Origin of the sequence: Kitasatospora dryopteridis (genome assembly GCF_050749075.1) — a bacterium.
GTDB lineage: Bacteria > Actinomycetota > Actinomycetes > Streptomycetales > Streptomycetaceae > Kitasatospora.
The window spans coordinates 7060698-7118368 of the sequence record NZ_CP192749.1 but is presented as its reverse complement, the minus strand read 5'-3'; the positions used below and the strand labels follow the sequence as shown (position 1 = coordinate 7118368).

Below are 57671 nucleotides of genomic sequence, written 5' to 3'. Positions count from 1 at the left end.
GAGAGGCACGCCGTCCGCCTCGTCGGCCTTGGTGAGAACTGCGCCTCGCCGGCCCTTTCCCACGTCTTCCAGGCGGGCCGAGGCGGACAGCTCCGCAAAGATGTTCTCCTCGGCCGGCAGAGTGCACGAGATGATCTCGTCCGAGATCCTAGACCCGGGGGGCAACATAGTCTCCCGTGTTCATGCTGAAGAGGATTTCGTCGCCGTAATCGATGAAGGACGAGGTCCTGTTCTCCTCGGCATACAGCCTGCGCAGCTCGTCCATTCCCTCCGGCGTGGGTGGCCCCAGCCTCACCAAACCCTCGGCCGCTTTGAGGAACGTGTGGCCGTCCTTGTGAACGGCTTCGGCGCTCGAACAGCGCACCACGTACCCGAGGCGGGTCGGGAGCGACTCGGCGTCCAATGTCGAGGGCCGGATCTCATGGGTGTACAGGCGGTTGGTGGACAGCGGCATGAGGAACACGGAGCCGGGGTGGAGGGTCAGGGTGAACTGCGGGGGCAGCGCGACCCCGTCGCGTCCTCCGGTCGGCTCCTTGAGGCGGAAGTGGAGTCTGGTCAGCCCGCTGGCACCCTTCACGCCGTAGTCGAAGGCGTCGTCGGCCAGGGGCTGCAGCCCGTCGAGCCGGTCGTAGAAGGTGCAGAAGGCCATGATGCCGTTGACGGGCATGTCCTTGGTCTTGTCGGCATGGGCCGAGATCCTGGCCTTGGACTGCTTGCGCCCGGCCGTGGCAGGGGTGTTGTGGTAGATCTGGGCGAGGACGTGATTGAGCGGCGCCTGGTTCCGGAAGACGGTGGCGGCCTCGCGGTTCAGAGCCTCGACGATGCGCGTGTCGGTCGGGTGGAAGCCTTCGGTCGGCCCCGAGAGGTTCGTGGAGCACCGGAGCAGCCGGAAATGCAGTTCGTCACCGTTTCGCGTGACGGGTGTCAGATAGATTCCGCTGCGATGGGCCGTGCCCGGCTTGGTGGACTCCGTCAGGGACTGGAACGCGTGCTCCGCACGGATCCGTCCGAAGTGGTCGTCGCCGAGGTCGAAGAAGCGGCGGTAGTACACGCCGGCGCCGTGCACCCGGACGGGAACCCGGCCGAGGCCGACGAGGGTCCACGGTTCGTCGACGTCCCCGCGGTAACCGTGCGACAGCTCCCGGATGACGAACACCCGTTCCGCCGACCGCAGTTGGCGGCCGCTGATGCCGGACACATCGCCGCACAGGTAGACGGTCTTCTGCGCCAGGTCGGGCGAACCGGACGCAAGGTCCTCCGGCGTGACGGTGGACCCGAAGAAGTCCCTGATGAACTCGTTGTCCTGCAACGCCGAAGGCGCAACCAACAGGTTGTTCGCATCCTCGATGCAGGCTTCTGTCGGCTCTGTCGTGTGCATCAGACGGTACCCGGCATTCGCAGATCTTGGTCGATTACTCGAAACCGTGGACATGGCAACGGCCGGCTGCGCGGCCCTGCTCGCCGCCGTCGGCCACTCCGGCCGGGGTGGAGCGGGGCGTCCGCCGCCGGTGCGGGGATCCTCGTCCATTCCGCCGCCGGTGCGGGGATCCTCGTCCATGGTGCGGCCCTTCGTCGTCCGACGGTCGGTCAAAGCCATTGTGCGGGAACCCCGCACGCGATGTGCGGGGCACCCGCTCCGTTCGCGGTCGGCGGCACGGCCGGCGGGCTCGTCGGCCGGGGCCCCTTCCGGCGGGCACCGGCCTGCGCGAGCAGGGCGGTGAAGACCTTCCCCGCTGCGCGTCAGTCGACGACGCACACATGTACCGGCCTAGTGGTTGACCTGGCCCAGTCGCTCCAGGGCCGTGCGGGCGCGGGCGAGGGCGGCCTTGTGGTCGTGGTCCTCGAGCACCCGCAGGGCCTGTTCCAGCAGGTTCCGGGCGCGGGCGTCCAGGCCCTGGGCGATGCACACCTCCGCCAGGCTGACCCGGACCTGTGCGGCCGCGTGCAGGTGTCCGGCCGCCTCGGCCGTGACCAGGGCGCCCTCCAGGCAGCCGGCGGCCTCCGCGTAGTCGCCCCTGGCCATGTGGGTGTCGCCCAGACCGTGCTGGACGAAGCACTCCCCCAGCGAGTCGGCCTGCCGGCGCACGATGGCGAGCGCCTCCCGGTACCGCCCGAGTGCGTCGTCGAACCGCCCCTGGCCGAAGCAGAGCTGGCCCAGCCGGTGGAGGCTCATCGAGGCCACCCGCGAGCTGCCGATCGACTGGCAGATGCGCAGCGCCTCGGTCAGTTCCTGCTCGGCCCGGCCGGGTTCGCCGCCCGCCGCGTGGATCGGCGCCATGTTGGACAGCACGTGGGCGCGGCCCAGCGGGTCCCCGGCCTGCCGGAACAGCTCGGCCGCCCGCTCGTACCGGCGGAGTGCGCCGTCCAGGTCACCGACGGTGTGCAGGCACAGCGCGATGTTGCGGTTGGCCAGGGCCGTCCCGCCGGTCTCGCCGAGTTCCTCGAAGAGTGCCAGCGACCGTTCCAGGTACGGCAGCGCCTTCCCGGCCTGCCGCTGCGAGAGGTACAGCGACCCGAGCGAGCAGCGCACCGCCGCCTCGCCGCGGACGTTGCCCTTCTGCTGGACGAGGTGCAGGGCCGTCTCGTGGCTCTCCTGCCAGTCGGCGTAGTGCTGCCGCACCTCGAAGAGGGTCACCAGCTGGGTGGCGGCCTCCCAGCACTCCTCGTCGAGGCCGAACTCGGCTGCGAGGCCGACCGCCGCGAGCAGTCCCGGCCGTTCGGCGTCCAGCCAGCCCAGCGGGTCCGACAGTACGTGCCGGACGACCGCCTCCGGTGCCTGCCAGCGGGCCGAACCGCCGCGGACGACGGTGTAGTTGCCGCCCCACAGCTGCGCCTGGGCGAGGTCCACCAGGCCGAGCCAGCCCGCCAGGACGGCGCGGACCGTCCCGGCGCGCTGCTCGGCGGGGAGCCGGTCGACCGACTCCCGGAGGTAGAGGCGGACGAGGCTGTGGAAGCGGTAGCGGGGGTTGTCGGTCGGTTCGACGTCCGTGGGGACGAGCAGTTGGCTGGTGGCGGCCTCGTCGATGACGTCGTTGGCGTCCTCGGTGTCGCCGCCGAGGATGGCGCCGGCCATCCAGCCGGGTAACGCCTCCGTGCCGAACAGGCTGAGGTCGCACAGGAGGTCGCGCAGGTCCGGCTTCAGTGTGTCGAAGGTCGAGGAGATGGTGCTGCGGACGGCCCGGTTGCCGTGGGCGAGTTCGTCGAGCCGCCGGCGCTCGTCGTGGATGCGGTGGGCCATGGACGAGATCGTCCGGTGCGGCGAGGCTGCCAGTCGGGCTCCCACGATGCCCAGGGCGAGGGGCAGCCGGTCGATCTCGCGGACCAGTTGGGCGCTGGCCAGCGGCTCCTGCGCGACCCGCCGGTCGCCGACGATCCGGCCGAGGAGTTCGACCGCCTCGGTCTGGCTCAGCACGTCCAGGTGGACGGTCTCCAGCTCGGGCAGGCCGGTCTGCGGCCGCCTGCTGGTGACGATCACCCCGCAGTCCCGGCCGCCCGGCAGCAGCGGGCTGATCTGGTGCTCCTCGGCGGCGTCGTCGAGGATGACCAGGATCTTCTTCTCGGCCACCCGGCTGCGGAACATCGCGGCCCGCTCGTCGAGTTCGTCCGGGATGTCGCCGGGCGGGACGCCCAGTGCCCGCAGGAAGTGGTCGAGGACCCGGACCGGCGCCGCGGTGACGGTGTTGCTGCCGTGCAGGTCGTAGTAGAGCTGTCCGTCGCCGAAGTGGCCCTCGAGGGCGTGGGCGACGTGGACGGCGAGGGCGGTCTTGCCCGTCCCGCCGGGGCCGTACAGGTTCACGGCCCGGAAGGGGTGGTCGTCGGGCCCGGGCTGCTCCGCGAGTACCGCCGTCAGTCGGCGGACGGTCTCCTCCCGGCCGATGAAGTGACGTGACTGTCTGGGCAGTTGCCGCGGGGCCGCCGGGCTCTCCGGCTTCCCGTAGCCGGGGTTCAGCTCCGGGGCGTCCCGCAGGATCTCCTGTTCGAGGCGGCGCAGTTCGTCGGAGGGTTCGATGCCCAGTTCCCGCACCAGCAGGCGGCGGCCCTCGCGGTAGATCTGGAGGGCGTCGGAGCGCCGCCCGGCGCGGTGCAGGGCGAGCATCAACTGGCCGCGGAGCTTCTCCCGCAGCGGGTTCTCGGCGATCCGGTCGGCCAGTTCCTGGATCAGTCCCCGGTCGCGGCCGCGCAGCAGCTCCAGGTCGAAGTACTCCTCCAGGACGGTGAGCCGCTCCTCGTCGAGGGCGACCGCCCGCCGCTGGAGGACGTCGCTGTCCACACCGCCGAGCGCGGGCCCCCGCCACAGCGCCAGCGCCTCGCGGTAGGTGCGCACCGACGCCTCGAGGTCGCCGGCGTCGCTGGCGGACCGGGCGCTGCGGACCAGCTCGGTGAAGCGGTCGACGTCCCGGCGGCCCGGTTCCAGCATCAGGGCGTAGCCCACGGGGTGCGTGACGAGGGCCTCGCTCATCCCGATGACGCCCAGGGTCTTGCGCAGGGTCGATATGCAGATCTGGATCTGGGTGCGGACGGTGGTCGGCGGGTCCTCGGCCCACACCACCTCGCTGAGGTGCTCGACGCTGACGATCTCCCGCGGCCGGCAGGCCAGGGCGGCCAGCAGGAGCCTGCTCCGTCGGGCCTGGAGGGGTACGGATGTTGCGCCGCGCGTGACCTCGAACGGCCCGAGGAGTGCGAAGTGGACGTCGTCGTCCGCATCGTGCGGCTGCAGCCCCATCTGGTTCCTTTTCTGGTGGATTCCCGTCCGGTGAGCCGGCCGTCCGCCCGGCTTTGTGAGCGGGCGGCGACCGTGTGTGGCGATTCGAGCCGCGGGTAATGCTCGCATGCTTCATCCGGAGGCGAAACCGGTCTGTCGACTCGGTGTCAACATCCTTTCGGAACAACCGATGACGCGGGGCGGGTCACCCCGGGGTGCTCGCGGGGCGCAGGGTCACGGCCACCGGCATGGTGCCCAGGCCGGCGATGAAGTTCGACCGCAGGCGGCGGGTCGGACCGGTGAGTTCGATGTGCTGCAGCCGGCCGAGGAGTTCGGTGAAGAGCTCGTTCAGGGCGATCCTCGCCAGGATCGCGCCGAGGCAGTAGTGGGCGCCGGCGCCGAAGGTGATGTGGCGGTTGCCGGTGCGGCGCAGGTCGAAGCGGGACGCGTCCTCGAAGACGGTCTCGTCCCGGTTGGCCGAGCCGACCCAGGCCGCGACCGCCTCGCCCTTGCGGAGCAGGCCGCCCTCCAGCTCCACGTCCTCGACGGCGTGCCGCAGGAAGCTGCTGGCGGGCGAGGTCCAGCGCAGGCCCTCCTCGACCAGCGAGGGGACGAGTTCCGGGTGCCGGCGGGCCTCGGCCAGCTGGTCGGGGCGTTCCAGCAGGGCCAGGACGGTGCCGGTGAAGGCGTGCGGTGTGGTGGCGTTGGCGCCGAGCAGCAGGCTGTAGCAGTTGTAGACGGTCTTCGCCCGGGTGCCCAGCCCGGCCAGGAGGTCGAGGAGGTCGCCGCTCCCGTCCGGCCTGGCCGCGGTCTGCTCGGTGAAGTAGGAGAAGAGTTCGTGGTGGGCGATGGCCAGGGTGGCGTGCCGGCTGCCGATCTTGAAGCCCGGGTCCTCGGGGGACGCGGCCATCGACGTCCACCGGACGAGGTCCGGCCAGTCCTGTTCCGGGATGCCCATGAGCGCCCCGGTGAACATCATCGGGAAGCTCAGCGCGGCGGTCACCAGGTCGAAGGCCCCGCCGTCGGCGGCCGGGGCAAGGACGGCGCGTGCGGCCGCCCGGATGCGGGGCCGTGCGGCCTCCAGGGCGGTCCGCTGCAGGGCCTGCTGCAGCGGGCGCCGCAGGGCGGCGTGGTCCGGCGGGTCGGTGGAGACCATCATCTCGCCGGCCGCCTCGTCGCCGTGGCCGAGCTGGTCCAGCAGGCTGCCGCGTTCCGAGGTGAACGCGCGGGAGTCGCTGAGCACCCGGCGCACGTCCTGGTAGCGGGTGACCGAGGCGAAGCCGCGTCCGTCGGGCAGGGTCTGCCGGTGCAGTGGTGCGGCCCGCCGCATGTGGGCCCAGATCCGGTGCGGGTCGCCGTCGGCGTGCAGCCCGGGGTCGAACAGGTTCACCGGGCCGAGGTCGACCTCGGAGGCGGGCTCCTGCCGGGAGCCGCGGCCGGCCTGCGGGGTCATGACGGTCATCGGCCCTCCCCCGGCCGGTCCGGCGCCGCGACGGAGGCCAGCGCGGAGCCGAAGGCGCCGACGTACCGGTCGACCAGCGCGCCCGGCACCAGCACCGGGTCGTAGGCGACCACCACGCCGCTGCCGAGGTCCGGTGCGTCGATCATCGCGTCGACGCCGAGCGGGAAGCTGGCCTTGTCGTAGGACCACCACTCGTCCACCTTGAACTGCAGGTCGTCCACCTGCCGGTACGGGTGGAAGTGGGTGAAGTTGAAGGACACGTCGAAGGCGGGCCGGCCGAGGCCCTGCTCGATCGCCGACAGCGGGAACCGCCGGTGGGCCAGCAGCCGCTGCTCGGCCTCCCAGGTCCGCCCGGCGTGCTCGACCCAGTCGCCCTCGACCGAACGCAGGCGCAGCGGCACGGTGTTGAGGAAGAGCCCGATCAGTGCGGCGGAACCGGGCACCTCCGGCCTGCCGTTGGCCACCAGTCCGGTCACCAGGTCGCGGTCGCGGCCGGTGGCCAGGGCGAGCGAGCGCAGGTGCAGGGAGAGCAGCAGGCTCTTCAGGGGGACGCCGGCGTGTTCGGCGGCGGCCTCCAGGCGGGCGACGTCCTCCGGGTCGAGCGGGAGGTGGCGGGTCTCCACCGGGTCGGGGACGGTGCCTTCCGGGCGGTCCGGGAGGAGCAGCGGCGGCACGTCGGCCTCGGCCTGCCAGAACGGTGCCGACTGTGCGGCGGCCGCCTCCAGTGCCACGAACCGCCGGTGGCCGTCCGGCGGTACGGCCGGCAGTTGTGCGGTGCGGCCGGCCAGTTCGGCGTCGTAGCAGGTGAGCAGTTCGACCACCAGCTGGGCCATGCTCCAGCCGTCGATGACGGCGTGGTGGATGGCCAGGGTGAGCCGGAATGCCTCGGGTTCGCGGGCGATGTGGATGCGGAAGGCGGGGGGCGTGCTGCAGTCGATGCCGGTGGCGAGGTGGCGCTCGCGGAAGGCCCGGACGAGTGCGTCGCCGTCGCCGGACTCGATCTCCACCGGGACGGTGACCTCCGGGTGGACGAGCTGCACGGCGGTGGAGAAGGTGGCGAGGTCGAAGGAGCTGCGCAGCAGCGGGTGGCGCCCGGTCAGCGTGGTGAGCGCCGCCCGGAAGCTCTGCTCGTGGAACGGTGCGTTGACGCGCAGTCCGACCAGGTCGTTGTAGAGGCTGGGGTCGCCGGCCAGCTCGCAGAGGTAGATCAGCCCGACCTGGAGGGTGGAGGCCGGGTAGGCGTCCTGCAGGCCGGCGGGCAGCAGGGCGCGGTCGGCGGGGCCGAGTCCGTCGAAGGGCCGGTGGGTGTCCTCGGGCGCGGCGGCCGGGGTGAGGAGCGGCACCAGTTCTTCGACGGTGGCGCTGGTGAGGAGGCCGCGCAGGGGGAGGTCCAGACCGCGTTCCTTGAGGTCGCCGACGACGGCGAGGGCGATCAGCGAGTCGCCGCCGGCCGCGTAGAAGTCGTCGTCCAGGGTGATGCCGTCGTCGTCCAGGTGGTGGCGCAGCACCGCGAGGAGGGTCTGCTCGGGCGTCCTCAGCCGCTCTTCGATCAGCGCGGCGAAGGTGCCGGGGTTCTCGAAGACCGCGAAGTGGCCTCCGGTGAGGACCTCGACGTGGGTGCCGGCCGTGGTGCGGCTGCGCCAGGTGGTCAGTGCCTCGCGGTCCGCGTCGGGGTCGTCGGTGCCGCCGACGGCGAGGATCGGGACGCCCACCGTGTCGTAGGAGGGGCGGTAGCCGCGGACGAGCCTGAGGTCGTTGCGGATGGTTTCGAGGATGAAGGCGAGCATCTCCTCGTTCTGCAGGACCTCCGGTGCGGTGCCGCCCAGCTCGGTGAGTACCTGGGCCAGTTCCTGGTCGGTGCGCTCGCGGGCGGCCATCCGGTTGTGCCGGAAGTCGCCGGCGTAGGAGGAGACGACGAGCAGTTCGGGCTTCGGTCCGCCGTTGCGTTCCAGCCAGGCGGTCAGCTCGGCGGCGATCAGCGATCCCATGCTGTGGCCGGCCAGGACGAACGGCCGGTCGAACCGGGGCAGCAGGCGCGGGCCGAGCCACTCGACGAGCTGCCGGGCGTCGTCGACCAGGGGCAGGGCCACCAGGTTCTCGCGGCCCGGCAGCTGCACGGGCTGGAGGTTGACGGCCGGGCGCAGGTCGCGGGCCAGGGCGCGGAAGGCACCCGCACCGGCACCGGCGTGCGGCAGGCAGAAGACCGGGAGACCGGGGAGGTCGTTCTCCCAGAACGGCAGCAGATCCTCTGTCCTCATGCGGGTTCCTCTCTGGCTGGCGGCGAACGGGGACTTCTCGTGGAACGCACCTGGGTGACCACTGGGGCGCGGGCAACTGCCCTCATCGTCGGGGGCGTTCCCGACGACCGTGTACCGGCCGGGCGTCGGCTTTCCGGGGCGGTCTCCGCCGTGCGGGGGAGGAAGCGGTGCGCCGGGGGCGCCGGCATCCGCCGTGCGGCGGATGCCGGGGCGGATTCCACTCCCGGGACGGATGGTTCCGCCGGGCCGGCTCGGCGAGCTTGGTACGGCAGAACGAATGGCGGACCACCCGGTCCGCCCGCCGAGAAAGCGGGCACTGATGAACTCCAAGAAATTTCCCCGGGACGTGGGCGTCTACCGGGTCGACGGCGGTGAAGTGGACCGGATCGAGCGCCTGGTGGACCGGGTGCGGAAGCAGTTCGCCACCGCCTCCGACGCGGACTTCCTGTTCCATGCGGCGTCCCTGGCGACCGGGCTGCCGGACGGCCTGGTGGATTTCCTGCGGTCGTTCGAGCTGCACGAGACCACCGCGGGTGTGGTGGTGAGCGGCCTCCCGGTGGACGACACCGCGATCGGCCCGACGCCCCCGCACTGGTCGCAGCAGCCGGATCCGGCCTCCACCCTGCGGGAGGAGATCTTCTTCGTGCTGCTCGCGGCGCTGCTCGGCGAGCCGTTCGGCTGGTCGACGCTGCAGTCCGGCCGGATCATCCACGACGTGCTGCCCGTCCGGGGAGAGGAGACGGCGCAGAGCGGGCACGGCAGTTCGGACCTGCTGGAGTGGCACACCGAGGACGGTTTCCACCCGTTCCGCTGCGACTACCTCGGCCTGATGGCGCTGCGCAATCCGACGGGGGTGGCCACCACCTTCGCCGGTGTCGGGCACCTCTCGCTGCCGGCCGAGGTGACCGAGGTGCTGCAGCAGCCGCGGTTCCTGATCCGGCCGGACACCGAGCACCTGCGCACCGGCATGGCGGGCAACAGCGTGCACGACATCGCCGCGCACACCAGCCCGGTGCCCGTCCTGTTCGGCAGCCGTACCGAGCCCTACCTGCGGATCGATCCGTACTTCATGGACGCCGTCCCCGGGGACCCGGACGCCACGCATGCGCTCAAGTGCGTGGTGGCCGCGCTGGAGGCGGACCTGGAGGACCTGGTGCTGGACGCCGGCGAGGTCGCCTTCGTCGACAACTACCGGGCGGTGCACGGCCGGCGGCCGTTCGAGGCGCGGTACGACGGGACGGACCGCTGGCTGAAGAAGGTCGTCGTCGCCCGTGACCTGCGCAAGTCGCGGGAGTTGCGGAGCAGTGCGCGGTCCCGGGTGGTGGCATGATCCCGCAGGCCGCGGCGCGGCCCTTCCTGCTGCGCGACCCGGAGCACTTCCGGATCGAGTTCGAGATCAATCCCTGGATGGCCACCGGCTCGCAGCCGAGCCCCGACCTCGCCCGCGCCGAGTGGGAGGCGCTCGGGGCGGCACTGCGCAAGGCCGGCGGGGTGGTCCACACCGCGCCGTCCGACCCGGACTGGCCGGACATGGTGTTCCCGACCGACACCGCCGTGGTCAGCGGCGGCCGCTTCCTGCGGTCGCGGTTCAGCAGACCCGAGCGCGGCGGCGAGGCGCAGCTGGCCGCCGAGTGGCTGACCGGGAACGGCTGGCAGGAGATCCCGACCGCCGGCTGGGACCCGGCCGCCAGTCTGGAGGGCGGCGACGTGCTGGCGTTCGGCGAGCGGCTGCTCGCCGGGCACGGGATGCGCAGCACGGTCCAGGCGCACGCCGGCCTCGCCGCGGCCTTCGGCCGCGAGGTGGTGCCCGTCCGCCTGGTGGACCCCCGGTTCTACCACCTGGACATGTCGGTCTGTCCGCTCGACGGCCGGCGGGCGCTGGTGTTCCCGGGGGCCTGGGACGAGGAGAGCCGCCGGCGGCTGCTGGAGCTCGTCCCGGAACCGCTGGTGGTGACCGAGCAGGAGGCCATGACCTTCTGCGTGAACTCGGTGGTCATCGGCAGCTCGGTCGTGATGTCCGCGTGCCCCGCGCGGATCGGCCGGCAGCTCGAGGCCTGGGGCTTCGAGCCGATCGTCACCCCGATCGACCAGTTCACCAAGGGCGGCGGCGGCATCCGCTGCATGACCCTCGATCTTGACTTGCTCGCCCAAGGCGTTCCCGCCGTCCGACAGTAGGAGCAGACGTGTCCGAGTCGAATTCCGCGCTCTACCAGGTCGTGGTCAACCACGAGCTCCAGTACTCCATCTGGCCGGCCGGCCGCGACCTGCCCGCGGGCTGGACGGGTGAGGGTGTCAGCGGCACCCGTGAGGTCTGCCTCGCGCACATCGAGGAGATCTGGACCGACATGCGTCCGCTGAGCCTCCGTCTGCGCATGGCGCAGGAAGTCGGCTCATGACCGTCCGTGCCGCCACGCCAGGTGTGCCGCACACCGCGGAGCTGCTGCTGCCCGAGCTGTTCTGGCGTCAGGTCGCCCTGACACCGGACGCCGTGGCGGTCGGCGACGGGGCCGAGGCCCTGAGCTACCGCGAGACCAGCGAGAGGGTGCGGGCCCTGGCAGCGCGGCTCAGTGAACTCGGGGTGGGCCCGGAGGCGATGGTCGGCATCCAGCTGCCGCGGTCCGTCCGGCTGGTGGTGGCCATGCTGGCCGTGGCCACCGCCGGCGGCGCCTTCCTGCTGCTCGACCCGGAGCATCCGGTGGAGCGCCGGACCGGCATGCTCACCACCGCCCGCGCCCTGGTGCTGGTCTGCGAGGAGCCGCTCGCCGGCCCGTGGTCGCAGGTGCGGCCCGACGAGGCACCGGCGCCCGGTGCGCCCGTCGCGGCGCCCGCGGAGCTGCACGCCGACAACGCGGCGTACGTGGCCTTCACCTCGGGGTCGACGGGTGTGCCCAAGGGTGTGGTCAACACCCATGCGGGCCTGGCGAACCGGCTGGCGGACGCGGTCCGCCGGCACGGGGTCGGCCCCGGCGACCGGCTGCTGTCGGCGACCGGTCTCGGCTTCGACCCGGTGGTCTTCCAGGTCTTCCTCCCGCTGGTCTGCGGCGCGACCCTGGTGCTCGCCCCGGACGGTGTCGAGCGCGACCCGGTGGCGCTGCTCGGCCTGCTGCGCGAGGAGCGGATCACCGCGCTGGAACTCGTCCCCTCGGTGCTGCAGTTGCTGCTCGAGCAGCCGGAGGCCGGCAGGGCCACCGACCTGCGCTGGCTCACCTCGGCGGGCGAGATGCTGACCGGCGACCTGTGCGCCAGGGCGCTGTCCGTGCTGGGTGTCCGGGTGCGGAACGTGTACGGGCCGGCCGAGTGCGCGATCGGCGTCACCGACCACCCGTACGACCCGGCGCAGGGCCCGGGCGGGGTGCCGCTGGGCGGGCCGATCGACAACGTGCGGATCGTCCTGCTCGACGAGGACGGCGACCGCGCCGAGAGCGGCGAGATCCATCTCGGCGGGGTGTGCGTGGGCCGCGGGTACCTCGGTGCGCCGGGGCTGACCGCGGACCGCTTCCGGCCCGATCCGGACGGCCCGCCCGGCGCCCGGCTCTACCGGACCGGCGACCGTGCCCGGACCAACCTGCGCGGCGAGCTGGAGTTCGCCGGGCGGATCGACAACCAGATCAAGCTCAGCGGTGTGCGGATCGAGCCCGAGGGCATCGAGGCGCTGCTGACCGCGCACCCCCTGGTGGAGGCGGCGGCCGTCACCGTGGCGCCCGACCGGGTGGGCGGGCAGCAGCTGGTCGCCTTCGTGAAGGGCTCGGCCGGCCACGAGGAGCTGCGCGGCCACCTGCGCTCGCACCTGCCCGACTCGCACCTGCCGTCGGTCTTCCAGCAGGTCGACGAGCTGCCGCTGACCGCGAACGGCAAGGTCGACCGGGCGGCCCTCACGGTCGACGCCGACCCCCGGCGGGCGCCGTACCGGGCGCCGCGCACGCCCGAGGAGGTCCAGGTCACCGAGATCTGGCAGGAGGTCCTCGGCGTCGGGCGGATCGGCCTGGACGACAACTTCTTCCAGCTCGGCGGCTACTCGCTGCTGCTGCTGCGGGTGGCGATGCGGCTGCGCAAGCTCTCCGGCCGGCCGCTGCAGGTGCGCGAGCTCTTCGGCGCGCCGACCCCGGCGGAGCAGAGCCTGCTGATCGGCGGTGTCCCCGCGCCGGTGTCGGCGGTCGAGCCGGTGCCGCGGGACCGGCCGCTGCCGCTCTCCTACGCCCAGCAGGACCTGTGGGTCCTGGACCGGATGAACCCGGGCAGCGGCGAGTACACCATGCCGATCATGATCCGGCTGCCGGAGAACGGCATCCCGACCGTGGTCGTCGAGGGCGCGCTGCGCGACCTCGCCGCCCGGCACGAGATCCTGCGCACCCGCTACACCTCCGTGAACGGCAGCCTCTGCCAGGTCGTCGACAAGGACCGCCCGGTCAGGCCGGCCGTGGTCGAGGTGACGGAGGCCGAGCTGCCCGCGGCGGTGGCCCGCGAGACCGCCGCCGGGTTCGACCTCGCCGAGGGACCGGTGTGGCGGGCCATGCTGGCCCGGGTCTCGGACGGCACCGACGCCCTGCTGCTGACCTTCCACCACATCGCCTCCGACGGCTGGTCGATGGTCGTGCTGCGGCGCGAGCTCGACGAGCTGATCGCGGCCCGCAGGGACCGCCGCGAACCCCTGCTGCCGGACATGTCCGTGCAGTACGCGGACTTCGCGGTGTGGCAGCGCGAGCGGGTCGACGGCGGCGCCCTCGACGAGCAGCTCGACTACTGGCGCCGGCAGCTGGCCGGCCTGCCGACGCTCGACCTGCCGACCGACCGGCCCCGGCCCCCGATCCGGGACACCCGCGGCGCCGCGTTCGAGTTCGAGATCCCCGCCGCCGTCATGCGGCCGGTGCTGGAGGCGGGCTGGCAGCGGGGGGCGACGCCGTACGCCACCCTGCTGGCCGCGTACGCCGCCCTGCTGGCCCGGTACTGCGGGCAGGGCGACATCCCGATCGGCACCCCGCTGGCCGGCCGGCTGCGCGAGGAGGTCGCCGGGGTGCTCGGCTGCTTCCTCAACACCGTGGTCATGCGCTGCGACGCCACGGGCGACCCGGCGTTCACCGAACTGCTGGAGCGGGTGCGCCGGACGGTCTCGGAGGCCCAGGAGGCGCAGGAGGTGCCGTTCGCGCACCTGGTGCGCGAACTGGCCCCGGAACGGGACCAGTCCCGCAACGTGCTGGCCCAGGTGCTCTTCGACCTGCACGACGACGGGGTCACCTCGGTCGACGGGGGCAGGACCGACACCGGGATGCTGCTCGACGCCTGGACGGGCTCGAAGGCCGACCTGAACCTGGTCGTGCAGATCCAGCCCGACCGCTCCTGCCTGGCCGTACTGGAGTACTCGACCGCGCTGTTCGACGCGGAGACCGTGCGCCGGCTGGCCGGGCACTTCCGGCAGCTCCTGGCGGGCGTCGCCGCCGACCCGCAGGCCCGGCTGCACGACCTGCCGCTGCTGCCCCCGGACGAGTACCGGGCGGTCCTGGCGGCGGGGCGCGGTGCCGACGCCGCCCGCCCGGAGCTCGCCGTGCACGAGCTGTTCGCGGTGCAGGCCGCGAAGACCCCGGACGCGCCGGCGCTGCTCTCCGACGCGGGCGGTCTGAGCTACGCCGAACTCGCCGACCGGAGCGACCGGCTCGCCTCGCGGCTGCGCGGCCTCGGTGTCGGGCCGGAGTCGGTCGTCGGCGTCTGCCTCGACCGGGGCACCGACCTGGTGGTGTCCTTCCTCGCGGTGTGGAAGGCCGGCGCGGCGTACGTACCGCTGGACCCGGACTTCCCCGCCGACCGGCTCCGGTACATGCTGGCCGACTCCGGCGCGCGCTGCGTGATCACCGACCGCGCCCGGGCCGGCGTGCTGCAGCCGGCGGTGCCGCTGGTGCTCGACGCACCCGGGGAGCAGGCCGGACTCGCCACCCGGCCACCCTTCGAGGCCGCCCCCGCCGACCTGGACTCGCTGGCGTACGTGATCTACACCTCCGGCTCGACCGGCCGCCCCAAGGGCGTCATGGTCGACCACCGGGGCCTGCTCAACTACCTGATGTGGACGGTCGAGGACTACGCGGGCTCGCGCCCCGGCGGCACCCCGCTGTTCTCGTCCACCGCGTACGACATGGTGGTGCCGGACCTCTACACCGCCCTGGTCACCGGCGAGCCCGTCCGGCTGCTGCCGCCGCGGTTCGACCCGTCCGACCTGGGCCGGCTGCTGGCCGCGGGTGCGCCGTACTCCTTCGTCAAACTGACGCCCGGCCACCTCGACCTGCTGAGCGCCCAGCTCACCGCCGAGCAGGCCGCCGGCCTGGCGGGCGTGCTCGCCGTCGGCGCCGACTCCTTCCCGGCGCCGGTGCTGGAGCGGTGGCTCGCCAAGGCCGGGCCGGACGGACCGCGCCTGCTCAACGAGTACGGCCCGACCGAGATCTCGGTGGCGAACTCCACCTACCCGATCACCGGCGGCAGCCACCCCGAGGTGCTGCCCATCGGCACCCCCGTCCCCAACACCACCATGTGGGTGCTCGACGGCCACGGGAACCCGTGCCCGGTCGGCGTGCCCGGCGAACTCCACATCGGCGGCACCGGAGTGGCCCGCGGCTACCGCAACCGCCCGGGGCTCACCGCGGCGAGCTTCGTGCCCGACCCGTTCTCCGCCGAACCCGGCCGGCGCCTGTACCGGACCGGGGACCGGGCCCGGCTGCTCCCCGACGGCAACGTCGAGTTCCTGGGGCGCCTGGACGACCAGATCAAGCTGCGCGGCCACCGGATCGAACCGGGCGAGATCACCGGCGTGCTCACCGCGCGCCCCGAGGTCGCGGACGCGCTGGTGCGCGTCGACACCAAGGGCGCCACCAGCCGCCTGGTCGCCTGGGTGGTCCCCGCCGCCGGCCGTGAACCGGTGCCCGCCGAGCTGCTGGAGCACTGCGCCCGCCGGCTGCCGGCACCGATGGTGCCCGCCGCGCTGGTGCTGCTCGACCGCATCCCCCTGAACGCCAACGGGAAGGTCGACCACGCGGCGCTGCCGGCCCCGCCGGAGGAGGCGGCGGAGCACGGCACCGGGCCCCTGGGCGAGCTCGAGGAGGGCCTGGCCGAGCTCTGGAGCGAACTGCTCGGCTACGACGTGCTGCCGGACCTCCACCGGACGTTCTTCCAGCTCGGCGGCGACTCCGTGCTCGCCTCCCGGCTCGTCGCCGCGATCGAGGCCGACTTCGGGGTCAGGCTCGCGCTGCGGAGCGTGTTCGAGCACCCCACCGTCGCCGGCCTCGCCCGGCTCGTCGAGGAGCGGATCAGGGCGGACATCGCCGAGATGTCCGACGCCGAGCTGACCCGGCTGACCACATCGGACGAAGAGGACCGAGATGAGCACTGAGATCGACGACCGCCGGCAGCTGCTGCTGCGGCAACGGCTGGCGGGCGCCCGGCGGTCCCGCGCGGCCGTCCCCCGCCTCGACCTCTCGGCCGAGCTGCCGCTCTCCTTCGGTCAGCGCCGGCTCTGGTTCCTGGACCGGTACGACGGGACGGCGACCGACAACCTGGTGCCGATCGTCCTTGGGCTCACCGGCGCGCTCGACGCGGCGGCGCTGGGCCGGGCCTGGGACAGGCTCGTCCGGCGGCAGCAGGTCCTGCGGACGCACTACCGGTCGACCGGCGGCGAGCCCGTCCAGTGGATCGCGCCCGACGGCCCGCGGCTCGAACTGACCGACCTGGGTGCCGCCGACGACCCGGAGCAGGCGGCGGCGGAGCTGGCCGAACGGCTCGCCGCCCGGCCGCTGCCGCTCGCGGAGGGCGCCGCCGCCCGCATCCACCTGCTGCGCCTGGCCGCCGACCGGCACGTGCTGGTCGCGGTGTTCCACCACATCGCCTTCGACGGCTGGTCGGAGTCGGTGTTCTGGTCGGAGCTGAGCGCGTTCTACCGCGAGGAGACCGGGGCGGGCCCCGCCCTGCTGCCCGAACTGCCGGTGCAGTACGCCGAGTACGCCGCCTGGCAGCGGCAGCGCTTCGACGACGGCCGGATGGCCGCCGCCACCGCGTACTGGACGGACCGGCTGGCCGGGGTCACCCCGCTGGAACTGCCCGCGGACCGGCCCCGGCCGGACGTGCGCGGCCCCGCCTCGGGGCCTGCCGGTTCACCGTCCCCGAGGTCACGGCCGACGCCGTCCGCGCACTCGCCCTGGAGCACGGCACCACCCCGTTCGCCGTGCTGCTGACCGCCTTCCAGGCTGGCCGGGGTCACCCCGCTGGAACTGCCCGCGGACCGGCCCCGGCCGGACGTGCGCGGCCCCGCCGGCGGGGCCTGCCGGTTCACCGTCCCCGAGGTCACGGCCGACGCCGTCCGCGCACTCGCCCTGGAGCACGGCACCACCCCGTTCGCCGTGCTGCTGACCGCCTTCCAGGCCCTGCTCGGCCGGTACACCGGGCGCACCGACATCGCGGTCGGCGTGCCGGTGGGCAACCGGCTGCGGCCCGAACTGCAGGACCTGATCGGCTTCTTCGTCAACACCGTGGTGATGCGGGCGCGGTGGAGCGGGCAGCAGGGCTTCGCCGGGCTGCTGCAGGACAACCGGCTCGCCGTCCTCGACGCCTTCGACCACCAGGAGCTGCCGTTCGAGTGGCTGGTGAACGAGCTCGACCCGGAGCGCGACCTGTCCCGCACCCCCCTGGTGCAGGCCATGTTCGGCTACCAGAACACCGGCACGAGCGGCCCCGAACTGCCCGGGGTGCGCACCGAGGCCGTCGAAACCCCGTGGACCACCGCCAAGTTCGACCTCAACCTGCAGATCGTCGACGCTCCCGCCGGCCCGCTGGAGGCCGTCCTGGAGTACTCGGCCGAGCTGTTCGACGCCGCCACCGCCGACCGGATCGCCGCGCACTTCCTGCGGCTGCTGGCGAGTGCGGTGCAGGCACCGGACACCCCGGTCGCGGCCCTGGAGTACCTCACCGCCGACGAGCTGCACCGGTTCGTCACCGCCCCGAACGACAACGCGGAGGAGCGCGGCCCGGATGCGGTGCACACGCTCGTCGCGGCCCAGGACCCGGCCGCGGTCGCCCTCGTCGCCGCCGACGGGCACCGGCTGACCTTCGGCGAACTCGAGCAGCGGGCCAACCGGCTCGCCCGGCACCTGATCTCGCTCGGCGCCGGTCCGGAGACGACGGTCGGCGTCCACCTCGACCGCAGCCCGGACCTGGTGGTCGCGCTGCTCGCCGTGCTCAAGTCCGGTGCCGCGTACGTGCCGGTCGACCCCGCGCACCCGGCCGAGCGGACGGCCCACGTGCTCGCCGACGCCGGCGTGGGGCTGGTCCTCACCGGCTCGGCGCGGGTCGGCGCACTGCCGGACGCCCCGGGCCGGACGGCCGTCGTGGTGGACACCGTGCGCCTGGACGACCTCCCGGCCACCGACCCCGGCGTGGCCGTCGACCCCGACAGCCTGGCCTACGTCATCTACACCTCCGGCACCACCGGCCGCCCCAAGGGCGTCGAGACCACCCACCGCGGCCTCACCAACTACCTGCTGTGGAGCGCCGAGACGTACGCGCAGGCGCCCGGCGGCACCGCGCTCTTCTCCTCGGTCGCCTTCGACCTGGTGGTGCCGAACCTCTGGACGGGGCTGATGCTCGGCCGCCCGGTCACCCTGCTCCCCGCGGAGTTCGACCTCGCCGACCTCGGCCGGCTGCTGCTGGCGGCCGGCCCGCTGAGCTTCCTCAAGCTGGCCCCCGGCCATCTGGAGGTGCTGGCGGGCCAGTTGGACGCCGAGCAGCGCCGCTCGGTGGCGGCCGTGGTGATCGCCGCGGGCGACAGCTTCACCAGCGCCCTGGTCGACCGCTGGAGGGTGGACGGCGCACGCCTGGCCTCCGAGTACGGCCCGACCGAGATCACCATCGGCAACTCCTGCCAGGAGGTGCCCGGCCCGATCAGCACCGAACTCGTCCCGCTCGGCGCCCCGATCCCCAACACCACCGCCTATGTGCTGGACGAGAACCTGCGGCCGGTGGCGACGGGCGTGGTCGGCGAGGTCTGGGTGGGCGGCACCGGGGTGGCCCGCGGCTACCGCGGCCGGCCCGGGCAGACCGCCGAGAAGTTCGTCCCGGACCCGTTCTCGGCCGTCCCGGGCGGCCGCCTGTACCGGACGGGCGACCTCGCCCGGATGCTGCCCGGCGGCGAGATGGAGTTCGTCGGCCGGCGCGACACCCAGGTCAAGATCCGCGGCTACCGGGTCGAGCCCGGCGAGGTGCAGAACGTGCTCGACGAGCACCCGGCCGTCCGGGCCTCGGTGGTCGTCGGCCGGACGGACGGGCCGTCCGGCACCGAGCTGGTCGCCTACGTGGTGGCGGACGACCGGGACGCCGACCTGACGGCCTTCCTGGCCGAGCGCCTGCCCGGCTGGATGGTCCCCGCCGCGGTCGTCCACCTGGAGGAGCTGCCGCTCACCAGCAACGGCAAGGTCGACCACCGCGCGCTGCCCGCGCCGGGCCGCCGGGCCAGGCTCACCACCGAGTTCACCGCCCCGCGGCCGGGCACCGAGGCCGAGCTCGCGGCGCACCTGCGGACCGTCCTCGGCACCGAGGCGGTCGGCGCGCACGACAGCTTCTTCGAGCTGGGCGGCGACTCCATCCGCGCGGTGGCCCTGGTCGGCGCGCTGCGGGCGGCCGGCTACGACGTCGCCGTCCGGGACGTCTTCCGGCACCGCACGGTCGCCCGGCTCGCCGCCGCCCTCGGCGGGCGCAGCTCCGAGCGGCTGGACGCGCCGCTGGTCACCCCGTTCGAGCTGCTGGCCGAGGCCGACCGCAGGCGCGTCCCGGAGGGCGTCCGCGATGCGTACCCGCTCAGCCAGGTCCAGCTCGGCATGCTGTTCGAGATGCACGCGGCGGGCGCCGAGGGCAACTACCACAACGTCACCTCGTTCCGCATCCGCGACCCGAGGCCCTTCTCCGCGGCGGACTTCCAGGCGGCGGTGGACCACGTGGTGGACCGCCACGAGATCCTGCGCACCTCGATCGACCTCGACGGGTACTCCGAGCCGATCCAGCTGGTGCACCCGGACGCCCGGATCACGGTGGACAGCGTCGACGTCTCCGGTCTCACCGCGGAGGAGCAGGAGGCGGAGCTGCGGGCGCTGATGGCCCGTGAGCGCGACCGGCCGTTCGAGCTCGACCGGCCCGGGCTGCTGCGGTTCTTCACCCGCAGCCACCGGGGCGGCTGGTGGCTGACCTTCACCGAGTTCCACCCGATCCTGGAGGGCTGGAGCTTCAGCTCCATGATCATGGAGGTGCTGGACCGCTACCGCGAGCTGGCGGCGGGGTCGGCACCCGAGCCGCAGCCCCTGCCGGAGGTCCGCTTCGCGGACTTCGTGGCGCTGGAGCGGAGGGCGCTCGCCTCGGAGGCGTCCCGCGAGCACTGGCGGGCGTCGGTGGCGGCGCACCCGAAGTTCACGCTGCCGGGCGCCTGGGGCTCGACCACCGAGCCGCCGGGTTCGATCCAGCAGACCTACGTCCGCTTCGCGGACCTGCAGGAGGGGCTGGGCGCGCTGGCGGCCCGCGCGGACGTGCCGCTGAAGAGCGTGATGCACGCCGCGCACCTGAAGGTGATGAGCATGCTCACCGGCGAGGAGGCCTTCTCCTGCGGCCTGGTCTGCGACACCCGGCCCGAGGTGGCCGGCGCCGACAAGGTGTACGGCCTGTACATCAACACCGTGCCGTTCCCGTTCCGGCGGGGTGCGCGCACCTGGACGGAGCTGGTCCGGCAGGTCTTCGAGACGGAGATCGGCCTGTGGCCGCACCGCCGGTTCCCGCTCGGCCAGATGCAGCGCGAGTTCGCCGGCGGCCAGCGGCTCGCCGACGTGTACTTCAACTACCTCGACTTCCACGTGCTCGACACCGAACTCATCGACGTCGAGACCAGCATCGACGACAGCCCGAACGAGTTCGGGCTGTCGGTGACCTCGCACCCCGGGCTGCTGGCGCTGATCAGCCGCCCGCAGGACGTCTCCTCGGAGAACCGGGAGCGCCTGGGCGCGATGTACCGCGCGGTGCTGGAGGCGATGGTCCGCGACCCGGAGGGCGACGCGACGGCCGCGTACCTGCCGGAGGGCGAGCGCGAACTGGTGCTGCTCGCGCCCAACCGGACGGACGCCGAGTACCCGGCGGTCACGCTGCCCGACCTCTTCGAGGCGCAGGTCCGCCGCACGCCGGACGCGGTCGCGGTGGTGGACACCGACGGGTCCACGGTCTCCTTCCGGGAGCTCGACACCCGGGTCAACCGCCTCGCGCACGTCCTGGTGGAGCACGGCGTCGGCCCGGAGCGCTTCGTCGCCGTCTGCCTGCGGGGCGGCACCGAGGTCCTGACGGCGCTGCTGGCCGTGGCGAAGGCGGGCGGCGCCTACGTGCCGATCGACCCCGCACACCCCGCGGACCGCTCCGGCTTCATCCTCGGCGACACCGCGGCGGGCGTGCTGGTCACCCAGGACTCCCTGCGGGAGCGCTTCGCGGGGTACCAGGGGGCCGTGCTGTGCGTGGACGGCGACGCGGGGCGGATAGCCGCCGCGCCGGCCACCGCGCCGGAGCGGGAGCTGACGCCGGCCAACCTGGTGTACACCCTGTACACCTCCGGCTCGACCGGGCGGCCGAAGGGCGTGCTGATCACGCACGAGGGGCTGGTGAACTACCTGCTCTGGGCGGTCGACGGCTACGGGCTGGACGGCGCCGACGGGGCGGTCATGCTCGGCTCGGTCGCCTTCGACCTGTCCGTCCCGAACTTCTTCCTGCCGCTGATCGGCGGGCGCAGCGTGACGATGCTCCCGCCGGAGCAGAGCCCCGAGTCGCTCGCCGAGCTGCTCGGCGCCCGGGCCGACTACAGCCTGCTGAAGATCACCCCGGCGCACCTGGACGTGCTGCGCTCGCTGATCGGCCCCGAGGGGACGGTCGACTCGGTGCGGACGTTCGTGGTGGGTGCCGACGAGGTGAAGCCGGAGACGGTGGTGGCCTGGCGGAAGACCGCCCCGGGCGCCCGCATCATCAACGAGTACGGTCCGACCGAGACGGTGGTGGGCTGCTCGGTCCACGAGGTCCCGGACGACTTCGACCCGTCCGTGCCGGTGCCCATCGGGCACCCGATCGCCAACATCCGGATGTACGTGCTGGACGCCGAACTCCAGCCCGCGCCGGTCGGGGTGGCCGGCGAGCTGTACATCGGCGGGGCCGGCGTGGCCCGCGGCTACCTGGGCCGGGCTGCGCTGACCGCGGAGCGCTTCCTGCCCGACCCGTACGCGTCCGCCCCCGGGGCGCGGTTCTACCGGACGGGCGACCTGGCGCGCCGCCGCCCGGACGGCGAGCTGGAGTTCCTCGGCCGGATCGACCACCAGGTCAAGATCCGCGGCTACCGGGTCGAGCTGGGCGAGATCGAGGCCGTGCTGCTCACCCACCCGGAGGTCGGGGAGGCCGTGGTGGCGGCCAGGGAGGACGTGCCGGGCGTCCGGCGGCTGGTGGCGTACGTGGTGGCGGCCCCGGGCGGGTGCCCGGCGCCGTCCGCGCTGCGGGCGCACCTGTCCTCGGCGCTGCCCGAGTACATGGTGCCGGCGGTCTTCGTCCGGCTCGACGAGCTGCCGCTGAGTTCGGCGAACAAGGTCGACCGGAAGGCGCTCCCGGCGCCGGAGGAGGCCGGGTCGGCGGAGCAGGCGGAGGGGTTCGTGCCGCCGCGCAGCACGACGGAGATCGTGCTGACCGCGATCTGGGCCCAGGTCCTGGGCACCGACGCGATCGGTGTGCACGACGAGTTCACCCGGCTCGGCGGCGACTCGATCACGGTCGTCCGGATGGTCGCCCAGGCGAAGCTGACCGGACTGGACCTGACGCCGCGGATGGCGATGAGCCATCAGACGGTGGCGGAGCTGGCCGCGGCGCTCGACGCCGCCGCGTCGGACGGGCCGGCGCGCGACCGGGACTGGACGGCGCGGCCGGTGCGCGGCCGGGGGCGGGGCAGGCTCGCGGTGCGGCCGGACGACGGCCTGCGGGAGCTGCTGGCCGACCGTGCGATCCCCGGCGTCGGCGTCGCCGTGGTCGACGGCGGGGAGGTCGTGGACACCTGGCAGCTCGGGGTGGTCCGGGCCGGTGCGGCCGACCCGGTCGGCGACCGGACGGTCTTCCAGGTGGGCTCGATGAGCAAGCCGACGTCGGCCGCGGTCGCCCTCGCCCTGGCGGCTGAGGGCCGGCTCGACCTGGACGCGGACGTGGCGGAGTACCTGCACACCCTGCGCATCCGGGACGTGCACGGGGCGCCGGCCCGGGTGACGGTGCGGCAGCTGCTCAGCCACAGTGCCGGGCTGCCGATCGCCGGTTTCGCCGACTTCCACCCCGCCGAACCGGTGCCCGCCCTGGGCGCGGTGCTGGACGGGACGGCGGTGCCCGGGCGGCCGGCGCTGCGGGTGGACCCGCTGTTCGCCGGGCTGACCAGCTACTCGGCCACCAACTTCTCGGTGCTGCAGCAGGTGCTGGCGGACCTCACCGGGGAGCCGTTCGCAGAGCTGGCCCGGCGGCTCGTCCTCGGCCCGCTCGGGCTCGCGGACAGCAGCTTCGCCCAGGACCTGCCCGAGCGCGCCCCGGTGCCGGTGGCGTGGGGCCACGACGCGGACGGCAGGCCGCTCGACGGGGGCCTGCGGATCACTCCGGAGGCGGCCGCCGGCGGTCTGTGGACCACGCCGGCGGACCTCGCCCGGCTGCTGCTGTCGGTGCGGGCGGAGGCGCTCGGCCTGGGCCCGGGCGTGCTCGGCACCGGACTGGCCCGCGCCATGCTCACCGGCCACGCGGACTTCGACTACGGGCTCGGCATGATGACGGACCGCCAGGGCCGCTGGTTCGGGCACTCGGGGTCGACCAAGGGCACGGTGGCGATGGCCGCCGTCGACCTCCGGACGGGCAGCGGCCTCGCCGTCACGGTGAACAGCGCCGCCGGGGCCGAGGCCGTGGCCCGGATCACCGGGCAGGCGGCCCGCGCCGACCGCGACCTCGCGTGGATGAACGGCATCCACCGCTACATGCACCTCACCGGGTACCTGGGCAGAAGGCCCTCGGCCTGACGCGCCGCCCACCGGGCCGGCGGAGGGAACTGCCCCACCGCCGGCCCGCCTTGCTCAAGCAGACCAAGAGAGGGCAGAAAGACAGTGGCTGTAAGTCTGGACATCCATGCCGAACCGGGCGCTCTCGTCCTGGACGGGGCCGAACGCGCGGACGTCGAGCGGCTCGTCGAACACCTTTCCGACGTCCCACCGCGGCTGGTGGACCACCCGACGTGGCTGGCCGCCGCACGCGACCGCTCCTGCCGCCTGCCGGCCCGCGTGCTGGAGGAGCTACGCCGCTTCCGCAGCGACCCCGGGCCGAGCGGCTGCCTGCGGATCGCCGGACTCCCGGTCAGGCCGGAGGGGCCGACCCCGGTCGAGGCCGGGTCGGTCGAGCGCAACGCGACCGCCTCGGCCACCCTGCTGGCGCTGTGCGTGCTGCAGCTGGGCGAGATCATCGCCTTCCGGCAGGAGAAGTCGGGTGCGCTGCTGCAGAACGTGGTGCCCGTCCCCGGCCAGGAGTTCGAGCAGAGCAACGCGGGCTCGCAGCCGCTCCAGATGCACGTGGAGAACGTGCACCTGGACCACCGGCCGGACTTCGTGTCGCTGCTGTGCCTGCGCAACGACCACGACGACCGGGCGGGGCTGCGGGTCGCCTCGATCCGCCAGGCCCTGCCGCTGGTCGGGCCGGAGCACCGGCGCGTCCTCGCCGAGCCCCGGTTCCGCTCCACTCCGCCGCCCTCGTTCGCGGCCGGCCGGGACCCGGTGCACGCCGTGCTGAGCGGTGCCGCGGAGGACCCGGACATCCGCGTCGACTTCGCCAACACCCATCCGCTGGACGCCGGGGCCGCCACGGCGATGGCCGAGCTGCGGCAGGCCGTCGAGGCCGTGCAGACGGACCTGGTCCTCGGCGCGGGCGACCTGGTGGTGGTGGACAACCGGGTCACCCTGCACGGCCGCTCGGCCTTCGTGCCGCGCTACGACGGCCGGGACCGCTGGCTGCAGCGCGCCTTCGTGCACATCGACCACCGGCGTACCCGCGGACTGCGGACGGGCGACGGCAACGTCCTGAACTGATGGGAGCCAGTGTTGTGAACTCACCGAAAATCTCCGGGCGCAGGCTCCTGGACGACCTGGACATGCTGGCCACGTTCGGGGGGCGGGAGGACGGCGGGGTGGACCGGGTCGCGGGGTCGCCCGCCGACCTGGCCTCCCGGGTCTGGCTGGCGGACCGGATCACCGCCGCCGGGCTGCACGCCTGGACGGACGAGGTCGGCAACGTGTTCGGGCGGCAGCCCGGATCGCGCGGCCCGTGGCTGCTGACCGGCTCCCACACGGACACCGTGCCGGTCGGCGGCCGGCTGGACGGCGCGTACGGCGCCATCGCGGCCGTCGAGGTGCTCAGGACCCTGCACGAGGCGGGCCATCCGGCGGCCGCGGCGGTCGAGACGGTCGGCTTCTGGGACGAGGAGGGCGTCCTGCCGACGTCGAACGGCGGGCTGGTCGGCTCCGGCACCCTGGTGGAGTCCGGGCACATCGACGAGATCAGCGGGTTCATCGAACTGCACGTCGAACAGGGCCCCCGCCTGGAGAGCCGGCGCAGCACGCTGGCGGCGGTGGAGGGCATCGTCGGGATCGACCGGTACCTGGTGGTCGTCCGGGGGCAGGCCAACCACGCCGGGACGACCCCGATGAACGTCCGGGCCGACGCGGGTCGGGCCGTGGCGAAGATCGCGGCGCACCTGTGGGAGACCGCGAACGAGGTGGACGAGTCGATGGTGGTCAACGTCGGCGCGATGCAGCTGTACCCGGGGGCGCCGAACGTGGTGCCCGGGGAGGCGCATCTGACGGTGGAGTTCCGTGCCGAGTCTGAGCTGTCGCTGCTGCGCGCGGTCGAGCGGACCCGTGCGCTGGTCCGGCGGATCGGTGCGGAGCAGGGCTGCTCGGTGGAGGTGTCCCAGCTGTCGCACAAGCCCGTGGTGCGGTTCGAGGACGGCTACGTCGACCGCATCCACGAGGTGTGCGTGCGGCACGACCCGACGGCGGCCCGCCTGATGAGCTACGCCGGGCACGACGCCTCCGCGCTGAGCGCCCGGGTGCCCACCGGCATGATCTTCGTCCCCAGCACCGCCGGCATCAGCCACTCGCCGGTGGAGCAGACCCCGAAGGAGGACCTGATCCTGGGTGCCCAGGTGCTGCTCGACCTGCTGGTGGAGCTGGAGTCCTCGCGTTCCCGTCCCGTCCCGGTGCACTCGGAGGCACGATGACCGGCTTCCGGAGAGTGGGCGTGTTCTGCGGCGCGCGGCCGGCCAAGGAGGAGTACCTCGACCTGGCCCGGGAGACCGGCCACTGGCTGGGCCGCCGCCGGGTCGGCCTGGTGTACGGGGGCGGCGGGACGGGCCTCATGGGTGCGGTGGCCGAGGGGGCGCTGGTCTCCGGCTCGTACGTCACCGGTGTGGTGCCGCACCACCTGCTGAGCCTGGAGGGCCGTCAGCCGCCGGGCGTGGAGCTGATGGTGGTCGCCACCATGCACGAGCGGAAGGCCCTGATGTACCAGCTGTCGGACGCCTTCATCGTCCTTCCGGGCGGGCTGGGCACGGCCGACGAGCTGATGGAGATCGCCACCTGGGCGAAGCTCGGCCTGCACAGCAAGCCGGTGTTCGTCGTCAACCACGGCGGGTTCTTCGACGGCCTGCTGGCCTGGCTCGACGTGGCGGTGTGCGAGCGGATGATGACCGCCGGGGACAGGTCGCTGATCAGGGACGTGCCCTCGCTGGACGCCCTGGACGGCTGTTTCTCCCGCCACCTGCCCGTCCCCGCCGCCGGGGTGGTTCCCGGCGTGCCCGGCTGACCCCGCCGGGGCAGTCCCACCGGCCCGGCCCGGGCGGTCCGTCCGTCCGGGCCGGGAACGATCCGAGATGAGAATCCCATGGAATTCCTGCGCCCCGGCTGCTGGGAGGAGGCGCTCGCCGCCAAGGCCGAGCACCCCGCGGCCGTGCCGCTCGCGGGCGGCACCGATGTGATGGTGGAGATCAACCTCGGCCACCGCCGGCCCGGGCACCTGCTCGACCTCGGCCGGATCGGCGAGCTGGCCGAGTGGGAGGTCGGCGAGCGGGAGGTGGGGCTCGGCGCCTGCGTGCCGTACGCCCGGATCGCCGACGACCTGCGCCGGGAGCTGCCCGGTCTGGCGCTGGCCGCCCGGACGGTCGCCTCGCCGCAGATCCGCAACCGCGGCGGGGTCGGCGGCAACCTCGGCACCGCCTCGCCGGCCGGCGACGCCCATCCGGCGCTGCTGTCCGCCGGCGCGGAGGTCGAGGTGGAGTCGGTGCGCGGCGCCCGCCGCATCCCGATCGACGAGTTCTACACGGGCGTCAAGCGCAATGCGCTCCGGCCGGACGAGCTCATCAAGCGCGTGCACATCAGAAGGGCGGCCGGCCCGCAGCAGTTCTCCAAGGTCGGCACCCGCAATGCGATGGTCATCGCGGTGTGCTCCTTCGGGCTCGCGCTGCACCCCGACACCCGCACCGTGCGCACCGGCATCGGCTCGGCCGCCCCGACGCCGCGCCGGGCCGCGGAGGCGGAGGCGTTCCTGGCGGACGCCCTGGCCGAGGGCGGTCTCTGGGAGAGCCGCAGGGCCGTCCCGCCCTCGGTGGCGAAGCAGTTCGCGGCGCTGGCCTCCGGCGCCTGCAGCCCGATCGACGACGTCCGCGGCACCGCCGGCCACCGCCGGCACGCGGTCGGCGTGATGGCCCGCCGGACGCTCCTGTGGGCCTGGGAGGCGTACCGCACCGGCACGGAAGGAGCCGCATGATGCGCGTGGGATTCACCGTCAACGGCGTCCGGCGAACGGCCGACGGCGTGTGGGAGGGCGAGAGCCTGCTGTACGTGCTGCGCGAGCGGATGGGCCTGCCCGGCGCCAAGAACGCCTGCGAGCAGGGCGAGTGCGGCTCCTGCACGGTGCGCCTCGACGGCGTTCCGGTGTGCGCCTGCCTGGTCGCGGCCGGCCAGGCGCAGGACCGCGAGGTCCGCACCGTCGAGGGCCTGGCCGAGGGCGGCGAACCGGCCCCCGTGCAGCGGGCCTTCCTCGACGCGGGGGCCGTCCAGTGCGGCTTCTGCACACCGGGCCTGCTGGTGGCCGCCGACGAACTGCTGGAGCGCGACGCGGCGCCGAGCGACGCCGACATCCGCGAGGCGCTGTCGGGCAACCTGTGCCGCTGCACCGGCTACGAGAAGATCATGGACGCGGTCCGCCTGGCGGCCGCCCGGCGCCGGGAGGCGGTCTGAGCCATGGACACCGGAACACCGACCGCCACCGCGGGCCTCGCCCCGGCCGGCCTCACCCAGTCCGCCGCCGGGGGCGGCGTCGGCGAGTCCGTCCGGCGCCCCGACGGCACCCTGAAGGTCACCGGCGCGTTCGCGTACTCCTCCGACCTGTGGCACCAGGACATGCTCTGGGGCCGGATCCTGCGCAGTCCGCACGCGCACGCGCAGATCCTCGCCGTCGACGTCTCCGCGGCGCTCGCCCTGCCCGGCGTGCACGCCGTCCTCACCCATGACGACCTGCCGGCCGCGCAGAAGAAGTACGGCCTGGAGCACGCCGACACGCCGGTGCTCGCCGACGGCGTGGTCCGCCACCACGGCGAGCCGGTCGCCCTGGTGGCCGCCGACCACCCCGAGACCGCCCGGCGCGCGGCCGCCCTGATCAGGGTCGACTACAAGGCACTCCCGGTCGTCACGGACGAGGCGTCAGCGGTCGCACCGGGCGCGGTCGTCCTCCACCCGGACCGGGACGACCGCCATGCGCACCGGGCCCCGCACCCGAACGTCCTGCACCGGCAGCCGATCGTCCGCGGCGACGTCGCGGCGGCGGCCCGGCGGGCCGACGTCGTGGTGACCGGCGACTACGAGTTCGGCATGCAGGACCAGGCCTTCCTGGGCCCGGAGTCGGGCCTCGCGGTGCCCGCCGAGGACGGCGGCGTCGACCTGTACGTGGCCACCCAGTGGCTGCACTCGGACCGGCGGCAGATCGCCCCCGTCCTCGGCCTGCCCGAGGAGAAGGTCCGCATGACCCTCGCGGGGGTCGGCGGGGCCTTCGGCGGCCGCGAGGACCTGTCGATGCAGATCCACGCCTGCCTGCTGGCGCTGCGCACCGGCCGGCCCGTCAAGATCGTGTACTCCCGCGAGGAGTCCTTCCTCGGCCACGCCCACCGCCACCCGGCGAAACTCCACTACGAGCACGGCGCCACCCGCGACGGGAGGTTGACCCACGTCCGGTGCCGGATCGTGCTGGACGGCGGCGCCTACGCCTCGTCCACCGCCGCCGTCGTCGGCAACGCCGCCTCGCTCGGCATCGGGCCGTACCGGGTCGACGACGTGGAGGTCGAGGCGGTCGGCCTCTACACCAACAACCCGCCCTGCGGCGCCATGCGCGGCTTCGGCGCCGTCCAGGCCTGCTTCGCGTACGAGGCGCAGATGGACAGGCTGGCCGCCGAACTCGGCATGGACCCGGTGGAGTTCCGCCGGATCAACGCGATGCGCCAGGGCGACCCGATGCCGACCGGCCAGCGGGTCGACTCCCCCGCGCCGGTCGCCGAGCTGCTGCAGCGGGTCAGGGACATGCCGCTGCCGCCGCCGCTCGACCCGGAGGATCCGGACATCCGCACCCTGCCGGGCGGGCTCTCCAACACCAGCCACGGCGAGGGCATCGTCCGCGGCATCGGCTACGCCGTCGGCATCAAGAACGTCGGCTTCTCCGAGGGCTTCGACGACTACTCCACCGCCCGGGTGCGCCTGGAGGTTGTCGGCGGCGAGCCGGTCGCCACCGTGCACACCGCGATGGCGGAGGTCGGCCAGGGCGGCACCACCGTGCACGCCCAGATCGCGCGCACCGAACTCGGCGTCGAGCAGGTCACCGTCCACCCAGCGGACACCGCCGTCGGCTCGGCCGGCTCCACCTCCGCCTCCCGCCAGACGTACATGACCGGCGGCGCGGTGAAGAACACCTGCGGGGCTGTCAGGGAGCGGGTCTTCGCGGCGGGCCGGCGCAGGTTCGGCCAAGGCCGCCCGGCCTGGGACGGCGCCGGGCTGCGGCTGGACGGCGGCAAGGTCGTCACCGCCGGCGGCGAGGTCCTCGCCACGCTGGCGGAGGTGCTGGAGGGCGAGGAGCCGATCGACCTCGAACTCGAGTTCCGCCACCGGCCCACCGAGCCCTTCGACCCGGTCACCGGCCAGGGCTTCGGCCACGTCCAGTACTCCTTCGCGGCGCACCGCGCGGTGGTCGACGTGGACGTGGAGCTGGGCCTGGTCAAGGTGGTCGAACTGGCCTGCGCCCAGGACGTGGGCAGGGCGATCAACCCGCTCTCGGTGGTCGGCCAGATCCAGGGCGGCACCGTCCAGGGCCTGGGCATCGCGCTGATGGAGGAGATCCGGGTCGATCCGGTGACGGCGAAGGTGCTCAACCCCTCCTTCACCGACTACCTGGTGCCGACGATCCTCGACGCCCCCGCCGTCCCGGTCGACGTGCTGGAACTCGCCGACCCCCATGCACCGTACGGCCTGCGCGGCGCCGGCGAGGCACCGACGCTGTCCTCCACCCCGGCGGTGGTGGCCGCCGTCCGGCAGGCCACCGGGAAGGCCCTCACCCGGGTCCCCGTCCGCCCCGAACACATCGTCGGCTGAGAGGAGTTGACCCGGCATGCTGGACATCGCCGCCGACCTGCACCGGTGGTGCACTGAAGGACGCGACTTCGCCGTGGCGACGGTCGTCCGCGTCAGCGGCTCCGCCCCGCGCCCGCCCGGGGCGGCCCTCGCGGTCGACAGCGGCGGCACGGCCGTCGGCAGCGTCTCGGGCGGCTGCGTGGAGGCCGCCGTCCACCTGCTGTGCCAGGAGGCGCTGGAGGCCGGCGAGCCGGTGCTGCAGCACTTCGGGTACGCCGACGAGGACGCCTTCGCCGTCGGGCTGACCTGCGGCGGCACCATCGACGTCCTGGTGACGCCGGTGCGCCGCCGGGACGCCGTCAGGCCGCTGCTCGCCGCCGCCCTGGCCGCCGCGGCCGAGGGCGGGGCCGTGGCGGTCGCCCGCGTCGCCGAGGGCCCGGACGGCCTGCCCGGCGGGACGCTGCTGGTGCGGCCCGGCGGCGCGTACGAGGGCACCCTCGGCGGGGGCACCGCACTCGACGCTGCCGCCGCCGTGGAGGCCGCGGCGCTGCTGGCGGCGGGCCGCACCCGGGCCGTGGAGGTCGCGGCCGACTGCAGCGGCCGGAGCCGGCCGGCCGTGCTGTTCGTCGAGTCCAGCGTGCCGCCGCCGCGCATGATCGTCTTCGGGGCGATCGACTTCGCCTCGGCCCTGGTGCGCATCGGCAAGTTCCTCGGCCACCACGTCACCGTCTGCGACGCCCGTCCCGTCTTCGCCACCCGCGACCGCTTCCCGGAGGCGGACGAGATCGTGGTCGACCGGCCGCACCGCTACCTCGACTCCCAGCTCGACCTGATCGACGGCCGGACGGTCCTGTGCGCCCTCACCCACGAGGCCAGGTTCGACGTCCCGCTGCTGGAGCGCGCCCTGCGGCTGCCGGTGGCGTACGTCGGCGCCATGGGGTCCCGGCGCACCCACGAGGACCGGCTGGAGCGGCTGCGCGCGGCCGGCCTCACCGAGCCCGAACTGGCCCGGCTGCGCTCCCCGATCGGCCTCGACCTGGGCGCCCGGACGCCCGAGGAGGTCGCGGTGTCGATCGCGGCCGAGCTCGTCGCCTGCCGGGGCGGCGGCTCCGGCCTGCCGCTGAGCGGCGTCGACACGCCGGTCCACCGCCCGCAGGCCCGCACCGGCCGGATGATCGCGGCGCGATAGGCCACCGATAGCGGCGTCCGGACACTGGGTGGCCGAGCGGTGGGCGAACCCCTCCGCGCGGCCCGAGTGCCTGCGTCCTGATCGCCCGGCAGACCCCCTCACCCAAGGAGTTGCGGATGACCACCGACCTCGAACTCGCGCCGCCGCACCCGGCCGCGGACGGACCCGGCCCCGGCGAGGCGTTCACCGACCACATGGTCGTCATGGACTGGACGGAGGCGGACGGCTGGTCCGCGCCCCGGCTGAGCAGACTCGCGAACCTCTCCCTCCACCCCGGAACGCTCGGCCTGCACTACGGACAGGTCGTCTTCGAGGGGCTCAAGGCGCACCGGCGCGCCGACGGCACCGTGGGCGTCTGGCGCCCCCACGACCACGCACTGCGCTTCCGCAGTTCCTGCCGCCGGATGGCCATGCCGGAGCTCCCGGAGGACGCCTTCACCGCCGCCGCCCATCAACTGGTGCGCGCGGACGAGGGCTTCCTGCCGGCGGACGGCTCGCGCAGCCTCTACCTGCGGCCGCTGATGTTCGGCTCCGACGCCTCGCTGATGCTGCGCCCCTCGCGCTCCTACCGGTTCCTGATGATGGCCTTCGTGACCGGCGGCTTCTTCGGCGACCGGGCCGAGCCGGTCGCCGTCCACGTCAGCCGCGACCACGTCCGGGCGGTGCCCGGCGGCACCGGCGCGGTCAAGGTGGCCGGCAACTACGCCCCGACCTTCCTGGCGCAGCGTGCGGCGGAGGCCGCCGGCTGCCGGCAGGTCGTCTGGCTCGACGCCGTCGAGCGGCGCTGGGTCGAGGAGTTGGGCGGGATGAACCTCTTCCTCGTCCGCGGGCGGGGCGAGGGGGCCGAGGTGGTGACACCGGAGCTGACGCAGACGCTCCTGCCCGGCGTCACCCGCAGCACCCTGCTGACCCTGGCCGGGCGCCTCGGCCACCGGGTCGTGGAGGAGCGGATCCCGCTGGACCGGTGGCGCGAGGAGTGCGAGGCCGGAACGGTCACCGAGGCGTTCGCCTGCGGCACCTGGGCCGTCGTCACACCCGTCGGCCGGGTGCGGGACGGGGACGGCGGCTGGACGGTCGGGGACGGCCGGCCGGGGCCGGTGACGACCGCGCTGCACAGGCTCCTGACCGGCCTGCACCACGGCCTCGTCCCGGACGAGGACGGCTGGTTCCACCCGTCGGCCCGCTGACCCACCCTCACCCACGGAGCGAGACAATGAGTGACTTGAGCATCCTGGCCCGGTTCCGCCGGTGCTGCGAGCGGTTCGGCGACCGGGTGGCCCTGAGCGACGAGCACACCTCCCTGACGTACGCGGAGCTCGGGGCCGAGGCCGACCGCCTCGCCGCACGGCTGGTCGAGCAGGGCGTGCGGGCGGGCGACGTGGTCGCCGTCCTCACCCGGCGGTCGGTCGACGGCATCGTCGCCCTGCTCGCGGTCGTCTCGGCGGGGGCCGCGTACCTGGCGCTGGACACCCGCTATCCCGCCGCCCGCACCGAGTTCATGCTGCGCGACTCGAAGGCCCGCCTGGTGATCACCCAGCGCGACCTGGCCGACGGCCTCCCGGCGGGTGTCGCCACCGTGTTCGCCGACGACCGGGCGCCGTCCGGCGCGGGCGCGGCCGGCCGGGCCGCGGCGGACCCGTCCGGCGAGGACCTGGCCTACGTGGCCTACACCTCGGGGTCGACCGGCACCCCGAAGGGGGTGATGGTGCCGCACCGCGGTGTGGTGCGGCTCGTGGTCGACCCGGACTACGTCACGATCACCCCGGAGGACGTCTTCCTCCAGATAGCCCCGGTGGCCTTCGACGCCTCGACGTTCGAGATCTGGGGGGCGCTGCTCAACGGGGCGCACCTGGTGGTCGCCCCGGCCGGCGACCTCTCGCTCGCCGAGATCACCGGGTTCGTCCGGGCATCGGGCGTCACCGTGCTGCTGCTGACGACCGGTCTGCTGCACCAGGTGGTGGACCACGGCCTCGACGACCTCAAGCAGGTGCGGTACCTGCTGACCGGTGGCGACGTGCTGTCCGCCGACCACGCCGACCGGGCGGTCGCGGCCCTCCCCGGCACCACGCTGGTCAACGGGTACGGCCCCACCGAGAACACCACCTACACCTGCTGCCACGCGTTCGACAGCCCGTTGCGCACCTCCGCGGTGCCCATCGGCCGGGCGATCAACGGCACCTGGGCCCGGGTGCTCGACGCGGACCTGCGGCCGGTGGCACCGGGCGGGACGGGCGAGCTGTACACCGGCGGCACCGGCCTGTCCCACGGCTACCTCGGCCGTCCGGCGCTCACCGCCGAGCGGTTCCTGCCCGACCCGGACGGCGACGGCGAGCGGATGTACCGCACCGGCGACCTGGTGCGCAGCACCGAGCCGGCCATCGAGTTCCTCGGCCGGGCCGACCGGCAGGTGAAGATCCGCGGCTTCCGGATCGAACTCGGCGAGGTCGAGGCCGCGTTCGCCGGGCTGCCGGCCGTCGCCCAGTACCACGTGGGCAGGACCGAGTCCCCGACCGGCGGCCACGCACTGCACGCCGCCCTCGTGCTCCGCAAGGACCACCGGCGGACCTCCCTGCTGGAACTGCGCCGCGCCCTCGCCGACGTCCTGCCCGCCTACGCGGTGCCCTCCCTGATCACGGTGGTCGACGAGTTCCCGCTGACCGCCAACGGCAAGGTGGACGCGGCCGCCCTCGCGGCCCGGACCCGCAGCCGCAGCCCGCAGCTGATGACCGAGTACCGCGAGCCCGGCTCCCCGGCCGAACACGCCGTGGTGAGCCTGTGGTCGGACCACTTCGGGATGGAGGGCATCGGCGCGGACGACGACTTCTTCGAACTGGGCGGGCACTCCCTGCTCGGTGTGAAGATCATCGCCGAGCTCCACCAGGCGTTCGGCGTCGACGTCTCCCCCCGGGACTTCTACTTCGACCCGACGCCGGCGGGCATGGCCCGGCTGGTCGCCTCGCGGGCGGCGAAGTGAGCGCGGGCACGAGGAGCAGCACTTCGCTGCTGCTCCCCGTCCTCGCCGCGAACGCGATATCGGTGGCGGGCACCCGGCTCACCGCCATCGCCGTCCCCTGGCTCGTGCTCACCACCACCGGCTCCGCCACCCGCACCGGCATCGTGGCCGCGTGCGAACTCACCCCGCTGGTCGTCTCGAAGGCGCTCTGCGGCCCCGTCATCGACCGGCTCGGCCCCCGCCGCGTCAGTGTCTGCGCGGACCTCCTCAGCGCGGCCACCGTGGCCCTCGTCCCGCTGCTCCACCTGGCCGGCCTGCTGACCTTCCCGGTGCTGCTGGTGCTCGTCGCCGTCGCCGGGGCGGCCCGCGGGCCGGCCGACACCTCGAAGTTCACCCTGGCCCCGGACATCGCGGACGCCGCCGGGCTGCCGCTGGAGCGGGTCACCGGGCTGGTCGGCGCCACCGAGCGGACCGCCATGATCATCGCCCCGGCCCTGGCGGGCGCCGTCATCGGGGCGGCCGGGCCGGCCGACGCACTGCTGCTGGACGCCGCGTCCTTCGCGGTCTGCGCGATCGCCGTGGCCCTCTGGGCCCCGCGGCGCCGCCGTCCGGCCGTGGAGGCCACCGGGGAGCCTGCGGCCGAGGAGTCGTACCTCGGCCAGCTCCGCGGCGGCTGGGCGTTCATCGCCTCCGACCGGATGGTGCGGTCCCTGGTCGCCATGGTCAGCGTGACCAACCTGGTCGACGCCGCGTACAGCGCCGTGCTGCTGCCCGTCTGGATCCACGACCACGGTTACGGAGCGCTCGAACTCGGCCTGATCGGCTCGGCGTTCTCGGTGACGGCCGCCGCGGCCGCGCTGCTGGCCGCCGCGTACGGCGAGCGCGTGCCGCGCAGGACGGCCTTCCTGGTGGGCTTCTTCCTCGGCGGGGTGCCGCGCTTCGCGGCGATGGCGCTGGGAGCACCGATGTGGTGCGTGATCGGCGTCGCGCTGGTCGGCGGCTTCGGCTCCGGGTTCATCAACCCGATCCTCAGCGCCGTCTTCGTCGAACGCATCCCGCGCGACCTGCTGGGCCGGGTCAGCTCCCTGGCGGAGGCCGCCGCCTGGGCCGGCATGCCGCTCGGCGGCATCCTCGCCGGCTCGGCGATCGCCGCCGCCGGACTGGCGCCGGTACTGGTCACCGCCGGGGCCGTCTACCTGGTCGCGGTCGTCGTCCCCGGGCTGCTCCCCCAGTGGAGCGAGATGGAACGCAGGAACCGCCCGCCCGACGCGGTGCAGCCCGCACCGCGCGAACCGCAGCAGACCGAGTCAGGAGCGTGATCCCATGAGCAGCACCTACCCCGAGCAGCTCGCCGTGTCCGGGACGGACTTCGTCACCAGACTCTTCGAGGTGATCGACGGCCGTCACTGGGACGAACTGCCCACCCTCTTCGCCGAGGACTGCACCTACCACCGCCCCGGATACGACGCGATCAGCGGCCTCGACGCCGTCCTGCGGTTCTACCGCGAGGAGCGGATCATCAGCGAGGGCCGGCACGAGATCGAGCACGTGGCCGGATCGGACTCCTCGGTCGCCTGCTGGGGCCGCTTCCGCGGCGTCGGCAAGGACGGCCGGCAGCTCGACGAGAGATTCTCCGACCTCTACCTCCTCGACGGCCAGAAGATCATGACCCGCCGCACCTACTTCTACCGCCCCGCCATCTAGGGCGGTCGTCAAGGGCACTCGGGTACCCCTGAGAAGTGCTGGGGGCACCTCCCGAGGGGCGCGGGGAACTGCGCGAATCGGGAGTGAGGGTGCCGCACCTCCGCCTCGCGCAGTTCCCCGCGCCCCCGGGTGGCCCACAGCCTGGGTTCGAAGGCGACCCACCGGCCTCTCCGGCCTTTCGTTCCGAGCAGTGAAGACCGCCGTTTGCGCAGATCAGGGGGAGACTGACGTGACCAGGATGAGCGTCGTGCTCGTTGCGGAGGACGCCTTCGTCCGCAACGGCATCAGATCGATCCTCGGCAACGAACCATCGGTCAGGATCGCCGGGGAAGCGGCGAACGTCGGCCAGGCCTGCCGGCTCGGCACCCAGCTCGAACCGGCGCTGTTCGTCGTCGACATGCCGGCGGTCAAGGACAGGGACACCCTCCTGGGGCAGGTCCGGCGGCTGGCCGCGTCGGGGCACGGCGGCTCGGCCTCGGTGCTCGTCCTCGGCTCCGACCTCCGGCAGATGGACCTGGACGTGCTCCGGCTGGGCGGCTGCGCGATCATCCGGCGGCAGGTCGCCGCCGGCGAACTCGCCCCGGCGGTGCGCCTGCTGGCGTCCGGCTACCTGCCGGTCGAGCAGACGCTGGTGCAGCAGCTCGCGCACACCGCACCGAGGCTCGGCGCGGTGCCGACCCTCACCGAACGCGAGCAGGAGGTGCTCCACCTGCTCGCCAGGGGGATGTCGAACGCCGAGATCGCCGCCGCGCTGGGCGTCGCCGGCTCCACGGTGAAGTCCCACGTCCAGGAGATCTTCGGCAAGTTGGGCCTGCGCAACCGGGTGCAGGCCGTCATCTACGCGTACGAGTCCCGGGCCGCGGCACCGGTCGCGGCCCGGAGAATGGGAGCCTGACATGGCCGGCAACTGGCTGCTGCGCCGACCGCGGACGGACCCGGTCGGCCGCCTCTTCTGCTTCCCCTACTCCGGGGTGGGCGCATCGATGTTCAGCCGGTGGCCCGAGGAGATCGACGGCATCGAGGTGTGCCCCGTCCAGCCGCCCGGCCGGGAGAACCGCTCCCGGGAGCCCCACTACGGCAGCTACGAGCGGTTCGCCGCCGACCTGGTGGAGTACCTCCGGCCGTACCTGGACCGGCCCTTCGCGTTCTTCGGCCACTGCGCCGGCGCCCTGCCGGCGTTCGAGACCGCCTGCCGCCTCGCCGAGACCGGGCTCCCCGCGCCCTCGCAGCTCTACATCTCGGCCCAGGTGGCGCCGCACGACTGCCCGCACGACCGCTACCTCGACCTGGACGAGGAGGAACTCAGGGCCGAGATGTGCAACCTGGTGACCCTGCGCGGCGGCACCCCCCATCCCGTCCTGATCGACCTCGCCCTCGAGGTGCTGCACGAGGACCTGGACGTCAACCGGGTCTACCGGCGCCCGGCGCCGGTGCGCCTGCCGGGCCCCGTCACGGTGCTGGAGTGGACCGACGACACCGAGATCAGCCTCGAGCAGATGGCGGGATGGCGGCACTACTCGGAGACGGTGGAGTACACCGCCCTCCCCGGCGGACACTTCGAGTTCCTGTCGGCGCCGCCCCTGCTGCTGAAGACCCTCTCGTTCCGCTGAGCGGCGGGCGGGCGCCGGTCAGCGGCGGGTGGTGCGGCGGGCCGGCGGTGCGATACGGACCCGCGTCGTCTCGGGCGCGTTCTCGATGTCGTCGAGCTGCGCGACGATCGTGCTGCGCAGGTCGTCGTAGTCCTCGAAGGAGTGGTCGTTGAACAGGGTGTAGCCCGTCCACATCAGGTTGGCGCAGACCCGCGCCGGCACCCGGCCCGTCTGTGCGCCCATACCGACCAGGGCCACCGAACCGATGCTGCCCGGCGTCTCCCGGTTCTGCCGGTGGATCGCCTGGAACGCGGCCGCGCAGGCCAGTGCCACGTTCAGGGTGGCGCTCACGTTCTGCGAGGACTGCTCCATCGTCGGCGCCGAGATCAGGAACTTCGGCTCGACCGCACCGGACGGCACGCACACCGCGCTCCCCACCGGGAGCCTCCCGGCGAACCGGCTGCGGATCGCCCGCTGCACCCGCAGCTGGATGCCGGCCCCGAGGTGACGCTTGATCACCGCGTCGACGCCGCCGTCCATCTTCCCGCGGGAGTTGGTGGGGCTGACCCAGGCGTCGACCTTCTCGTCGAGGATCGAGCCCCGCCGGATCTCGATCCCGGGGGTGTCGGCGAAGGCCGCCCGCCACGCCTCCACCACCGTCGCGTTGGTGTCGGTCAGTACCACCCTCAGCGGCTGCTGCACACGGTCGACGGTCATGGTCCACTCCGATCGGGAAAGGGGTTCCGCTACTGATCAGGACGCTAACGTGCCCCGCTGACAACCGGGTTGCCGCTCGGGTTGCCGCTCCGGGTTGCCGCTCCGTCCGCCCGGCCCCGACGGCCGGCCGGCGCGTCCCGGCTGTCGCACCCGGCTGTCACACCCGGCCGATAGGAAATGTGTCCATGAGCGACGACATCACCCCGGACAGCCCTGTCACGCCGGCCACCCCTGCCGTGCCCGCCACGCCCGACCCGAACGACCCGCTGGCCCTCGCGGAGCTGTTCCAGGGCGGCGGCGAGCCCTGGCTCCCGCTGCTGAAGCCGCTCATCGAGGCGCAGCCGGGCGCGGCCGCGTTCATCGGTCCGGGCCGTGCCCCGGAGGTCGTCCCCGTCCGCGAACTGACCTTCCAGGCGCTCAAGCCGCACGCGCCGCACAAGTGGAAGGTCGTCGTCTTCGGCCAGAACCCGTACCCGCGGCCGGAGAGCGCCACCGGCATCGCGATGTTCGACAACACCTTCCACAACTGGCAGGACAGCCAGTTCGGCAGGGTGGTCAGCATCCGCTGCATCATCAAGGCGGCGGCGATGTGGAAGTACGGCATCGTCAAGAAGACGCCGATCGCCGACGTGCGGGCGCTGCTGAAGAAGCAGGACACCGTGCAGCCGCCGGAGTGGTTCCAGGCCATGCTCACCCAGGGCGTGCTGCTGCTGAACGCGGCGCTCACCGCGGACAGCGACGGGGCGAGCGGCACGGACCGGCACACCACGTTCTGGCGGCCGGTCGCCGAGCGGATCGTCGAGGAGATCCTCCGGGCCAAGCAGGACGCCGACGAGGAGGACCGCGGTGTGGTCTTCGCGTGGTGGGGGGCGCACGCGCGCAGCCTGAAGAAGGTCGTCCTGGAGCTCCAGAAGAAGTACCCGGGGGTGGACGTCCGGCACATCGACCACGCCAACCCGGCGGCGCAGGGCGACATCTTCTGCGACGGCGACCACTTCGCCATGGTGAACGCGGCGCTCGCCTCGCTGGGCGCCGACGTGGTCGACTGGCTGCCGAGCAAGGGCTGGAACACGCTCGCGGCGGACGCCGGCGGGGCGGACGGCGCCGTCGCCGACCGGATGGGCGCGTTCATCGCGTCCACCATGGAACTGCACCAGCTGTACCTGGACCGGCTCTCCAGCGTCAAGGACGAGGGTCTCGAACTCCCGGCGATCACCGGCGTGTTCGACACCCCGCTGATGGACTTCCGGGACGCCGCCGCCCCGGTCGCCGAGGTGCTGTCCGGGCTCGGCCGGCACATCGACCGCAGTTACGAGTTCGGCAAGCGGCGGGCGGACGAATCGGCCGGCGGGCTGTCCGCCGATGCGATCGCCGCCCTCTACCTCTACACCTGCGAGTCCGCGTTCTACCGGGAGATCAACGCGGTGCTGCGTTCCCCGGACCGCAGCCGGCTCGTCCCCTACCTCCCGTACCTGCGGCTGCTGTTCTCGGCGGTGTCGGGGCTCCCGGCGCGCACCGAGCCGCTGTGGCGCGGCGTGTCGCTGGACCTGCGGAAGCAGTACCCGCTCGGAAAGACGGTCACCTGGTGGGGCGTGTCCTCCTGCACGTCCGAGCTGGGCGTGGCACGGAACTTCCTCGGCAGCCGCGGCAGGCGGACGCTGTTCGAGGTCGTCCCCAGCCGGGCCGTGGGCATCCGCGACTTCTCCGCGTTCACCGGCGAGGAGGAGTTCATCCTGCTGCCGGGCACGCAGCTCGAGGTGACGGACGTGAAGACCGAGCGCGGCGGCCTGTGCACGGTGCGGCTGACGGAGGTCGCGGAACAGACCGTGGTGTCCTGAGCCCGGCCGGATGCCGGCGCCCCGTCGGCGCCGGAAGCAAGAGGCGAGCGGGCGACCCGCCCCGAGCCGAAGGGCCCGCCGGTGCCGAAAGGGAGAAGCGAGGGAGCGCAGCGACGGAGCATGGGGGCACCTCCCGGCCGTCAGGCTGGGGGAGACCGTCGGCGCCGGGTCAAGAGGGCCCGGAGGCGAGCGGGCGAGTAGGGTCCGCGGGGTCCGGCCCGGCCAGGACTTCGCGGCCGGTCACGGTGGCCGGAACGATGCGGATCCACAGGTTCCGGTGGCCGCCCGCCCAGGGCTCGGTGGCGGCGAGCGCCGCCAGCTGCTGCTCGGCGCCGGGGTCGTCCACGCGCTCCGCCCTGCCACCGACCAGGACGCTCCACCCGGTGCTGCGGCGGTCGTCCACATGGTCGACCTCGAAGGCGACGGCGGTGCCGGCCGCGGAGGCCGCGGCCCCGAAGTCCGAGGTGCGGTAGGCGAGCATGCGGCCGTCGACGGTGTAGTTGACCGGGAGCACCATCGGGTACGGCTCCCCCTGGAGGGCGATCCGGCCGACTCCGTGGGTGCCGAGCCGGTCCCAGCACTCCTGCTCGGTGAGCCTGACCAGGCGCGGGTACGGCGCTGCCGGGGAACGGCCGGGAGGTGCGTCCGCGCGGCCCTCGACGAGGTCGGCGTAGGTCATTCCCAGGACGCGGGCCAGGCGGAACAGCGCGTCCGGGTCGAACTCCTGCCCGAAGTCCAGCAGGTACCCGAGGTAGCGCGGCGACATCCCGGCCCGGGCGGCCGCGTCCTCCTGGGTGAGCCCGAGCTGCCGGCACCGTGCGACGACCCGCCGGGTGATGCCCTCCGGGGCGGCGGAGGTGTCCGGGAACGATGCGGCGGGTGGCGTGCTGTTCTCGTCCATGTCCTGGACCTCCGGGGCGCGGAACGTGTCGACAAGGCCATTGGACATCCCGGAAGGGGAGACCGCCCGGGTGCCGTCACCCGGATGCGGGGCCCCGGGGTGCGGCATAGCGTGGCTGCCCGGGAGTGTCTGGGTGAGGGCGAGGTGGAGCGATGCGCCGTCCCGCGGAGGACTGGCAGCTCACCTTCGAGGGCTTCGACCCGCGTGCGGAGGGGGTGCGCGAGGTGCTCTGCGCGGTGGGGAACGGCTACCTGGTCACCCGCGGTGCCGCTCCCGAGTCCCGCGCCGACGGCGTCCACTACCCGGGCACCTACCTGGCCGGCTGCTACGACCGCGCGGCCTCCGCGATCGGCGGCGGCACGGTCGAGAACGAGGACCTGGTCAACTGCCCCAACTGGCTGCCGCTGACCTTCCGGCCGGCCGACGGCGAGTGGTTCGCCGGTCCCCCGGCCGAGCAGCGGCTGGAGCTCGACCTGCGCCGGGGCGTCCTCACCCGGCACGCCCTGGTGGTGGACGGGCAGGGCCGCCGGACGAGGCTGCTGCAGCGCCGGATCGCCAGCCAGGCCCAGCCGCACCTGGCCGCCCTGGAGACCGAGCTCCTGCCGGAGAACTGGTCGGGCCCCCTGGAGGTCCGCTCGGAGCTGGACGGCACCGTCACCACCAGCGGCGTCGCCCGCTACCGCGGCCTGACCGTGCAGCACCTGCGGCCGGTCGACCAGGGTGCGGACGAGGACGGGCTGCTGCTGCTCCGGGTCGAGACCGTGAACTCCCGGCGGCTGGTCGCCCTCGCCGCCCGCACCCGGGTGCACCGCGCGGGCTCCCCCGTCCCCACCGCCACGGACGTCCGGACCGGCCCGGGCCGGGCGGCGCAGCTCCTCACCGTGACGGCGGCGGAGGGCGTGCCGCTCACGGTGGAGAAGACCGTGGCCGTGTACACCGACCGCGACCCGGCCGTCGGAGCGCCCCTGGGCACCGCGGCGGCGCTCGTCTCGTCCGCGGCCGGCTTCGATCAGCTGGTCCAGGAGCATGCGCTGCGCTGGGCGGAGCTGTGGCGGCGGTGCCGGATCGACGCGGACTTCGACGGCCTCGGCACGCTGCGCCTGCACCTGTTCCACCTGCTGCAGACCTACTCCGAGCACTCCGTCGACCTGGACGTCGGCATCCCCGCGCGCGGGCTGCACGGCGAGGCGTACCGCGGCCACGTGTTCTGGGACGAGCTCTTCGTCCTGCAGCTGCTCAACCTCCGCTTCCCGGAGCTCGCCCGGTCCGTGCTGCGCTACCGCGCCCGCCGCCTGGACGCGGCCCGCCGCGCCGCCCGCACCGCGGGCCTGCACGGCGCGATGTACCCGTGGCAGAGCGCGGGCGACGGCCGCGAGGAGTCCCAGCAGCTGCACCTCAACCCGCTCTCCGGCCGCTGGCTGCCCGACCACAGCCACCTCCAGCGGCACGTCGGCTCGGCCGTCGCGTACAACGTCTGGCAGTACTACCAGGCCACCGGGGACGTGGACTTCCTCGCCACCACCGGCGCCGAGGTGCTGCTGGAGATCGCCAGGTTCTGGTCCTCGGCGGCCGAGCACGACCCGCGGCGCGGCCGGTACTCGATCCGCGGCGTGGTCGGCCCCGACGAGTACCACGACGGCTACCCGGGAGCCGACCGGCCGGGCCTGGACGACAACGCATACACCAATGTGCTCGCCTCCTGGGTGCTGGCCCGCGGCCTGGACACCGTCGACGCGCTGCCCGAGTACCGGCGCGAGGAGCTGCTGGAGTGCCTCGCCCTCGACCGCGCCGAACTCGACCGCTGGCAGGAGGTCGGCCGGCGCCTGCACGTGCCGTTCCACGACGGCGTGCTCAGCCAGTTCGAGGGCTACCAGCACCTCGCCGAACTGGACTGGGACCGCTACCGCCGCCACTACCCCGACCTGCGGCGGCTCGACCGCATCCTGGAGGCGGAGGGCGACAGCGTCAACCGCTACAAGGCCTCCAAGCAGGCCGACGCCCTGATGCTCTTCTACCTCTTCTCCGCCCACGAGGTGCGCGACCTGCTGCGCCGCCTCGGCTACCGGGCCGGGGAGGAGCTGCTGCGCCGGACCGTCCGCTACTACCTGCCGCGCACCGTGCACGGCTCCACGCTGAGCGCGGTGGTGCACGCGTGGGTGCTGACGCGTTCGAACCGCCAAGCCTCCTGGCGGTTCTTCCGTGACGCCCTCGCCGCCGACCGCCACGACCGCCAGGGCGGCACCACGGCCGAGGGCATCCACCTCGGCGCGATGGCGGGCACCGTCGACCTGCTGCAGCGCTGCTACACCGGCCTGGAGATCCGCGAGGACGCCCTGTGGCTCGACCCCCGGCTGCCCTCCGCCCTCGGCCGCCTCGAACTGGACCTCCGCTACCGCGGCCACTGGGGGGTGACCGTCGCGGTCGACCGGCACACCGTCGAGGTCGGCCTGCCGGAGAGCCGCCAGCAGCCGATCGAGGTCCGCTTCCGCGGGTCGTCCACCACCGTCCGCCCGGGCGAGCGGCACACCTTCTCGCTCTGACCCGCTTTCTCGCTCTGACCCGCTGCGACCCGGCCCGCTGCCACCGCGCCCGTGCTGCGGCCGGTGTCAGCGCCCGCCGGTGCCCGGCCGGTCGCTGCGGCCGGACCAGCGCGGTTCGACGAGCGCCCAGTCCGCCTCCCACGCACCGTCGGCCCTGCGGTCCAGGGCGCGGCGACGGGCGGTGCAGGCAGCGGCGGACACGGCCGCCGCCCCGGACAGCACCACGAGGCCGTAGCTCGCGGCCGAGGCGACCAGTTCGCCGTCCGAGCGCGGCGGCGCCGCGGGGGCCCCGTCGTCGTCGACCCACAGCGGGACCTTCGTCCCCGTGGGCGCGCCGAGCGGTGCATCGACGGTGCCCACCCGGCCCCCGGTGCCGGGGAGGGTCCATTCGGCCTCGGCCCGGGCCGATCCGGCCTGCTGACCGGGCTCCCGGACGGCCGCGGCGACCGTCGTGGCGGTCACCCGGTGGCGGTGCTCGGCCGTCCGGTGGGCGTCTGCCCGCATGCCGTTCAGCAGGAGCTGGGAGACCGCCACGGCGGAGGCGACCGAGAGCACGGCCAGCAGCAGCGCGGCGAGGAACAGGCGGCTGCGGGAGCGGTCGGTCGGCCGGCAGAGCGGGTTGTGCTCCAGGCCGGCGGCCCGGCACAGATGGCGCCGGAACGGCCGGCCGCGGGTGGCCGGGGCGAGGCGGGTGCGGCGGGCATGGCGCGCCTCCTCTGCTCGTGCGGCGGCTGCCACAGGCGTCCGGTACCGGCTGCACCTCCAGCATCGGCCCGGCACGGCAGCCGGGACAGGGCCGCGGGTCCCGGCCCGTGGGCCGAACGGGCCCTGCCGTACCTCCCGCCGGTGGTCAGTCGTGGAGGCGGACGGCGAGGGCGGGCCTGATGCGTGCGGCGCGCCGGGCCGGTCCTGCGGCGGCCAGCAGCGACGCGGCGAGGGTGAGGGCGGCGAGCACCGCAATCTGGGCCCACTCGACGGGGAAGCCGCCCTCGAGCCCGGTGAAGGCGGAGCTCTTCTGGTACATCAGCCAGGTGGTGAGCACGCCGAGCGCGGCGCCGAGCAGGGTGCCCTCCAGTGCGACGAGCCCGCTCTCCCACAGGAACGACCGCTCGACCGTACGGGCCTGGCAGCCCAGGGCGCGCAGGACGCCGATGGTGCGGCGGCGTTCGCGGACGGCGCGCACCATCACCACGCCGAGGCCGGTGATGCCGATCAGCAGGCCGAGGGCCAGGAAGCCCTGCATCAGCCGGAAGAAGGCGGTGTTGGCGGCGAACAGCCGGTGCACGTCGGCGGCGATCGGCGTGGCGACCAGGCTCGCGGAGAGGTGGCTGCCCTGCAGCCGGGCGGCCACCTCCTCGGGCGGGGCGCCCGGGCCGGTGCGGACCAGTGCGGCGGAGGTCTGCGCCTGCGCGCCGAACTGCCCGCGGACGGCCTGCTCGCCCATGACCAGCGGGTACACGGTGGCGCTGCTCCCCGTACCGGGGTAGAAGGCGAGGCCGCTGGTCAGCACGCCGGCGATGGTCTTCGGCTCGGAGCGGCCGGTGACCGGGTCGGTCAGGGTGAGGGTGTCGCCGGGGGCGTAGAACCGGCCGCTCGGGCCGCCGGTGTGGCCGAAGAAGTTGTCGAGGACGACGTAGTCGGGTCGGGTGGCGAGGGCGGCCCAGACCGCCCGGTCGTCCGGCAGGCCGGGCAGGCGGTCGCGGAAGGCGATGCCGCTCGCCGCACCGTCGGGGACGCCGACGACGGCGGTCTCCAGCGGCTGCGCGGTGCGGTGGCCCGGGTCGGTGGCCTGTCCGCGGGCGCCGAGCAGCGGGGCGACGGCGTCGATCTGCCCCGCGAGCGGGCCGGCGCGCAGCGCTGCGGCGGGGTCGGCGCCCGCGGTCTGCGGGTTGAAGTCCACCCGGAGGGTGTAGCCCGCGGTGGCGTCGGCGGCGGCCCGGTCGATGCTGGCGTTCATGATGCCGCTGATCTGGGTGAGCAGCACCAGGACGAGGACGATCAGGGTGTACATCACCATGGTCGAACCGGTGCGGAACCGCTTGGCCAGCGGGTACGCGGCGGCGAGCCGGACGGCCAGCCCCTGCTGCGAGGGGCGGTCCATCAGGCGCCGCAGCGGCCGCAGCACGGCCTGCTGGTTCTCGCTGACCAGCACCACGGCGGAGAACGCGGCGAGGGTGCCGAGGATGACGTAGACCGCCATGGACGGGGTGTCGAACACGCGGGGCCGGACGACGCTCGCGGCCAGGGTCCAGAGCAGGATCAGTCCGGCCGCGATGCTGGTGGCGGCCCGGCGCGGCATCACCCTGGACGCGGCCGGCACCGCGAGGGCGACGGCCAGGGCGGGCAACAGGTAGGTCTGCTCGGCCTGGCTGCGGGCGAGCGCCGGGACGGCGGCCAGGGCACAGACCACGGCGAGGGCGGTGGAGACGGCCACCAGCCTGCGGCGCGGACGGCGGCCCGCTTCGACCGGGAGGTCGCGGACGGCGGCGATGACGTTGAAGCGGCTGATCCGGGCGCTGGTGGCGGCGATCGCGGCCAGCGCGATCACCAGTCCGAGCGCTGCGCCGTTGACCAGGCTGGTCGGGGTGACGGCGAACGCGATGTCGAGGCCGCTGCCGTCCACCGACCAGCTGCGGAAGATCTGTGCGGCGGCCAGCGCGACGCCCAGGCCGACACCGACGCCGACGGCCACGCCCGGCAGGGTGGCGGCCAGCGCGTAGAGGGCGCCCTCGATGCTGAACGAGCCGACCAGGTGGGAGCGTTTGAGCCCGACCGCGCGGAGCATGCCGAGCTGTGCCTTCCGTTCCTCGGCGAGCATCACGAAGATGTTCACCAGCAGCAGTGCGCCGGCGATGATGCTGAAGCTGCCGATCATCAGGAAGAGCGCACCGAGGGCGGCCCCGGTCGCCTCGGCCTGGGCGAGGACGGTGTGCTTCGGGGTGTCGACGGCGGCGCGGCCGGCGTCGGGGCCGAGCGCAGTGCGGATCCGGGCGGTGACGGGGTCGGTGAGCTTCTCGCCCGTCTCCACGCCGCCGCGGTTGGACACCAGGGTCACCGTGCGGGCCTGTCCGCCCCCGGCGGCGGCCGCGGCGTCCAGCGCTCCGGGCGGCAGGAACACGTTGCGGTTGACCCGTCCGCCGAGGCCGGCCCCGGCGAGTCCCTCCTGCGGGACGATCCTCGCCACCGTCCAGTCGGCGGGGTGCCCGTACAGGTACAGGGTGATCGGCCGGCCGACGTCGGCCTTCAGCGACCGGGCGAGCGGTTCGTTGAGGACGACCTGGCCGGGCGCGGGCGCGGGGCCGGTGAGTCCGGAGGGCCCGCCGTCGGCGCCGAACCGTGCGGCCGCGTCGAAGTCCACCTGCCAGGCGAGCACCCGGGGTTCGGCGAGCGGGTCGGGGGCCCGGGTGTTGGCGGCCGCGGCCTGCGCGACCCGGACGGTCAGCACGCCGTCGACGTCCGGGCCGGCGGCCAGGGGTTGCAGCCGGTCGGCGATCGCCCGGCCGGCCACCGGGTCGGTGCTGACGATCCGTTCGTCCACCGGCCCGAGGGTGCGGTACGCCTCCTGGCGGACCGAGAAGTTCAGGGTGTCCCCGACCACCAGCGCACCGACGATGATCGCGGTGCCGAGGACCGAGCCGGTGACGACCAGCGCCGCCTCGGTGCGGCGCCGGGCGACCTGGCGCAGCGCCAGGCGCCGGACCACGGGCTTGCGCACGGCGACAAGCAGCAGCACCAGCAGGGCGGTGCCGAGGACGCCGAGCAGCGGGAGGAGGAGGTTCGGATACATGGTCAGCCCGCCGTCTGCAGTTCGGGCTGCCGGGTGTCGGAGACCAGCCGGCCGTCGCGCATCCGGACGAGGCGGGGCAGTCGGGCGCCGATCGCCTCGTCGTGGGTGACCAGCACGATCGTCTGGCCCTCGTCGCGGTTGAGGGTGCGGAGCAGGTCCATCACCTGGTCGGCCATGGTGCTGTCCAGGTTGCCGGTGGGCTCGTCCGCCCAGACCACGGCGGGCCGGGCGACCAGGGCACGGGCGATGGTGACGCGCTGCTGCTCGCCGCCGGAGAGTTCGCCGGGCCGGTGGGAGACACGGTGCCCGAGTCCGACGCGCTCCAGTATGGCCACCGCCCTGGCCCGGGCCTCGTGCGGCGGGGTGCCGGTGAGCAGCAGCGGGAGTTCGACGTTCTCGGCGGCGGAGAAGACCGGGATCAGGTTGAAGGCCTGGAAGACGAAGCCCATCGCGCGGGCGCGGTGCTCGGTGCGTTCGGCGTCCGACATGGCGAACAGGTCGCGGCCGTCGACCTCGACCCGGCCGGCGTCGATGTCGTCCAGTCCGGAGAGGCAGTTGAGCAGGGTGGTCTTGCCCGAGCCCGACGGGCCCATCACCCCGACGAGTTCGCCGGGGAGCACGGTCAGGTCGAGGTCCCGCAGGGCGGTCACCTCGACGCTGCCGGTCCGGTAGACCTTGCGGACACCGGTGGCGGCCAGCAGCGGCCGCTGTCCGTTCGTGCTCGGGGTGTCCATGGCGGTCTCCTCGTGGCGGGGCGCCGGTCCTCCGCTTCCGACCCTGGTCCGGGGCCCGGCCCGTACCAAGTGCCGGGCGGCCCGGATGCGCGGGCCGGAAGGGGCGTTCCTCTGCCGGGCCGTTCGGCCCTGGCGGCGGGCCCGCCCGGCCCTGCCTGCGGCGGAAAGGCCCCGGCCGCGGCGGAGAATGGAGGGGACCGGGAGGCAGGTGCGATGACCCGCCGAGGCCCGAGCGGGGCCGTGGGCGTCCGACGGCGTGACGATCGGCGCGCCCGGCTGTCGGCTGCCGCCGTCCGGTGGGCCGGGCGCTCCGGGCGGTGGGTCGACTGGACGGACCGGGGTGTGGAGCGGTGCCGGCGGTGGGCGCGCGAGGGTGCCCACCGGCCCGGTGAGATGGCACCGCCGTCCTGGTTCGCCATCGCGCTGCCGTTCGGCATCGCCTGGTACCGGGTGATCGGCGGCACGGCGCGGGCCTGGTGCCGCCTGGCGGGCTGGACCTGCCGGGTGCTGGAACTTGCCTTCGAAGGGCCCTCGGGTTGATGCGGGGGCACACCCGTACCGTTTGAAGACATCCCTCAGCCCGGGCGCTCGGCGGGTGACGGAACCGGGGCGGTCGGCGGGGGCGTCTTCGCAGACGGCCGGAGTCCCAGCCGATCCGGGTGCACGGAGGTGAGCCCGTATGAAGACCTCCGGGCCTGCGCCGGACCGGTGGCGGTCGCTGTCCCGTCCGCAGCGGATCGCCGCCCTTGCCGTGGGCGGTGCCGCGCTGCTCCTCGCGGTGGTGCTGGCGGTGGTGCTGACCGTCGGTGGCCGGACCTCCCCCGGTCGTACGGAGGCCGGCCCGCAGCCCGCCGGGCCGACGCCCGCACCGACGGCACCGAGCAGCCCGAGCACCCCGGCAAGCCCGTCGGCACCGAGCAGCCCGACCGACCGGGCCGGAGTGTCGCCGCTCACCGGGCTCCCGGGCGGGGCCGGCCGGATCGTCGCCGTCAAGATCGACAATGCCGCGCCGGCCAGGCCGCAGACGGGCGTGAACGCAGCCGACGTGGTCTACGCGATCGAGGTCGAGGGCGGCATCTCGCGGCTCCTGGCGATCTACGACTCCGACCACCTGCCGGCCGGCGACCGGATCGGTCCCGTCCGCAGTGCCCGGGAGAGCGACCTGCCGGTCCTGCAGCAGTACGGGCGGGTGGACTTCGCGTACTCCGGTGCGCAGAGCCGGTTCCTGCCCGTGCTGGCCGGTGCCGATGTGGTCAACTGCTCGCCGCAGCAGACCGGTGTGCCGTACTTCCGCGGGCGGGAGAAGGCGGCGCCGTTCAACCTGTACGTCGTGCCGTCCGAAATCCTCCGCAGCTGCCCGGGTACGGCGCAGGCCCGCGACGTCGGGTTCCGCTTCGGCGGTGCGCCGGCCGGCGGTGTGCCGACCGGCTCGTACGGCGCTCGGATGCCCTCGGCCTCGTTCACCTTCACCTGGTCCGCCGCGCAGGGCAGGTACCTGGTGGCGACGGACGGCAGGCCCGCCATGACCACCGACGCGGGGCAGATGGGCGCGCCGACGATCGTGGTGCAGAAGGTCGCCGAGACGACCTCGCCGCTCGGCCTCGTCGACTCCGCCGGCGCCGTGCTGCCCTTCGCGCCGACGGTCGGCAGCGGCGAGGCGGTCTTCCTCCGGGACGGCATGGCGTACCGGGGCAGCTGGTCCCGGCCGGACGCCGCGGCCGGGACGGAGTTCAGCTACGCGGGCCGGCGGATGCCGTTCCACCCCGGGCAGGTGTGGATCGTCCTCGAACCCGCCTGAGGGGAACTGTATTTGATGCCCGGCAGCGCGCCCTGCCTGCCTCTCCGTCAGTCGTCCGAACGCGGCTCGGCCATGCCGCCCGGGGCCGCTTCGGGCTTCGCGTGGAGGATGTCCCGTGCCTGGTCGGCGGCGCGGACGATGCTCTCGGAGACGAAGTCCACGAAGCGGGCGATGTTCTCGAGGCGGACGCCGGCCGGGGTCGCGGGGCCGAGGACGCCGACGCCCTGCCGTGCGGTTTCGGCGAGTTGGGCGGTGCCGCGGGCGCTGGCCATCATCGACTGGTACCAGACGTCGGCGTCGACGACATAGCGCTCGCGGCGGCGTTCGTCGCGTTCCCGGCGGACCAGGCCCTGGTCGTCGAGGAACGCGACCGCCTTGGAGACGGACGCCGGGCTGACCTGGAGGCGCTGGACGAGTTCGGACGCGGTGAGGCTGCCCTCGTCGCTGGTGAACAGACAGGCCAGCACCCGGGCCATCATCTTGGGCGTGCCCGACTGTATGAGGACGGTGGTGAGCACCTCCTCGTACGCGTACACCGCCTCCGCGTCGCGCCCGTGGGCCTGCGGGGGCGCATCCGAGCCTCGGGGTGCGGCCTGCCTGCGGCGGTGGGCGCGGTGCTCGGTGGCGCGGTGGGCAATGTCGGCGCGGTAGGCGGTGGGGCCCCCGTTGCGCATCACCTCGCGGGTGACCGTCGAGGTCGGCCGGTCGAGGCGCCTGGCGATCTCGGCGTAGGCGAGGCCGTCGGCCAGCCCCAGCGCGATCTGCTGGCGTTCCTGCTGGGTGAGCCTGCCTCCCGGCATTGCGGTCTCCTTCGTGGTCCTTCGTGGGCCGTGGTGCCGTCAGCATAGCGTTCACCCTCATTCCATTGCAACGCATCGATCGCTGACGTTGCGTTAATTCGCAAGACCATTGCAATGATTTCCCGGCCTTGACCTGCAATCATGGCGATTCTGCGCAACGAACGCGTTGCCAGATCATCGAACGCAACGTAGCTTTTCCGTTGTCAGAAACAGCAAGCAACGGGAGAACACCATGCAGAAGTTCGACACCACCGCCCCGATCACCACCGTCCTCGACATCCCCGCCGGACGCATCCGCCTCATCGCCGCCGACCGGACGGACACCACGGTCGAGATCCTGCCCGCCGACCCCGGCAAGAGCCGCGACCTGAAGGCCGCCGAGCAGACCCGGGCCACCTACCACGACGGCGTCCTGCGGATCGAGGCCCCGTCCGCGACGAACCGCATCCTCGGCAACTCCGGCTCCGTCGAGGTGACCGTCCAGCTGCCCGCCGGCTCCCGCCTCGACGCGAAGACGGCCGCCGCCGAACTCCGCGGCGTCGGACGCCTCGGCGACGTCACCTTCGAGGCCGCCCAGGCCACCGTCAAGCTCGACGAGACCGCCACCACCCGCCTCACCCTCCAGGCCGGCGACATCACCCTCGGCCGCCTCACCGGCCCCGCCGAGATCGACACCCAAAAGGGCGACATCACCGTCACCGAGGCCCACCGCGGCACCGTCACCCTCCGCACCCAGCACGGCGCGATCACCATCGGCGCCGCCCGCGGAGTCTCCGCCTCCCTGGACGCCGGCACCGGCCACGGCCGCATCCACAACGCACTCCGCAACACCGACGGCACCGCCGGCCTCACCGTCCACGCCACCACCGCCTACGGCGACATCACCGCCCGCAGCCTGTAAATCCGCAGCCGGCAACCACAGCCGGCAGAACAAGGGGGCACCTCTCATGACCGGTCCGGCCATCGCGGCGAACGGGCTGCGCAAGTCCTACGGCGACAAGACCGTCCTCGACGGCGTCGACCTGACCGTCCCGGAAGGGACGATCTTCTCCCTGCTCGGCCCGAACGGCGCAGGCAAGACCACCGCCGTCAAGATCCTCTCCACCCTCGTCTCCCCGGACCCGTCCAGTGGCCGGATCAGCGTCGGCGGCCACGACCTCGTCACCGCCCCGCAGGCCGTACGTGCCGCGATTGGCGTCACCGGGCAGTTCTCCGCCGTCGACGGCCTGATCACCGGCGAGGAGAACATGCTCCTCATGGCGGACCTGCACCACCTGCCCAAGCGCGAGGGCCGTCGCGTCACCGCCGAACTGCTGGAGCGCTTCGACCTGGTCGATGCCGCGAAGAAGCCCGCCTCCACCTACTCCGGCGGCATGAAGCGCCGCCTCGACATCGCCATGACCCTGGTCGGCAGCCCGCGGATCATCTTCCTCGACGAACCGACCACCGGCCTCGACCCGCGCAGCCGCCACACCATGTGGCAGATCGTCCGCGAACTCGTCACGGACGGTGCCACCGTCCTCCTCACCACCCAGTACCTCGAGGAGGCCGACGAACTCGCCGACCGGATCGCCGTGCTCAACGACGGCAGGATCGTGGCCGAGGGCACCGCCGAGGAACTGAAGCGGCTCGTCCCCGGCGGACACGTCCGGCTCCGGTTCACCGATCCGGCCGCCTACCGGAACGCCGCCACCGCTCTGCACGAGGCCGCCCGGGACGACTCGTCCCTCGCGCTGCAGATCCCCAGCGGCGGCAGCCAGCGCGAACTGCGCACCGTCCTCGACCGGCTGGACTCGGCCGGCATCGAGGCCGACGAACTCACCGTGCACACCCCCGACCTCGACGACGTCTTCTTCGCCCTGACCGGCGGCGCCGTCATCCCCAACCAGTCCACGGAGGCTGCCCGATGAGCTCCCTCGCCCTCGCCGTCCGCGACTCGTCCACCATGCTGCGCCGCAACCTGCTGCACGCCAGGCGGTACCCGTCGCTCACGCTGAACCTGCTGCTCACCCCGATCATGCTGCTGCTGCTCTTCGTCTACATCTTCGGCGACACCATGAGCGCGGGCATCGGCGGCGGCGGTGCCGATCGCTCCGAGTACATCGCCTACATCGTCCCGGGTCTGCTGCTGATGACCATCGGCAGCACCACGATCGGCACCGCGGTCTCCGTCTCCAACGACATGACCGAGGGCATCATCGCCCGCTTCCGCACCATGGCGATCCACCGCGGCTCCGTGCTCGTCGGACACGTCGTCGGCAGCGTGCTGCAGGCGGTCGCCAGCGTGGTCCTGGTCGGCGCCGTCGCCGTGGCCATCGGCTTCCGCTCCGAGGACGCCACCGTCCTGGAGTGGCTGGCGGCGTTCGGACTGCTCGTGCTCTTCGCCACCGCGCTCACCTGGATCGCCGTCGGCATGGGCCTGGTCAGCCCGAACGCCGAGGCCGCAAGCAACAACGCGATGCCGCTGATCCTGCTGCCGCTCCTCTCCAGCACGTTCGTCCCGGTCGACACGATGCCGGGCTGGTTCCAGCCGGTCGCCGAGTACCAGCCCTTCACACCCGCCATCGAGACCCTGCGCGGCCTGCTGCTCGGCACCGAGATCGGGAACAACGGATGGCTCGCCGTCGCCTGGTGCCTGGGCCTCGCGGTGCTCGGCCACTTCTGGTCGACCTCGAAGTTCAACCACGACCCGAAGTAACCGCCGTGGCCGCGCGGGCCACCCGCACCCCGTACCACCCGAGGGCGGCGTACACCGACACCTGTCGGCGTACGCCGCCCGTTCGTACGGGGTCATTCGTACGGGGGTCAGAAGTCGCGGAGACGTCCGAACGGGACGACGGAGGTCCAACTGCCCTTGGTGACCTTGTAGATCGAGGCCACCTGGTTGCGGGTGTCGCCGTACTCGTCGAAGGAGACGTCGCCGGTGACTCCGAAGAAGGACACGTGCTGGAGGGCCTCCGCCACGGCCTTGCGGAGCTCCGCGCCGGTGGCGTCCGGCTCGGCCTGCCTGGCGCGGCCGACCGCCTGGATCAGGGCCCAGGTGGAGTCGTAGGCGTACGGGCCGAACGGGCCCGGCTCCTCCTTGTGGCCGGCCTGGGTGTAGGCCTCGAGGTAGCCGAAGGCGGAGGCGAGGCCCTCCACCGAGATGCCGGGCTGGCTGGCGAGGTCGCCGTTGGAGGAGGCGCCGGCGGCCTTGATGTAGCCGTCGGTGTGCAGGCCGTCGCCGCCGGCCATCGGCACGTTCACGCCGGCGGCCTTGAGTGCCGCGGAGAGCGGTCCGCCCTCGGGGTGCTCGCCGCCGTAGTACACGATGTCGGGGTGGGTCGCGGCGATCTGCGAGGCCAGCTTGGAGAAGTCCGTGGTGCCGTCCTTCACGGTGGCCCGGAAGGCGACCTTGCCGCCGACCTCCTCGAAGGCCGTCCCGAACTCGGCGGCGAGGTTGTTGCCGTAGGCCTTGGTGTCGCTGACTACGGCCGCCCGCTCGGCCTTCAGCCGGCTGTGCGCGTACCGGGCGAGCAGCGGGCCCTGCACGGCGTCGGTGGTGACCGTGCGGTAGTAGGTGGCGTACTGGCGCTTCTTGCCGTTGGCGCGGTAGTCGGCGCCCCAGGTCAGCGCGGGTGAGGTGTTGGACGGGGAGATCACGGCGAGGCCCGCCTCCGACAGCACCGGGGCCATCGCGAGGGCGCCGGACGAGGTCAGCGGGCCGACCACGCCGATGACCCTCGGATCGGCGACGAACGCCTGGCCGTTGGCGAGCGCGCCCTGTTCGTCGGCCTGGTCGTCCTTCGCGTCGAGGACGAACTTCACGCCCGGGACGGTGTTCTTGGCATTGGCCTTGGCGACCGCCAGCTCGGCCGAGTTGCGGATGCCGAGCCCGAGGTCGGCGAGCTTGCCGGTGAGCGGGCCGTCGACACCGATGACGACCGTGACCGACGACCCGGCGCCGAACACGCCCGACGAGCAGCCGGACAGCATCACTGCACAGACCACGCCCAGGGCCACGGCCCTCGGCCGGGAGAAACGGGTCACCGGCACATCCCTTGCTGAGTGGGTTTGCTCATGGGACGCCGGACCGCGCCGACAGGAACCGCGAGGTGGCGGCACGGCGCGAAGGAAGGCACAGCAATCACCGGCCCGGTGAACTCCGCACCGGGGCATGACAGTCTGCACCCCCTGTGGACCGTCCGGCGAGGGACGGCGGACCGGAACCTGGCGGCATCGGGCCGTCATGTCCGGATCACCGACCGGCATCCACGGGCCGCGACCTTATGACGTGCCAAATAGGAGCGTCAACGGGTTCGCCGCAACACTATCCGTGACCGCAACACCGCCACCGAACGGCCACATTCGACCGACTCGGTGTCAAGACTTGAACGCGGGCCCGTCCGGACCGCGTACGGCGGCCGGCGGTTCCCCGGCCCGCCCGGGTACGGCGGGAGGTGGTCCTGCTCAGCCGCGGGACGTCTCCGCCAGGCCGTGGCGTTCGCGGGCGGCCACCAGGTGCGGGCCCTCCCGCCAGGTGCGGGGCAGGCGGAGGGCGGCCGTGCGCAGGGCCCTGGCCTCCAGCCCGGCGGCCAGGTCGGTGACCCACCAGCCCGGCAGGCCGTACATGCGGCGGGCCCAGCCGGGCAGCAGGGCGAGGGACAGGCCGACCAGTCCGGCCCAGGCGGGGGTGGCCAGAGCCGCCCGTCCGTGGAGCGGCGGCAGGAAGGCGAACCGCACCGCCTCCCGGGCCGCCGGGGTGACCATCAGTTCGGGCCGCACCGCGGTGAAGTAGCGGTCGAGTGCTGCCTCGGAGTCCGGCACCGGGACGTCCGGGGGCACCCCGACCAGTCGGGCGACCGCGGTCTGTTCCCGCAGGTAGGCGTCCGCCTCGGCCGGGGTGAGGTGCAGCCCCGCGCGCCGGACCACGTCCAGGAAGGAGCCGACCTCGCAGGAGTGCACCCAGACCAGCAGGTCGGGGTCGTCGGCGCGGTACGGCCTGCCGGTGGCCGGGTCGGTGCCGCGGACGTGCTCGTGCACCCGGCGCACCCGCCCCACGGCCTCCCGGACCTCGTCGCCGGTGCCGTAGGTGACCGCGCCGATGAAGAACGCCGTGCGGTAGAGCCGCCCCCACGGGTCCTCCTGGAAGCTGGAGTGCTGGGCGACGCCGGCCATCGCGCGGGGGTGCAGTGCCTGCAGCAGCAGGGCCCGCAGGCCGCCGAGCAGCATGGACGGGTCCGCGTGCACCCGCCAGGACACGGTGTCGGGGCCGAACAGGCCGTCGGCGGGCACGCGGAGGTCCCCTCCGGGTTCACCACGGGCCATCGCGACACCTCCCGTCCTCCCCAGCGTGCCGCGGCTGCGCTGCCGCGACAAGGAACTGCGCAGCCCGGGAGTGGCCGGCGTTCAAGACTTGTCCGGCCGCTGTCCCGTACGGCAGCCCACGTCCGGATTGCGCAGTTCCCCGCGCCCCCGCCCCGTGCAAAGTACGGACCAGTCCGGGGGTGGGGCGGCTACGAATGTTCCAGGGGCGAGCGCGGGCCCCCGCGAGAGGAGGGAGGCGAGCCATGGCGACCGATGACGGGACGGAGTCGGTGTGGGACTACCCCCGTCCGCCCCGGGTCGAGCGGTCACGCCGCCGGGTGACGGTGGAGTTCCGGGGGCTGCTGCTGGCCGACACGAAGGAGGCGCTGCGGGTGCTGGAGACCAGCCACCCGCCGGTGTACTACCTGCCGTCGTCGGCGGTGGCCGCCGGGGTGCTGGTGCCGTCCTGGCACCGTACGTGGTGCGAGTGGAAGGGCACGGCCGTCCACTTCGACCTGGTCGTCGGGGACGTGCGCAGCGAGAACGCGGTGTGGAGCTATCCGGAGCCCGCGCCCGGTTACGAGGCGCTCCGGGACCACCTGGCGTTCTACCCGTCCCGGGTGGACCGCTGCACGGTGGACGGCGAGGTGGTGGTCCCGCAGGAGGGGGACTTCTACGGCGGCTGGATCACCTCGGACCTCCGCGGGCCGTTCAAGGGCGGTCCGGGCACGGCCGGCTGGTGACGGGCCGCGACACCAGCGGGCCCGAAAAGCACTCGGGCACCACTGAGGGGCGTGCGGGGGGATACCCCACACGCCCCTGGGTGACCCGTGGCCCGGGTCCGAAGACGCCACAGACCTCCGTCGGTCAGTGCTTGAGGGCGTCCTTTGCCTTCTCGCCCGCCTGCTTGGCGTCGGCGGCGGCCTGGTCGATCTTGCCCTTCGCGGTGAGCCGCTCGTTGCCGACGGCCTTGCCCGCGGTCTCCTCCGCCTTGCCCTTGGCCTTCTGGGCGACGTTCTCCACCTTCTTGGTGCCGCTCATGACCACTCCCTTCGTCCGGCGGGCGGTCCGCCGGGGGTCACGGGGATGCGTCTGCCCCGCTGCGGACGTTCCATGCACCGGGCCCGGGCGGCGGTCGTCAGTCCGACATCCGCAGGAAGGCCTCGACGGTGTCGGGCCAGTGCACATGGCGGTGCTCCTCCCCGGGCCGCACCACCTCGTCGGTGTCGGCCAGGAAGGTGCCGAGGTCGTCGGTGGCGACCTGGACGAGTGCCACGCCGTTGCGGTTGTGGAACTCCAGCTGGGTGAGTCCGCCGTCGACCGGTGCCAGCCGGAAGTCGCCGTCGCCGGCCGGGCCGTCCAGGCCGCGCCGCAGCAGTTCCCGGGAGACGCACCAGCTGATCGGCTCGCCGCCGGACATCTCTCCGTCGGTCGGCGGGTCGGGGAACTCCAGCACCACCGCGAACGGGTCCTCGGAGTCGTACCGCAGGACCAGCGGCACGACGCCTGGGACGGGGGCGGGAATGGATGCTGCACCGGCCTGCGCGATGATCACGGTCGACTCCCCTGGGACGTCCGAAGCGGTCGGCGGCCCGTCTGCCCCCGATCCGCCTGCGCATGCACTCCGGTCTGCCGGCCGGAGGAGGTCCCGTGCGGGCGCCGGGTCAGGCCGTGCCGGAGGGCCCGCCGGCCGCGGCGGGCAGCGCCACCTC

At 73.7% G+C, this 57671-nt stretch carries 43 protein-coding genes (2 of these 43 cut by a window edge); 27 read left to right on the top strand and 16 right to left on the bottom strand.

Translation table 11 applies throughout. The features are described 5' to 3' along the window. The 5 genes from ACQ614_RS32210 to ACQ614_RS32190 form a co-directional block, all read right to left on the bottom strand. Positions 1 to 165 carry the start of a hypothetical protein gene (locus ACQ614_RS32210; protein ID WP_431684087.1) on the bottom strand. It extends 606 nt beyond the left edge of the window, so the window shows 165 of its 771 coding nt (coding positions 1–165); its start codon is at positions 163 to 165; the stop codon falls past the left edge of the window. Beyond that, positions 149 to 1378, bottom strand: coding sequence for a hypothetical protein (locus ACQ614_RS32205; RefSeq protein ID WP_431684086.1), 1230 nt, complete (start codon positions 1376 to 1378; stop codon positions 149 to 151). Before ACQ614_RS32205 ends, ACQ614_RS32210 begins: the two co-directional genes overlap by 17 nt. 390 nt (positions 1379 to 1768) lie before the next feature. Further along, positions 1769 to 4723, bottom strand: a complete 2955-nt coding sequence (locus ACQ614_RS32200) for a BTAD domain-containing putative transcriptional regulator (RefSeq protein WP_431682513.1) — start codon at positions 4721 to 4723, stop codon at positions 1769 to 1771. Between the two features lie 184 nt (positions 4724 to 4907). Continuing rightward, positions 4908 to 6164 (bottom strand): cytochrome P450, encoded by a 1257-nt coding sequence (locus ACQ614_RS32195; protein ID WP_431682512.1) that lies wholly within the window; start codon positions 6162 to 6164, stop codon positions 4908 to 4910. Then, positions 6161 to 8422 carry a condensation domain-containing protein gene (locus tag ACQ614_RS32190; RefSeq protein ID WP_431682511.1) on the bottom strand — a complete coding sequence of 754 codons (2262 nt, stop codon included), beginning with the start codon at positions 8420 to 8422 and terminating at the stop codon, positions 6161 to 6163. The genes ACQ614_RS32195 and ACQ614_RS32190 overlap by 4 nt, the downstream gene beginning before the upstream one ends. A gap of 277 nt (positions 8423 to 8699) precedes the next feature. Between ACQ614_RS32190 and gntD the strand changes: the two genes are divergently transcribed. The 19 genes from gntD to ACQ614_RS32095 all read left to right on the top strand — a co-directional run bounded on the left by gntD (position 8700) and on the right by ACQ614_RS32095 (position 37579). Beyond that, a complete protein-coding gene (gene gntD, locus ACQ614_RS32185) occupies positions 8700 to 9752 on the top strand; it encodes a guanitoxin biosynthesis L-enduracididine beta-hydroxylase GntD (RefSeq protein ID WP_431682509.1) in 1053 nt (350 codons plus the stop codon). Further along, positions 9749 to 10597, top strand: a complete 849-nt coding sequence (locus tag ACQ614_RS32180; RefSeq protein WP_431682508.1) for a dimethylarginine dimethylaminohydrolase family protein — start codon at positions 9749 to 9751, stop codon at positions 10595 to 10597. The genes gntD and ACQ614_RS32180 overlap by 4 nt, the downstream gene beginning before the upstream one ends. Positions 10598 to 10605: 8 nt before the next feature. Further along, positions 10606 to 10818: an MbtH family protein gene (locus ACQ614_RS32175; protein WP_431682507.1), complete on the top strand. Its 213-nt coding sequence runs from the start codon at positions 10606 to 10608 to the stop codon at positions 10816 to 10818. Continuing rightward, positions 10815 to 15791, top strand: a complete 4977-nt coding sequence (locus ACQ614_RS32170) for an amino acid adenylation domain-containing protein (RefSeq protein ID WP_431682505.1) — start codon at positions 10815 to 10817, stop codon at positions 15789 to 15791. Before ACQ614_RS32175 ends, ACQ614_RS32170 begins: the two co-directional genes overlap by 4 nt. Further along, on the top strand, positions 15781 to 16629 hold the full coding sequence (locus ACQ614_RS32165) for a condensation domain-containing protein (RefSeq protein ID WP_431682504.1): 849 nt from the start codon (positions 15781 to 15783) through the stop codon (positions 16627 to 16629). The genes ACQ614_RS32170 and ACQ614_RS32165 overlap by 11 nt, the downstream gene beginning before the upstream one ends. 63 nt (positions 16630 to 16692) lie before the next feature. After that, entirely contained in the window at positions 16693 to 23487 is a 6795-nt protein-coding gene (locus ACQ614_RS32160) for an amino acid adenylation domain-containing protein (protein ID WP_431682503.1), read from the top strand. 84 nt (positions 23488 to 23571) lie between these two features. Continuing rightward, positions 23572 to 24543, top strand: coding sequence for a TauD/TfdA family dioxygenase (locus ACQ614_RS32155; RefSeq protein ID WP_431682502.1), 972 nt, complete (start codon positions 23572 to 23574; stop codon positions 24541 to 24543). 14 nt (positions 24544 to 24557) lie between these two features. Then, positions 24558 to 25733, top strand: coding sequence for a Zn-dependent hydrolase (locus ACQ614_RS32150; RefSeq protein WP_431682501.1), 1176 nt, complete (start codon positions 24558 to 24560; stop codon positions 25731 to 25733). Then, positions 25730 to 26317: a TIGR00730 family Rossman fold protein gene (locus ACQ614_RS32145; RefSeq protein ID WP_431682500.1), complete on the top strand. Its 588-nt coding sequence runs from the start codon at positions 25730 to 25732 to the stop codon at positions 26315 to 26317. The genes ACQ614_RS32150 and ACQ614_RS32145 overlap by 4 nt, the downstream gene beginning before the upstream one ends. 78 nt (positions 26318 to 26395) lie before the next feature. Continuing rightward, a complete protein-coding gene (locus ACQ614_RS32140; protein WP_431682499.1) occupies positions 26396 to 27277 on the top strand; it encodes an FAD binding domain-containing protein in 882 nt (293 codons plus the stop codon). Further along, the gene (locus ACQ614_RS32135; protein ID WP_431684084.1) at positions 27277 to 27750 is read left to right on the top strand and encodes a (2Fe-2S)-binding protein; all 474 of its coding nucleotides are present in this window, start codon (positions 27277 to 27279) and stop codon (positions 27748 to 27750) included. The genes ACQ614_RS32140 and ACQ614_RS32135 overlap by 1 nt, the downstream gene beginning before the upstream one ends. A gap of 3 nt (positions 27751 to 27753) precedes the next feature. Beyond that, entirely contained in the window at positions 27754 to 30144 is a 2391-nt protein-coding gene (pucD, locus tag ACQ614_RS32130) for a xanthine dehydrogenase subunit D (RefSeq protein WP_431682498.1), read from the top strand. A gap of 16 nt (positions 30145 to 30160) precedes the next feature. Further along, the gene (locus tag ACQ614_RS32125) at positions 30161 to 31312 is read left to right on the top strand and encodes an XdhC family protein (protein WP_431682497.1); all 1152 of its coding nucleotides are present in this window, start codon (positions 30161 to 30163) and stop codon (positions 31310 to 31312) included. A gap of 116 nt (positions 31313 to 31428) precedes the next feature. Beyond that, a complete protein-coding gene (locus ACQ614_RS32120; protein ID WP_431682496.1) occupies positions 31429 to 32499 on the top strand; it encodes a branched-chain amino acid aminotransferase in 1071 nt (356 codons plus the stop codon). 26 nt (positions 32500 to 32525) lie between these two features. Next, positions 32526 to 34286, top strand: coding sequence for an amino acid adenylation domain-containing protein (locus ACQ614_RS32115; protein ID WP_431682495.1), 1761 nt, complete (start codon positions 32526 to 32528; stop codon positions 34284 to 34286). Further along, positions 34283 to 35584, top strand: a complete 1302-nt coding sequence (locus ACQ614_RS32110; protein WP_431682494.1) for an MFS transporter — start codon at positions 34283 to 34285, stop codon at positions 35582 to 35584. Before ACQ614_RS32115 ends, ACQ614_RS32110 begins: the two co-directional genes overlap by 4 nt. A gap of 4 nt (positions 35585 to 35588) precedes the next feature. After that, a complete protein-coding gene (locus ACQ614_RS32105) occupies positions 35589 to 35969 on the top strand; it encodes a nuclear transport factor 2 family protein (protein WP_431682493.1) in 381 nt (126 codons plus the stop codon). Positions 35970 to 36207: 238 nt separating this feature from the next. After that, positions 36208 to 36864 (top strand): response regulator transcription factor, encoded by a 657-nt coding sequence (locus ACQ614_RS32100; RefSeq protein WP_431684083.1) that lies wholly within the window; start codon positions 36208 to 36210, stop codon positions 36862 to 36864. A 1-nt stretch (position 36865) separates the two neighbouring features. Next, on the top strand, positions 36866 to 37579 hold the full coding sequence (locus tag ACQ614_RS32095; protein ID WP_431682491.1) for a thioesterase II family protein: 714 nt from the start codon (positions 36866 to 36868) through the stop codon (positions 37577 to 37579). An 18-nt stretch (positions 37580 to 37597) separates the two neighbouring features. On the opposite strand, the gene ACQ614_RS32090 is transcribed toward ACQ614_RS32095, so the two are convergent. Continuing rightward, positions 37598 to 38275, bottom strand: a complete 678-nt coding sequence (locus ACQ614_RS32090; RefSeq protein WP_431682490.1) for a macro domain-containing protein — start codon at positions 38273 to 38275, stop codon at positions 37598 to 37600. Positions 38276 to 38460: 185 nt separating this feature from the next. Here ACQ614_RS32090 and ACQ614_RS32085 point away from each other — a divergent pair, with 185 nt between their 5' ends. Then, the gene (locus tag ACQ614_RS32085; protein ID WP_431682488.1) at positions 38461 to 40113 is read left to right on the top strand and encodes an ADP-ribosyltransferase domain-containing protein; all 1653 of its coding nucleotides are present in this window, start codon (positions 38461 to 38463) and stop codon (positions 40111 to 40113) included. Positions 40114 to 40282: 169 nt separating this feature from the next. Here ACQ614_RS32085 and ACQ614_RS32080 read toward each other — a convergent pair whose 3' ends face one another. Continuing rightward, on the bottom strand, positions 40283 to 41062 hold the full coding sequence (locus ACQ614_RS32080) for a helix-turn-helix domain-containing protein (RefSeq protein ID WP_431682487.1): 780 nt from the start codon (positions 41060 to 41062) through the stop codon (positions 40283 to 40285). Between the two features lie 104 nt (positions 41063 to 41166). Between ACQ614_RS32080 and ACQ614_RS32075 the strand changes: the two genes are divergently transcribed. Beyond that, on the top strand, positions 41167 to 43554 hold the full coding sequence (locus tag ACQ614_RS32075) for a glycoside hydrolase family 65 protein (protein ID WP_431682486.1): 2388 nt from the start codon (positions 41167 to 41169) through the stop codon (positions 43552 to 43554). Between the two features lie 66 nt (positions 43555 to 43620). On the opposite strand, the gene ACQ614_RS32070 is transcribed toward ACQ614_RS32075, so the two are convergent. The 3 genes from ACQ614_RS32070 to ACQ614_RS32060 form a co-directional block, all read right to left on the bottom strand. Then, positions 43621 to 44292 carry an Rv1733c family protein gene (locus tag ACQ614_RS32070; RefSeq protein ID WP_431682485.1) on the bottom strand — a complete coding sequence of 224 codons (672 nt, stop codon included), beginning with the start codon at positions 44290 to 44292 and terminating at the stop codon, positions 43621 to 43623. A 112-nt stretch (positions 44293 to 44404) separates the two neighbouring features. Further along, entirely contained in the window at positions 44405 to 47341 is a 2937-nt protein-coding gene (locus ACQ614_RS32065; protein ID WP_431682484.1) for an ABC transporter permease, read from the bottom strand. Between the two features lie 2 nt (positions 47342 to 47343). Continuing rightward, positions 47344 to 48075, bottom strand: a complete 732-nt coding sequence (locus tag ACQ614_RS32060; protein WP_431682483.1) for an ABC transporter ATP-binding protein — start codon at positions 48073 to 48075, stop codon at positions 47344 to 47346. Positions 48076 to 48468: 393 nt separating this feature from the next. Here ACQ614_RS32060 and ACQ614_RS32055 point away from each other — a divergent pair, with 393 nt between their 5' ends. Both ACQ614_RS32055 and ACQ614_RS32050 read left to right on the top strand, forming a co-directional pair. After that, entirely contained in the window at positions 48469 to 48615 is a 147-nt protein-coding gene (locus ACQ614_RS32055; protein ID WP_431682481.1) for a hypothetical protein, read from the top strand. 139 nt (positions 48616 to 48754) lie between these two features. Continuing rightward, positions 48755 to 49873: a DUF3048 domain-containing protein gene (locus ACQ614_RS32050; protein WP_431682480.1), complete on the top strand. Its 1119-nt coding sequence runs from the start codon at positions 48755 to 48757 to the stop codon at positions 49871 to 49873. Positions 49874 to 49920: 47 nt separating this feature from the next. Here the strand turns inward: ACQ614_RS32050 and ACQ614_RS32045 are convergent, their stop codons facing one another. Then, on the bottom strand, positions 49921 to 50673 hold the full coding sequence (locus ACQ614_RS32045) for a helix-turn-helix domain-containing protein (RefSeq protein WP_431682479.1): 753 nt from the start codon (positions 50671 to 50673) through the stop codon (positions 49921 to 49923). 232 nt (positions 50674 to 50905) lie between these two features. Here ACQ614_RS32045 and ACQ614_RS32040 point away from each other — a divergent pair, with 232 nt between their 5' ends. Genes ACQ614_RS32040 through ACQ614_RS32030 form a run of 3 tightly spaced genes read left to right on the top strand, consistent with a single transcriptional unit; the run spans position 50906 to position 53371 of the window. Next, positions 50906 to 51574 carry a DUF4097 family beta strand repeat-containing protein gene (locus ACQ614_RS32040; protein WP_431682478.1) on the top strand — a complete coding sequence of 223 codons (669 nt, stop codon included), beginning with the start codon at positions 50906 to 50908 and terminating at the stop codon, positions 51572 to 51574. A 46-nt stretch (positions 51575 to 51620) separates the two neighbouring features. Next, complete coding sequence (locus tag ACQ614_RS32035) at positions 51621 to 52583, top strand: ATP-binding cassette domain-containing protein (protein WP_431682476.1); 963 nt, start codon at positions 51621 to 51623, stop codon at positions 52581 to 52583. Further along, complete coding sequence (locus ACQ614_RS32030; protein WP_431682475.1) at positions 52580 to 53371, top strand: ABC transporter permease; 792 nt, start codon at positions 52580 to 52582, stop codon at positions 53369 to 53371. The genes ACQ614_RS32035 and ACQ614_RS32030 overlap by 4 nt, the downstream gene beginning before the upstream one ends. Before the next feature lie 107 nt (positions 53372 to 53478). Here ACQ614_RS32030 and ACQ614_RS32025 read toward each other — a convergent pair whose 3' ends face one another. Both ACQ614_RS32025 and ACQ614_RS32020 read right to left on the bottom strand, forming a co-directional pair. Then, positions 53479 to 54702, bottom strand: a complete 1224-nt coding sequence (locus ACQ614_RS32025) for a branched-chain amino acid ABC transporter substrate-binding protein (protein WP_431682474.1) — start codon at positions 54700 to 54702, stop codon at positions 53479 to 53481. A 420-nt stretch (positions 54703 to 55122) separates the two neighbouring features. Continuing rightward, positions 55123 to 55947, bottom strand: coding sequence for an oxygenase MpaB family protein (locus ACQ614_RS32020; RefSeq protein ID WP_431682473.1), 825 nt, complete (start codon positions 55945 to 55947; stop codon positions 55123 to 55125). A 275-nt stretch (positions 55948 to 56222) separates the two neighbouring features. On the opposite strand from ACQ614_RS32020, the gene ACQ614_RS32015 reads away from it, so the two are divergent. Next, positions 56223 to 56702, top strand: a complete 480-nt coding sequence (locus ACQ614_RS32015) for a DUF427 domain-containing protein (protein WP_431682472.1) — start codon at positions 56223 to 56225, stop codon at positions 56700 to 56702. A 124-nt stretch (positions 56703 to 56826) separates the two neighbouring features. Here ACQ614_RS32015 and ACQ614_RS32010 read toward each other — a convergent pair whose 3' ends face one another. From ACQ614_RS32010 to ACQ614_RS32000, 3 genes are all read right to left on the bottom strand, one after another. Then, a complete protein-coding gene (locus tag ACQ614_RS32010; protein ID WP_431682471.1) occupies positions 56827 to 57000 on the bottom strand; it encodes a CsbD family protein in 174 nt (57 codons plus the stop codon). A gap of 97 nt (positions 57001 to 57097) precedes the next feature. After that, positions 57098 to 57514 (bottom strand): SsgA family sporulation/cell division regulator, encoded by a 417-nt coding sequence (locus ACQ614_RS32005; protein ID WP_431682470.1) that lies wholly within the window; start codon positions 57512 to 57514, stop codon positions 57098 to 57100. A 109-nt stretch (positions 57515 to 57623) separates the two neighbouring features. Next, a protein-coding gene (locus ACQ614_RS32000) for an ATP-binding protein (protein WP_431682469.1) crosses the window boundary here: on the bottom strand, positions 57624 to 57671 show its end. It continues 402 nt past the right edge of the window; the window shows 48 of its 450 coding nt (coding positions 403–450); the start codon falls outside the window, past its right edge — the gene reads right to left on this strand; its stop codon occupies positions 57624 to 57626.

Excerpts from the sequence above, each read along its gene's own strand:
- ACQ614_RS32050 (WP_431682480.1), top strand. The coding sequence starts at position 48,755 with ATGAAGACCTCCGGGCCTGCGCCGGACCGGTGGCGGTCGCTGTCCCGT.
- ACQ614_RS32080 (WP_431682487.1), bottom strand. The coding sequence starts at position 41,062 with ATGTCCAATGGCCTTGTCGACACGTTCCGCGCCCCGGAGGTCCAGGAC.
- ACQ614_RS32060 (WP_431682483.1), bottom strand. The coding sequence starts at position 48,075 with ATGGACACCCCGAGCACGAACGGACAGCGGCCGCTGCTGGCCGCCACC.
- ACQ614_RS32045 (WP_431682479.1), bottom strand. The coding sequence starts at position 50,673 with ATGCCGGGAGGCAGGCTCACCCAGCAGGAACGCCAGCAGATCGCGCTG.
- ACQ614_RS32140 (WP_431682499.1), top strand. The coding sequence starts at position 26,396 with ATGGAATTCCTGCGCCCCGGCTGCTGGGAGGAGGCGCTCGCCGCCAAG.
- ACQ614_RS32035 (WP_431682476.1), top strand. The coding sequence starts at position 51,621 with ATGACCGGTCCGGCCATCGCGGCGAACGGGCTGCGCAAGTCCTACGGC.
- ACQ614_RS32190 (WP_431682511.1), bottom strand. The coding sequence starts at position 8,422 with ATGAGGACAGAGGATCTGCTGCCGTTCTGGGAGAACGACCTCCCCGGT.
- ACQ614_RS32085 (WP_431682488.1), top strand. The coding sequence starts at position 38,461 with ATGAGCGACGACATCACCCCGGACAGCCCTGTCACGCCGGCCACCCCT.
- ACQ614_RS32145 (WP_431682500.1), top strand. The coding sequence starts at position 25,730 with ATGACCGGCTTCCGGAGAGTGGGCGTGTTCTGCGGCGCGCGGCCGGCC.
- ACQ614_RS32090 (WP_431682490.1), bottom strand. The coding sequence starts at position 38,275 with ATGACCGTCGACCGTGTGCAGCAGCCGCTGAGGGTGGTACTGACCGAC.
- gntD (WP_431682509.1), top strand. The coding sequence starts at position 8,700 with ATGGCGGACCACCCGGTCCGCCCGCCGAGAAAGCGGGCACTGATGAAC.
- ACQ614_RS32065 (WP_431682484.1), bottom strand. The coding sequence starts at position 47,341 with ATGTATCCGAACCTCCTCCTCCCGCTGCTCGGCGTCCTCGGCACCGCC.
- ACQ614_RS32010 (WP_431682471.1), bottom strand. The coding sequence starts at position 57,000 with ATGAGCGGCACCAAGAAGGTGGAGAACGTCGCCCAGAAGGCCAAGGGC.
- ACQ614_RS32030 (WP_431682475.1), top strand. The coding sequence starts at position 52,580 with ATGAGCTCCCTCGCCCTCGCCGTCCGCGACTCGTCCACCATGCTGCGC.
- ACQ614_RS32105 (WP_431682493.1), top strand. The coding sequence starts at position 35,589 with ATGAGCAGCACCTACCCCGAGCAGCTCGCCGTGTCCGGGACGGACTTC.
- ACQ614_RS32015 (WP_431682472.1), top strand. The coding sequence starts at position 56,223 with ATGGCGACCGATGACGGGACGGAGTCGGTGTGGGACTACCCCCGTCCG.
- ACQ614_RS32040 (WP_431682478.1), top strand. The coding sequence starts at position 50,906 with ATGCAGAAGTTCGACACCACCGCCCCGATCACCACCGTCCTCGACATC.
- ACQ614_RS32180 (WP_431682508.1), top strand. The coding sequence starts at position 9,749 with ATGATCCCGCAGGCCGCGGCGCGGCCCTTCCTGCTGCGCGACCCGGAG.
- ACQ614_RS32195 (WP_431682512.1), bottom strand. The coding sequence starts at position 6,164 with ATGACCGTCATGACCCCGCAGGCCGGCCGCGGCTCCCGGCAGGAGCCC.
- ACQ614_RS32125 (WP_431682497.1), top strand. The coding sequence starts at position 30,161 with ATGCTGGACATCGCCGCCGACCTGCACCGGTGGTGCACTGAAGGACGC.
- ACQ614_RS32055 (WP_431682481.1), top strand. The coding sequence starts at position 48,469 with ATGGCACCGCCGTCCTGGTTCGCCATCGCGCTGCCGTTCGGCATCGCC.
- ACQ614_RS32075 (WP_431682486.1), top strand. The coding sequence starts at position 41,167 with ATGCGCCGTCCCGCGGAGGACTGGCAGCTCACCTTCGAGGGCTTCGAC.
- ACQ614_RS32135 (WP_431684084.1), top strand. The coding sequence starts at position 27,277 with ATGCGCGTGGGATTCACCGTCAACGGCGTCCGGCGAACGGCCGACGGC.
- ACQ614_RS32100 (WP_431684083.1), top strand. The coding sequence starts at position 36,208 with ATGAGCGTCGTGCTCGTTGCGGAGGACGCCTTCGTCCGCAACGGCATC.
- ACQ614_RS32165 (WP_431682504.1), top strand. The coding sequence starts at position 15,781 with ATGAGCACTGAGATCGACGACCGCCGGCAGCTGCTGCTGCGGCAACGG.
- ACQ614_RS32200 (WP_431682513.1), bottom strand. The coding sequence starts at position 4,723 with ATGGGGCTGCAGCCGCACGATGCGGACGACGACGTCCACTTCGCACTC.
- ACQ614_RS32170 (WP_431682505.1), top strand. The coding sequence starts at position 10,815 with ATGACCGTCCGTGCCGCCACGCCAGGTGTGCCGCACACCGCGGAGCTG.
- ACQ614_RS32095 (WP_431682491.1), top strand. The coding sequence starts at position 36,866 with ATGGCCGGCAACTGGCTGCTGCGCCGACCGCGGACGGACCCGGTCGGC.
- ACQ614_RS32115 (WP_431682495.1), top strand. The coding sequence starts at position 32,526 with ATGAGTGACTTGAGCATCCTGGCCCGGTTCCGCCGGTGCTGCGAGCGG.
- ACQ614_RS32205 (WP_431684086.1), bottom strand. The coding sequence starts at position 1,378 with ATGCACACGACAGAGCCGACAGAAGCCTGCATCGAGGATGCGAACAAC.
- ACQ614_RS32120 (WP_431682496.1), top strand. The coding sequence starts at position 31,429 with ATGACCACCGACCTCGAACTCGCGCCGCCGCACCCGGCCGCGGACGGA.
- pucD (WP_431682498.1), top strand. The coding sequence starts at position 27,754 with ATGGACACCGGAACACCGACCGCCACCGCGGGCCTCGCCCCGGCCGGC.